Annotated in this window: 60 protein-coding genes (1 of these 60 only partly in view); 23 read left to right on the top strand and 37 right to left on the bottom strand. The window is 54.2% G+C overall.

The features are described from left to right. Positions 1-203, top strand: partial view of a ferric-rhodotorulic acid/ferric-coprogen receptor FhuE gene (gene fhuE / locus H650_RS23330; protein WP_020457458.1) — the 3' end only. Its footprint begins 2,011 nt before the window's first position; only the last 203 of its 2,214 coding nucleotides appear in the window; its start codon lies beyond the left edge, outside the window; its stop codon occupies positions 201-203. A gap of 235 nt (positions 204-438) precedes the next feature. Further along, positions 439-591, top strand: a complete 153-nt coding sequence (locus H650_RS25810; protein WP_189660084.1) for a hypothetical protein — start codon at positions 439-441, stop codon at positions 589-591. A 102-nt stretch (positions 592-693) separates the two neighbouring features. Here H650_RS25810 and ptsG read toward each other — a convergent pair whose 3' ends face one another. The 14 genes from ptsG to yceD all read right to left on the bottom strand — a co-directional run bounded on the left by ptsG (position 694) and on the right by yceD (position 13,069). After that, complete coding sequence (gene ptsG, locus H650_RS23325; RefSeq protein WP_017456430.1) at positions 694-2,127, bottom strand: PTS glucose transporter subunit IIBC; 1,434 nt, start codon at positions 2,125-2,127, stop codon at positions 694-696. A gap of 299 nt (positions 2,128-2,426) precedes the next feature. Beyond that, positions 2,427-3,221, bottom strand: a complete 795-nt coding sequence (locus tag H650_RS23320; RefSeq protein WP_020457457.1) for a metal-dependent hydrolase — start codon at positions 3,219-3,221, stop codon at positions 2,427-2,429. A gap of 9 nt (positions 3,222-3,230) precedes the next feature. After that, positions 3,231-4,235 (bottom strand): DNA polymerase III subunit delta', encoded by a 1,005-nt coding sequence (gene holB / locus H650_RS23315; protein ID WP_020457456.1) that lies wholly within the window; start codon positions 4,233-4,235, stop codon positions 3,231-3,233. Continuing rightward, positions 4,232-4,873 (bottom strand): dTMP kinase, encoded by a 642-nt coding sequence (tmk, locus tag H650_RS23310; RefSeq protein WP_020457455.1) that lies wholly within the window; start codon positions 4,871-4,873, stop codon positions 4,232-4,234. Before tmk ends, holB begins: the two co-directional genes overlap by 4 nt. After that, positions 4,863-5,885: a cell division protein YceG gene (gene yceG, locus H650_RS23305; RefSeq protein WP_044489623.1), complete on the bottom strand. Its 1,023-nt coding sequence runs from the start codon at positions 5,883-5,885 to the stop codon at positions 4,863-4,865. Before yceG ends, tmk begins: the two co-directional genes overlap by 11 nt. After that, positions 5,882-6,697, bottom strand: coding sequence for an aminodeoxychorismate lyase (gene pabC / locus H650_RS23300; protein WP_020457453.1), 816 nt, complete (start codon positions 6,695-6,697; stop codon positions 5,882-5,884). The genes yceG and pabC overlap by 4 nt, the downstream gene beginning before the upstream one ends. Before the next feature lie 116 nt (positions 6,698-6,813). Continuing rightward, positions 6,814-8,055 carry a beta-ketoacyl-ACP synthase II gene (fabF, locus tag H650_RS23295; protein ID WP_044489622.1) on the bottom strand — a complete coding sequence of 414 codons (1,242 nt, stop codon included), beginning with the start codon at positions 8,053-8,055 and terminating at the stop codon, positions 6,814-6,816. A 91-nt stretch (positions 8,056-8,146) separates the two neighbouring features. Beyond that, on the bottom strand, positions 8,147-8,383 hold the full coding sequence (gene acpP, locus H650_RS23290) for an acyl carrier protein (RefSeq protein WP_000103754.1): 237 nt from the start codon (positions 8,381-8,383) through the stop codon (positions 8,147-8,149). A gap of 154 nt (positions 8,384-8,537) precedes the next feature. Continuing rightward, complete coding sequence (fabG, locus tag H650_RS23285; protein ID WP_020457450.1) at positions 8,538-9,272, bottom strand: 3-oxoacyl-ACP reductase FabG; 735 nt, start codon at positions 9,270-9,272, stop codon at positions 8,538-8,540. 12 nt (positions 9,273-9,284) lie between these two features. Continuing rightward, positions 9,285-10,214, bottom strand: coding sequence for an ACP S-malonyltransferase (gene fabD, locus H650_RS23280; RefSeq protein ID WP_020457449.1), 930 nt, complete (start codon positions 10,212-10,214; stop codon positions 9,285-9,287). A gap of 15 nt (positions 10,215-10,229) precedes the next feature. Further along, positions 10,230-11,183 carry a beta-ketoacyl-ACP synthase III gene (locus H650_RS23275; protein WP_020457448.1) on the bottom strand — a complete coding sequence of 318 codons (954 nt, stop codon included), beginning with the start codon at positions 11,181-11,183 and terminating at the stop codon, positions 10,230-10,232. A 6-nt stretch (positions 11,184-11,189) separates the two neighbouring features. After that, positions 11,190-12,278: a phosphate acyltransferase PlsX gene (gene plsX, locus H650_RS23270; RefSeq protein WP_110093663.1), complete on the bottom strand. Its 1,089-nt coding sequence runs from the start codon at positions 12,276-12,278 to the stop codon at positions 11,190-11,192. 79 nt (positions 12,279-12,357) lie between these two features. After that, the gene (gene rpmF, locus H650_RS23265) at positions 12,358-12,531 is read right to left on the bottom strand and encodes a 50S ribosomal protein L32 (protein WP_020457446.1); all 174 of its coding nucleotides are present in this window, start codon (positions 12,529-12,531) and stop codon (positions 12,358-12,360) included. Between the two features lie 16 nt (positions 12,532-12,547). Then, entirely contained in the window at positions 12,548-13,069 is a 522-nt protein-coding gene (gene yceD / locus H650_RS23260) for a 23S rRNA accumulation protein YceD (RefSeq protein WP_044489621.1), read from the bottom strand. 141 nt (positions 13,070-13,210) lie between these two features. Here yceD and H650_RS23255 point away from each other — a divergent pair, with 141 nt between their 5' ends. Together H650_RS23255 and H650_RS23250 are read left to right on the top strand one after the other, a co-directional pair. Then, entirely contained in the window at positions 13,211-13,795 is a 585-nt protein-coding gene (locus H650_RS23255; protein ID WP_020457444.1) for a Maf family protein, read from the top strand. 85 nt (positions 13,796-13,880) lie between these two features. Beyond that, positions 13,881-15,032, top strand: coding sequence for a dienelactone hydrolase family protein (locus H650_RS23250; RefSeq protein ID WP_020457443.1), 1,152 nt, complete (start codon positions 13,881-13,883; stop codon positions 15,030-15,032). Positions 15,033-15,074: 42 nt separating this feature from the next. On the opposite strand, the gene rluC is transcribed toward H650_RS23250, so the two are convergent. Continuing rightward, a complete protein-coding gene (gene rluC, locus H650_RS23245; protein WP_020457442.1) occupies positions 15,075-16,028 on the bottom strand; it encodes a 23S rRNA pseudouridine(955/2504/2580) synthase RluC in 954 nt (317 codons plus the stop codon). Between the two features lie 570 nt (positions 16,029-16,598). Here rluC and rne point away from each other — a divergent pair. Beyond that, positions 16,599-19,745: a ribonuclease E gene (gene rne / locus H650_RS23240; RefSeq protein ID WP_020457441.1), complete on the top strand. Its 3,147-nt coding sequence runs from the start codon at positions 16,599-16,601 to the stop codon at positions 19,743-19,745. A gap of 40 nt (positions 19,746-19,785) precedes the next feature. Here rne and H650_RS23235 read toward each other — a convergent pair whose 3' ends face one another. Then, on the bottom strand, positions 19,786-20,688 hold the full coding sequence (locus H650_RS23235; protein WP_020457440.1) for a LysR family transcriptional regulator: 903 nt from the start codon (positions 20,686-20,688) through the stop codon (positions 19,786-19,788). Positions 20,689-20,849: 161 nt separating this feature from the next. On the opposite strand from H650_RS23235, the gene H650_RS23230 reads away from it, so the two are divergent. Continuing rightward, positions 20,850-22,061, top strand: a complete 1,212-nt coding sequence (locus H650_RS23230) for an MFS transporter (RefSeq protein ID WP_020457439.1) — start codon at positions 20,850-20,852, stop codon at positions 22,059-22,061. Positions 22,062-22,142: 81 nt separating this feature from the next. Here H650_RS23230 and flgL read toward each other — a convergent pair whose 3' ends face one another. The 11 genes from flgL to flgB form a co-directional block, all read right to left on the bottom strand. Continuing rightward, complete coding sequence (gene flgL / locus H650_RS23225) at positions 22,143-23,111, bottom strand: flagellar hook-associated protein FlgL (RefSeq protein ID WP_020457438.1); 969 nt, start codon at positions 23,109-23,111, stop codon at positions 22,143-22,145. Positions 23,112-23,125: 14 nt separating this feature from the next. Further along, entirely contained in the window at positions 23,126-24,775 is a 1,650-nt protein-coding gene (gene flgK, locus H650_RS23220) for a flagellar hook-associated protein FlgK (RefSeq protein ID WP_020457437.1), read from the bottom strand. Between the two features lie 75 nt (positions 24,776-24,850). Next, positions 24,851-25,807 (bottom strand): flagellar assembly peptidoglycan hydrolase FlgJ, encoded by a 957-nt coding sequence (flgJ, locus tag H650_RS23215; RefSeq protein ID WP_017456410.1) that lies wholly within the window; start codon positions 25,805-25,807, stop codon positions 24,851-24,853. Beyond that, entirely contained in the window at positions 25,807-26,904 is a 1,098-nt protein-coding gene (locus H650_RS23210) for a flagellar basal body P-ring protein FlgI (RefSeq protein ID WP_020457436.1), read from the bottom strand. Before H650_RS23210 ends, flgJ begins: the two co-directional genes overlap by 1 nt. A 12-nt stretch (positions 26,905-26,916) precedes the next feature. Then, positions 26,917-27,615, bottom strand: a complete 699-nt coding sequence (gene flgH / locus H650_RS23205; RefSeq protein ID WP_020457435.1) for a flagellar basal body L-ring protein FlgH — start codon at positions 27,613-27,615, stop codon at positions 26,917-26,919. A 57-nt stretch (positions 27,616-27,672) separates the two neighbouring features. After that, positions 27,673-28,455, bottom strand: coding sequence for a flagellar basal-body rod protein FlgG (flgG, locus tag H650_RS23200; RefSeq protein WP_020457434.1), 783 nt, complete (start codon positions 28,453-28,455; stop codon positions 27,673-27,675). Between the two features lie 16 nt (positions 28,456-28,471). Next, positions 28,472-29,227: a flagellar basal body rod protein FlgF gene (locus H650_RS23195; protein ID WP_020457433.1), complete on the bottom strand. Its 756-nt coding sequence runs from the start codon at positions 29,225-29,227 to the stop codon at positions 28,472-28,474. 20 nt (positions 29,228-29,247) lie between these two features. After that, positions 29,248-30,525, bottom strand: a complete 1,278-nt coding sequence (gene flgE / locus H650_RS23190; protein ID WP_017456405.1) for a flagellar hook protein FlgE — start codon at positions 30,523-30,525, stop codon at positions 29,248-29,250. Positions 30,526-30,551: 26 nt separating this feature from the next. Continuing rightward, positions 30,552-31,232, bottom strand: coding sequence for a flagellar hook assembly protein FlgD (gene flgD / locus H650_RS23185; protein WP_020457432.1), 681 nt, complete (start codon positions 31,230-31,232; stop codon positions 30,552-30,554). A gap of 11 nt (positions 31,233-31,243) precedes the next feature. After that, a complete protein-coding gene (gene flgC / locus H650_RS23180; RefSeq protein ID WP_020457431.1) occupies positions 31,244-31,648 on the bottom strand; it encodes a flagellar basal body rod protein FlgC in 405 nt (134 codons plus the stop codon). A gap of 4 nt (positions 31,649-31,652) precedes the next feature. Beyond that, positions 31,653-32,069, bottom strand: coding sequence for a flagellar basal body rod protein FlgB (flgB, locus tag H650_RS23175; protein ID WP_017456402.1), 417 nt, complete (start codon positions 32,067-32,069; stop codon positions 31,653-31,655). A 157-nt stretch (positions 32,070-32,226) separates the two neighbouring features. On the opposite strand from flgB, the gene flgA reads away from it, so the two are divergent. The 3 genes from flgA (at position 32,227) to flgN (ending at position 33,701) form a co-directional block, all read left to right on the top strand. Further along, a complete protein-coding gene (flgA, locus tag H650_RS23170; RefSeq protein WP_020457430.1) occupies positions 32,227-32,886 on the top strand; it encodes a flagellar basal body P-ring formation chaperone FlgA in 660 nt (219 codons plus the stop codon). A 94-nt stretch (positions 32,887-32,980) separates the two neighbouring features. Continuing rightward, entirely contained in the window at positions 32,981-33,274 is a 294-nt protein-coding gene (gene flgM, locus H650_RS23165) for a flagellar biosynthesis anti-sigma factor FlgM (protein ID WP_017456400.1), read from the top strand. Between the two features lie 4 nt (positions 33,275-33,278). Continuing rightward, entirely contained in the window at positions 33,279-33,701 is a 423-nt protein-coding gene (gene flgN, locus H650_RS23160; protein ID WP_020457429.1) for a flagella biosynthesis chaperone FlgN, read from the top strand. Between the two features lie 80 nt (positions 33,702-33,781). On the opposite strand, the gene murJ is transcribed toward flgN, so the two are convergent. The 4 genes from murJ to rimJ all read right to left on the bottom strand — a co-directional run bounded on the left by murJ (position 33,782) and on the right by rimJ (position 37,595). Next, the gene (gene murJ, locus H650_RS23155) at positions 33,782-35,320 is read right to left on the bottom strand and encodes a murein biosynthesis integral membrane protein MurJ (RefSeq protein WP_020457428.1); all 1,539 of its coding nucleotides are present in this window, start codon (positions 35,318-35,320) and stop codon (positions 33,782-33,784) included. A 107-nt stretch (positions 35,321-35,427) separates the two neighbouring features. Further along, positions 35,428-36,351: a Gfo/Idh/MocA family protein gene (locus tag H650_RS23150; RefSeq protein WP_020457427.1), complete on the bottom strand. Its 924-nt coding sequence runs from the start codon at positions 36,349-36,351 to the stop codon at positions 35,428-35,430. 2 nt (positions 36,352-36,353) lie between these two features. Beyond that, positions 36,354-37,001: a YceH family protein gene (locus H650_RS23145; protein WP_020457426.1), complete on the bottom strand. Its 648-nt coding sequence runs from the start codon at positions 36,999-37,001 to the stop codon at positions 36,354-36,356. A 9-nt stretch (positions 37,002-37,010) separates the two neighbouring features. Then, positions 37,011-37,595, bottom strand: coding sequence for a ribosomal protein S5-alanine N-acetyltransferase (rimJ, locus tag H650_RS23140; protein WP_020457425.1), 585 nt, complete (start codon positions 37,593-37,595; stop codon positions 37,011-37,013). A gap of 237 nt (positions 37,596-37,832) precedes the next feature. Here rimJ and mdtH point away from each other — a divergent pair, with 237 nt between their 5' ends. The 10 genes from mdtH (at position 37,833) to H650_RS23095 (ending at position 45,257) form a co-directional block, all read left to right on the top strand. Next, entirely contained in the window at positions 37,833-39,041 is a 1,209-nt protein-coding gene (gene mdtH / locus H650_RS23135; RefSeq protein WP_020457424.1) for a multidrug efflux MFS transporter MdtH, read from the top strand. 65 nt (positions 39,042-39,106) lie between these two features. Then, positions 39,107-39,754 carry a glutaredoxin 2 gene (grxB, locus tag H650_RS23130; RefSeq protein WP_020457423.1) on the top strand — a complete coding sequence of 216 codons (648 nt, stop codon included), beginning with the start codon at positions 39,107-39,109 and terminating at the stop codon, positions 39,752-39,754. Positions 39,755-39,877: 123 nt separating this feature from the next. Next, on the top strand, positions 39,878-40,438 hold the full coding sequence (locus H650_RS23125; protein ID WP_020457422.1) for a lipoprotein: 561 nt from the start codon (positions 39,878-39,880) through the stop codon (positions 40,436-40,438). Positions 40,439-40,553: 115 nt separating this feature from the next. After that, on the top strand, positions 40,554-41,594 hold the full coding sequence (gene pyrC / locus H650_RS23120; RefSeq protein WP_020457421.1) for a dihydroorotase: 1,041 nt from the start codon (positions 40,554-40,556) through the stop codon (positions 41,592-41,594). A 75-nt stretch (positions 41,595-41,669) separates the two neighbouring features. Next, entirely contained in the window at positions 41,670-41,915 is a 246-nt protein-coding gene (dinI, locus tag H650_RS23115) for a DNA damage-inducible protein I (protein ID WP_017456390.1), read from the top strand. Between the two features lie 277 nt (positions 41,916-42,192). Then, entirely contained in the window at positions 42,193-42,447 is a 255-nt protein-coding gene (bssS, locus tag H650_RS23110; RefSeq protein ID WP_017456389.1) for a biofilm formation regulator BssS, read from the top strand. Between the two features lie 120 nt (positions 42,448-42,567). Further along, on the top strand, positions 42,568-43,686 hold the full coding sequence (solA, locus tag H650_RS23105) for an N-methyl-L-tryptophan oxidase (RefSeq protein ID WP_020457420.1): 1,119 nt from the start codon (positions 42,568-42,570) through the stop codon (positions 43,684-43,686). Positions 43,687-43,737: 51 nt separating this feature from the next. Further along, entirely contained in the window at positions 43,738-43,854 is a 117-nt protein-coding gene (locus tag H650_RS25015; RefSeq protein WP_020457419.1) for a YceO family protein, read from the top strand. A 259-nt stretch (positions 43,855-44,113) separates the two neighbouring features. Continuing rightward, positions 44,114-44,680, top strand: a complete 567-nt coding sequence (locus tag H650_RS23100) for a cytochrome b (protein ID WP_020457418.1) — start codon at positions 44,114-44,116, stop codon at positions 44,678-44,680. A 1-nt stretch (position 44,681) separates the two neighbouring features. Continuing rightward, positions 44,682-45,257 (top strand): YceI family protein, encoded by a 576-nt coding sequence (locus H650_RS23095; RefSeq protein WP_020457417.1) that lies wholly within the window; start codon positions 44,682-44,684, stop codon positions 45,255-45,257. A gap of 34 nt (positions 45,258-45,291) precedes the next feature. Here H650_RS23095 and trhO read toward each other — a convergent pair whose 3' ends face one another. Further along, positions 45,292-46,341 carry an oxygen-dependent tRNA uridine(34) hydroxylase TrhO gene (trhO, locus tag H650_RS23090; RefSeq protein ID WP_020457416.1) on the bottom strand — a complete coding sequence of 350 codons (1,050 nt, stop codon included), beginning with the start codon at positions 46,339-46,341 and terminating at the stop codon, positions 45,292-45,294. Positions 46,342-46,558: 217 nt separating this feature from the next. Here trhO and H650_RS23085 point away from each other — a divergent pair, with 217 nt between their 5' ends. The 3 genes from H650_RS23085 to H650_RS23075 all read left to right on the top strand — a co-directional run bounded on the left by H650_RS23085 (position 46,559) and on the right by H650_RS23075 (position 49,598). Continuing rightward, positions 46,559-47,479 carry a Kdo(2)-lipid IV(A) acyltransferase gene (locus H650_RS23085; protein WP_020457415.1) on the top strand — a complete coding sequence of 307 codons (921 nt, stop codon included), beginning with the start codon at positions 46,559-46,561 and terminating at the stop codon, positions 47,477-47,479. Positions 47,480-47,617: 138 nt separating this feature from the next. Further along, a complete protein-coding gene (gene mdtG / locus H650_RS23080) occupies positions 47,618-48,865 on the top strand; it encodes a multidrug efflux MFS transporter MdtG (RefSeq protein ID WP_020457414.1) in 1,248 nt (415 codons plus the stop codon). Between the two features lie 343 nt (positions 48,866-49,208). Further along, positions 49,209-49,598, top strand: a complete 390-nt coding sequence (locus tag H650_RS23075) for a MysB family protein (protein ID WP_020457413.1) — start codon at positions 49,209-49,211, stop codon at positions 49,596-49,598. Here H650_RS23075 and H650_RS25010 read toward each other — a convergent pair whose 3' ends face one another. From H650_RS25010 to mdoG, 3 genes are all read right to left on the bottom strand, one after another. After that, entirely contained in the window at positions 49,599-49,826 is a 228-nt protein-coding gene (locus H650_RS25010) for a YceK/YidQ family lipoprotein (RefSeq protein ID WP_071925280.1), read from the bottom strand. Between the two features lie 71 nt (positions 49,827-49,897). Next, a complete protein-coding gene (mdoH, locus tag H650_RS23070) occupies positions 49,898-52,426 on the bottom strand; it encodes a glucans biosynthesis glucosyltransferase MdoH (RefSeq protein ID WP_020457412.1) in 2,529 nt (842 codons plus the stop codon). Continuing rightward, a complete protein-coding gene (mdoG, locus tag H650_RS23065; RefSeq protein ID WP_020457411.1) occupies positions 52,419-53,954 on the bottom strand; it encodes a glucans biosynthesis protein MdoG in 1,536 nt (511 codons plus the stop codon). Before mdoG ends, mdoH begins: the two co-directional genes overlap by 8 nt. 273 nt (positions 53,955-54,227) lie before the next feature. Here mdoG and mdoC point away from each other — a divergent pair, with 273 nt between their 5' ends. Further along, a complete protein-coding gene (gene mdoC, locus H650_RS23060) occupies positions 54,228-55,376 on the top strand; it encodes a glucans biosynthesis protein MdoC (RefSeq protein WP_020457410.1) in 1,149 nt (382 codons plus the stop codon). A gap of 36 nt (positions 55,377-55,412) precedes the next feature. Here the strand turns inward: mdoC and ymdB are convergent, their stop codons facing one another. Continuing rightward, the gene (ymdB, locus tag H650_RS23055) at positions 55,413-55,943 is read right to left on the bottom strand and encodes an O-acetyl-ADP-ribose deacetylase (protein WP_044489619.1); all 531 of its coding nucleotides are present in this window, start codon (positions 55,941-55,943) and stop codon (positions 55,413-55,415) included. An 80-nt stretch (positions 55,944-56,023) separates the two neighbouring features. Then, the gene (locus H650_RS23050) at positions 56,024-56,332 is read right to left on the bottom strand and encodes a YmdA family protein (protein ID WP_044489833.1); all 309 of its coding nucleotides are present in this window, start codon (positions 56,330-56,332) and stop codon (positions 56,024-56,026) included. Between the last annotated feature and the right edge of the window lie 69 nt (positions 56,333-56,401).

Genomic DNA, 56,401 nt, shown 5'->3' with positions numbered 1-56,401 from the left:
AAGGCCCGAATGGAGACATGCGCATTACGCAAAGCGGTTATACGGTGGTGGATCTGTTCACCCGTTACCAGGCAACTAAAAACTTCGCTATCCAGGCCAATCTGAACAATGTGTTCGATAAAGAGTATTACGATTATCTGGGCACTTACGGTGTGTACGGTGCGCCGCGTAACTTCTCTGTAAGCGCCAGCTACAGCTTCTGATAATCGCAGCCGCGAGCCACTAAGCCCGCCGTCCTCCCGGCGGGCTTTTTTATTCTGTTTTCTTGCTCCCGAAAAACGGCCATTACCGATAACTGCCCGCCCCCAGTTCTCCCGCGATCGCTTATAGCAGACGTTTCCGCTGCACTTATCCTTGCGCATTTAACGCTGAACATGGTGTGAGTGTGAGGCGCGTCTGTGAGTCGCATGACAGCCAACTTGCCGGAGCGGAGTGGGAATGGCACACGGTCTGTGGGCAGCGACGGGTTTTGTCACTCTTTCTTTTCAGTACAGTAAAAATTCAGCGTTAGAAAAGGCGGCATTGATTGCTTCTGGCAGGGCATACCGACCTTCTGCAAAAGAAGGCTCTGCCTGCCCGGTGAAATTTTAATCAAGAGGCAAACCTGTTGCTGACCAGATCCACAGCACATAGTTTTCAGTGGACAATAAAAAAGGGAGCCATCAGGCTCCCTCAGTCTCCCCAGACTATGGCTTAGTTGTTACGGATGTACTCATCCATTTCGGTTTTCAGGTTATCGGATTTAGTACCGAAAATTGCCTGCACACCGGAACCAGCAACAACCACACCCGCAGCACCCAGTTTCTTCAGGCCAGCCTGATCCACTTTCGCTACGTCAGCCACGCTGACACGCAGACGCGTGATGCACGCATCCAGGTTGGTGATGTTCTCTTTACCGCCGAACGCCGTAACCAGAGCCGGAGCCATTTCGCTGGTAACGCCAGCTTTGCTCTCTTCCGTGGTGTCTTCACGACCCGGGGTTTTCAGATCCAGCGCTTTGATCAGCACGCGGAAGATGGTGTAGTAAACCACCGCGTAGCATGCACCGATAACCGGGAACAGCCACAGTTTGCTGCTGTTGCCGCTCAGCACGATGAAGTCAATCAGACCGTGAGAGAACGACGTACCGTCACGCATACCCAGCAGGATACAGATCGGGAATGCCAGGCCAGCCAGAATCGCGTGGATAACGTACAGGATCGGCGCAACGAACATGAAGGAGAACTCGATCGGCTCGGTGATACCGGTCAGGAACGAGGTCAGCGCTGCGGAGATCATGATACCGCCCACTTTCGCGCGGTTTTCCGGTTTTGCGGAGTGCCAGATAGCGATAGCAGCAGCCGGCAGACCGTACATTTTGAACAGGAAGCCGCCAGACAGTTTACCCGCAGTCGGGTCACCCGCCATATAACGCGGAATATCGCCGTGGAACACCTGACCTGCTGCGTTGGTGAACTCGCCAATCTGCATCTGGAAAGGTACGTTCCAGATATGGTGCAGACCAAACGGCACCAGGCAACGTTCAATGAAACCGTAGATACCGAACGCCACAACCGGGTTCTGGTAAGCGGCCCACTGGGAGAAAGTCTGAATCGCAGTACCGATCGGCGGCCAAATGAAGGAGAGGATCACGCCGGTGAAAATCGCAGCCAGACCGGAGATGATCGGCACGAAACGTTTACCAGCGAAGAAGCCCAGATACTCAGGCAGCTTGATGCGATAGAAGCGGTTAAACATATACGCGGCAATCGCGCCGGAGATAATACCGCCAAGCACACCGGTATCAGCCAGGTGTTTTGCGGCAATTTCTTCAGCAGGTAAATGCAGAACCAGAGGCGCAACCACTGCCATGGTTTTCACCATGATGCCGTAGGCAACAACGGAGGCCAGAGCCGAAACGCCGTCGTTATTGGTGAAGCCAAGCGCAACACCGATAGCGAAGATCAACGGCATGTTAGCAAAAACGGAACCGCCCGCTTCGGCCATAACGTGGGAAACCACTTCTGGCAGCCAGCTGAAGTTTGCAGAACCGACGCCCAGCAGGATACCTGCGATAGGCAGTACGGATACTGGCAGCATCAGCGATTTACCGACCTTCTGCAGGTTAGCAAATGCATTCTTAAACATAATTGAGAGTGCTCCTGAGTATTAGTGCTTTTTTCTACGCTTTCACGCATTGGCGAGGGGGGAGAACCGCGCCGTGGGAAGGGCATCTAAGCGCCCTTTATTTATTACACAGAGTAAAATAAATCAGTAAAAGTTTGTTTGACGGCTATCACGTTTCAGCTAGCGCCAGTTACGAAACTCACACTGATTTACAAAAGGTATCGGCTTCCGTATGAAAAACGACCGCCACCGCCTTTTTTATGGCGGTGAACTTTACTCCGATCGTTTATTAATTACGAGTACTAAAATAAGCTGACAGATCAGGCAGATTGCAGGCGGGATGGGTCAACATGGAACAAACGGGCAAAGTTCTGTGTCGTTTGTTGCGCAAGCTCTTCGACAGAAACGCCTTTCAGCACCGCCATATATTCCGCCACATCGCGCGTCATTGCTGGCTGGTTCTCTTTGCCACGATGCGGCACCGGGGCGAGATAAGGCGAATCGGTTTCGACCAGTAAGCGATCGAGTGGAATGTAACGTGCCGCATCACGCAACTGCTCCGCGTTGCGGAAGGTGACGATACCAGAAAACGAGATGTAAAAGCCCATATCCAGCAACTTACCTGCCGTTTCGCGATCTTCAGTAAAGCAGTGCAACACACCACCGCAATCCGTCACGCGCTCTTCCTGCAAAATCGCAAGCGTATCTTCTCGCGCATCGCGCGTATGGACGATCACCGGCTTGTTCAGTTCACGGCCAATGCGGATATGGTTACGGAAGGATTCCTGCTGGCGCGGCTTCGTTTCCGGCGTATAAAAATAGTCCAGCCCGGTTTCTCCCATCGCCACGACGCCCTCTTCCGCCGCCAGTTGGCGCAGCGTGTCGACATCGTACTCTTCATCCTGATTCAGCGGGTGCACTCCGCAGGAAAAGACCACATTCGGGCGCTCACCCACCAGCTCACGCATCGCGCGGTAACCCGGTAATGTCGTAGCCACCGCCAGACAAAACTTCACGTCGCGCGCGGCAGCTTTCGCCAGCACGTCATCAACATCTTTGTGCAAAGAATGGTAATCCAGGCCATCAAGATGGCAGTGCGAATCAACTAAAAACATAATCTTCTCTTACAGATGGGAGACAGGAAGCGTTACGCCTGTTTGCTGGTAACGTTCCAGCATTAACAATAAATCGGTCAGCAGCAACTCGCGGTTAACCCCGACCACACTAAGCAACTGTTCACGACAGGTAAAAATAGCATGCAGTAACGCGTGCAGCGTTGGCGCTTGCACCTGGCGCGCCAGCTTTTCGACCAGCCCTAAGGCATCAACATTGCTGAGCAATGTCGCCCCTTGCTGCATTTTTAATGCATCAAGCAGCAACGCAGAGAGCCATTGCAAACGCTCAGCCACCTTGTCGTGGTTCAGTGTCGGGAACATCGCCAGCCAGTCACCGCTATTCAGCGCTGCGTCTGTAGCCTGGCAAAGCAACTGCCGTTGCGCCCAGACATCGGTCTGAAGCAGCGCTTCTGCCGCGCCAGGCGAACCGGCGCACAAACGTAGTGCGGTCAGAATCGTCTCTTGCGAGGCGGTAACTTCCCGTGCAAGCCAGCTGCAGGCGTAGTTTTCTGCGGGAGGCGCAAGGTGGTGCAAGCGGCAGCGGCTGCGCAAAGTCGCTAATAATCTTGCCGGCTCCCGACAGCCGAGGAAGAACCAGGTGCGCGCGGGCGGCTCTTCCAGCGTCTTCAGCAATGCGTTGGCGGCGGCGTCGGTCAATAACGCGGCATCCTGGATCCACACCACTTTCGCGCCGCCCAGCCGCGCATGTTCGTATAGCTTTTCACTGACTTCACGCACCGCATCAATGCCCAGCGCGGATTTTCCTTTTTCCGGTGCCAGTGCATAGTAATCAGGATGCGTTCCAGCCTGCATAAGCTGACAGCCGCGGCAGTGGCCGCAGCTTTTATGGCCTTCAGGTGTCTGGCATAGCAAGAAACGGCTGATGGCGTAAATCAACGCATCTTCGCCCATCCCCGGCAGGGCGTGGATCAGCAACGCGTGGTGCCCACGACCGCTCTGATAACTGGCAACCAGTTGCTCAAAATCGGGACGCAGCCACGGATACCATTTCATGCGCCCTGCTCCTGCACCCAGGCTGTTACCGTCTGGCGAATGTCGGCAATCACCTTGTCCAGCGGTTGAGTAGCATCAACGGTGCGAATGCGGTCATCTTGCGCAGCCAGTTCAAGGTAGCGCGCGCGGGTACGATTAAAGAAATCCAGCGACTCTTGCTCAATACGATCCAGCTCGCCACGCGCACGCGCACGTTTCAGGCCAACTTCCGGTGTGACATCCAGATAGAGCGTCAAGTCCGGGCGAAAATCTCCCAGTACGACATCGCGCAGCGTGGCCAGCATGGTCTGATCAATGCCTCGTCCGCCGCCCTGGTACGCCTGCGTTGAGAGGTCATGGCGATCGCCGATCACCCAGCAACCACGCGCCAGTGCGGGTTTAATGACGGTTTCGACCAGTTGAACCCGGGCTGCGTAAAACATCAGAACTTCGGCCTTGTCGGTAATAACTTCATCTCCGACAGAACGGATATCCAGCACCAGGCTGCGCAATTTTTCCGCCAGCAGCGTACCGCCTGGTTCACGCGTAAACACCATTTCACCGACGCCAAGCTCTTTCAGCGTCTCAACGATGACATCGCGCGCCGTGGTTTTCCCTGCGCCTTCAAGCCCTTCGATAACGATGTATTTACTGCCCATTTTTTTCCTTAAGTACTTTCAGGTAGTCCTGCACTGCCCGGTTATGGCTGGCGAGATTGGTATTAAATGTATGTCCGCCTTTACCATCCGCGACAAAATAGAGATACGGCGTCTTCGCCGGATGCGCCGCCGCTTTCAGCGAGGCCTCACCGGGTGTAGCAATAGGGCCCGGCGGCAAACCGCTAATTACATAGGTGTTATAGTCGGTCGGCGTTTCCAGATCGGCGCGCGACAGCTTACCATTATAACGCGCGCCCATCCCGTAGATAACCGTCGGATCGGTCTGCAGCCGCATCCCGATGCGCAGGCGGTTAATAAAGACGGAGGCCACCTGATCGCGCTCGCTGGCAATAGCCGTCTCTTTTTCGACAATCGACGCCATGGTTACCAGCTGGTTCTGATCTTTATACGGTAGCCCCTCCATACGCCCTTCCCAGGCTTGCTCCACCGCACGCGACATTTTCTGATGCGCACGCTTGAGCAACGCAACGTCCGTGGTGTTAGCGGTGTACATCCAGGTATCGGGCCAGAACCAGCCTTCCACCCACTGCGGATGCTCCAGTTTCAGGGCTTGCGCCACCGTCGCGTAGTCGTCGTCTTTCAGGGTGTGTTTGATGTAGGGAGCGTCGCGCAGCTGTTTGAGGTAATCGCTCAGGCGCATACCTTCGACCAGTCGTAGCGGAAACTGCGCTTCTTTACCGCTCTCCAGTAACTGCAACATCTCGCGCACGGTCATCTTCGGTGTAAAACGGTAGGTACCGGCTTTGAAATGTGAAAGATCCGGTTCCAGTCGCAGCAGCCACTGAAACACGCGCGGGCGATTAATTACCTTTTCGCGATACAGCAATTCACCCAACGCCACACGGCCGGTTCCGGCGGGCAGCGTGAAAATGGTTTCATCTTTAATCAGGATCTGGCTGTCCGCTAACTGGCGAACCTTCCAGACGCCGGCTCCCGCCGCGATAACCAGCAAAGCCAACAGGAGGAGAACTACGCGTAACATTTTCTTCATGACGGATTTATGCGCTCACACAAGGGGGCTAAAAAGTGGTACAAATCGCGCGCTGACCAGTGCTGTTCCGCCCACTGGCGAACCGGGACAACTGGCATCAACGCGTTACAAATAATGACTTCGTCGGCCAGCATCAGCACATCATGCCGCGCATTGACTTCGACAACCTCAAAAGCGGAAGTTTTCAGCTGACGCAAACAATATTGACGCATGATGCCATCAACACCGGCCTGATCAACACGCGGCGTGAAGACCTTCGAACCCTGCCGCCAGAAGATATTGGCGGCACAACATTCAACCAACCAGCCTTCGCTATCCAGCACCAGCGCTTCATCAGCAGAGGTCTGCTCAAGCCCTGTGCGAATCAATACCTGCTCCAGGCGGTTAAGGTGTTTGATCCCGGCGAGCATTGGGTTACGCCCGAGGCGGATATCACTCAACGCCAGGGTTACCCCTTCCTGCCGCCACCGAGCGTAATGGGCAGGGCTTGCTGATAACGACACTATCCGCGTCGGCGTATCACAACCCGCTGCGCTATAGCCTCGTCCGCCAGTGCCACGGCTGAGAATAACTTTCACCACACCCTCTTCTTTCTCTTTCGCGAGGTGTGCCATTTCCTGCGCCAGTATGTCCCAGTCGAGATAAGGGATCCGGAGCCGTTTACAGGCAAGACGCAGGCGCTGGAGATGCGCGTCGGGAAACTGGATTTGCCCGTCAAGGACACGCGCGGTGGTAAAACAGCCATCGCCAAATTGCGTCGCCCGATCATTAGCGGCCAGCCATTGCTGCTCTTTACCATTTATCAAGAACATAGAGGGCTCCTTATGCGTCTGGGCGGACAGTTTGGCAGGATGAAAAGCGCAGGACAAGGGGATAAACCCGAATAGAAAAGGCCCGACAAGCGGGCCTCCAGTACACAGCGAAATGATCAGACTTTCTTGAAGATCAACGAGCCGTTGGTGCCACCGAAACCGAAGGAGTTACACAGGGTGTACTCCATACCGCTCACCTGGCGTGCAACATGCGGCACAAAATCCAGATCGCACCCTTCATCCGGGTTATCCAGGTTGATGGTCGGCGGAACAGCCTGATCGCGCAGGGCGAGGATCGAGTAAATAGATTCTACTGCGCCTGCCGCACCCAGCAGGTGGCCGGTCATCGATTTGGTCGAACTGACCATTACTGTGCGAGCCGCGTCGCCAAAGACCGATTTCACGGCCTGCGCTTCTGCCATATCACCCGCCGGCGTAGACGTACCGTGCGCATTAACATAGCCAATCTGGCCCGGGGTGATGCCGGCATCACGCAGTGCATTAACCATCGCCTTCGCGGCACCCGCACCGTTTTCCGGCGGAGACGTCATGTGATAAGCATCGCTGCTCATACCAAAGCCGACGATTTCAGCATAAATTTTCGCACCGCGCTTTTTCGCATGCTCATACTCTTCCAGCATGATGATGCCAGCGCCATCGCCGAGAACAAAGCCGTCACGCTCTTTGTCCCACGGACGGCTTGCCGCCTGCGGGTTATCGTTGCGGGTAGACAGCGCGCGCGCTGCGCCAAAGCCACCGACGCCTAACGGCGTACTCGCTTTTTCCGCGCCGCCTGCCAGCATGGCGTCGGCGTCGCCGTAGGCGATGATACGTGCCGCATGACCGATGTTATGCACACCTGAGGTACACGCTGTCGCGATGGAAATACTCGGGCCTTGCAGACCGAACATGATAGTCAGATGACCTGCCACCATGTTGACAATCGTTGAAGGTACAAAGAACGGGCTGATTTTACGCGGCCCACCCTTGACGAGGGAGCTATGGTTTTCTTCGATCAGGCCGAGACCGCCGATACCAGAACCAATCGCTGCGCCAATACGGGATGCGTTCTCTTCTGTGACTTCAAGGCCGGAATCCTGCATGGCCTGAACGCCAGCCACAATTCCATATTGAATGAAGTCATCCATCTTGCGCTGTTCTTTACGCGAGATGATGTCTTCACAGTTAAAATCCTTTACTAAGCCAGCAAATTTGGTTGCATAGGCGCTAGTATCGAAATGGTCGATCAGGCTGATGCCACTCTGACCGGCAAGGAGAGCTTTCCAGGTAGACTCTACGGTATTGCCGACAGGAGACAACATGCCAAGTCCGGTCACAACTACACGACGCTTAGACACGTTTGTCCTCCAGGGAGGGTATAAAAAAGAGATTCGTGGGATAACTACAGATAAAACTCAGGCGGTCGAGTGACCGCCTGGAGATGTTCACTTACGCCTGGTGGCCGTTGATGTAATCAATGGCAGCCTGAACGGTGGTGATCTTCTCAGCTTCTTCGTCCGGAATCTCAGTATCAAACTCTTCTTCCAGAGCCATTACCAGCTCAACGGTGTCAAGAGAATCAGCGCCCAGGTCTTCAACGAAGGAAGCATTGTTGGTAACTTCTTCCTGCTTAACGCCCAGCTGTTCGCCGATAATTTTCTTAACGCGTTCTTCGATAGTGCTCATACTCTTAAATTTCCTATCAAAACTCGCTTTCGCGATGGTTTTCGTAGTGTATAAAATGTTGAAAAATTTGCAACTAAATCCCGGCAGTTCTTACCACGATTTTACGCTATTTTGAGGCCTTTCGCCCTAATAACGCAAATAATTTTCATCGTGGTTAAACCATATACATTCCGCCATTGACGTGCAGGGTTTCACCAGTGATGTAACCCGCCTCGTCAGAGGCTAAAAATGCAACCGCACTGGCGATTTCCTGAGCACCGCCAAGGCGACCCGCAGGAACCTGCGCCAGAATACCCGCACGCTGATCATCAGAAAGCGCACGCGTCATGTCCGTTTCAATAAAACCCGGAGCAACAACGTTTACAGTAATACCGCGGGACGCAACTTCACGCGCCAGCGATTTACTGAAACCGATAAGACCCGCTTTCGCCGCAGCGTAGTTGGCCTGACCAGCATTTCCCATGGTACCAACCACAGAACCGATAGTGATAATACGCCCATGACGCTTTTTCATCATAGCGCGCATTACCGCTTTTGACAGACGGAAAACAGATGAAAGATTGGTGTCGAGAATATCGTTCCACTCATCCTCTTTCATGCGCATCAACAGGTTATCACGGGTGATCCCGGCATTATTTACCAGAATATCAACCTCGCCAAATTCTGCGCGAATGTTTTCCAGAACAGATTCGATAGATGCAGCATCGGTCACATTCAACACCAGACCTTTGCCGTTCGCACCTAAATAGTCGCTGATCGCCTGCGCGCCACTCTCGCTGGTCGCCGTACCGATAACCTTCGCGCCACGGGCAACGAGGGTTTCTGCAATAGCGCGACCAATACCGCGGCTTGCACCGGTTACCAGTGCGATTTTTCCTTCAAAACTCATGGTCTTCCTCTTTTATTGCGCAAGTGCCTCTGACACGGCAGCCGGCTCGTTGAGCGCAGATGCAGTCAGGGTGTCAACAATACGTTTAGTCAGGCCGGTGAGGACTTTACCCGGGCCAACTTCATATAAGTGCTCAATGCCCTGCGACGCCATCAATTCAACGCTCTTCGTCCATTGCACGGGGCTGTACAGCTGACGCACCAGCGCATCGCGAATCGCTTCTGGCGTCGTTTCGCACTTCACATCCACGTTATTTACAACCGGGATCTGCGGCGCGTTAAAAGTAATGTTCTTTAATTCAGCGGCCAGTTTTTCTGCGGCAGGCTTCATCAGCGCACAGTGCGACGGTACGCTAACCGGCAGCGGCAGCGCACGCTTGGCACCTGCAGCCTTGCAAGCAGCGCCTGCGCGTTCAACGGCTTCTTTATGACCAGCAATAACCACCTGGCCTGGCGAATTATAGTTCACCGGAGAGACAACTTGCCCTTGTGCCGATTCTTCACATGCTTTGGCAATGGAAGCATCATCCAGGCCGATAATGGCAGACATCGCGCCAGTACCCGCCGGCACGGCTTCCTGCATGAATTTCCCACGTAGTTCAACCAAACGAACCGCATCAGCAAACGCGATAACACCCGCACACACTAATGCGGAGTATTCGCCCAGGCTATGCCCCGCCATCAGCGCAGGGGTTTTACCACCCTGCTGCTGCCAGACGCGCCACAGCGCGACAGAAGCGGCCAGCAGCGCCGGTTGTGTCTGCCAGGTTTTGTTCAGTTCTTCCGCCGGGCCTTGTTGCACCAGAGACCAGAGATCATAACCCAGAACAGCTGATGCCTCTGCGAATGTCTCTTCAATCACCGGATAAGCCGCAGCCATATCAGCTAACATACCGACGGTTTGGGAACCTTGTCCCGGGAACACAAAAGCAAATTGCGTCATTTTTTATCCTTATACTCAGAAACGAACCAGCGCCGAGCCCCAGGTGAACCCGCCACCAAACGCTTCCAGCAGGACAAGTTGCCCCGGCTTAATGCGTCCGTCGCGTACCGCTTCATCAAGCGCGCTGGGAACTGAAGCTGCGGAGGTGTTGCCATGGCGATCCAGCGTAACAACGACGCTATCCATCGACATGCCGAGCTTCTTCGCTGTCGCGCTGATGATACGCAAGTTAGCCTGATGCGGCACCAGCCAGTCCAGCTCGCTGCGCTCAAGATTATTGGCTGTTAATGTTTCATCAACAATACGCGCCAGCTCTGTCACCGCAACTTTGAATACTTCGTTACCCGCCATCGTCAGATAGGTCGGGTTCTCCGGATGCACACGATCAAGGTTAGGCAGCGTCAGCAGCTCGCCGTAGCTCCCGTCTGCGTGCATATGTGTGGAGATGATGCCTGGCTCTTCGGAAGTGCCCAGCACAACAGCGCCTGCACCATCACCAAACAGAATAATCGTACCGCGGTCGTCCGGATCTAATGTCCGCGCGAGCGCATCAGAACCAATGACCAACGCATGTTTCACCGCACCAGATTTAACATACTGATCGGCGATGCTCAGCGCATAGGTGAAGCCCGCACACGCAGCAGCAACGTCAAACGCCGGGCAACCTTTGATTTCCAGCATGTTCTGGATTTGGCAGGCTGCACTCGGGAAGGCATGCGTTGCAGAGGTAGTAGCAACAATGATCAAGCCAATCTGATCGTTATCGATGCCCGCCATCTCAAGCGCACGCTTAGCGGCTTCATAGCCCATGGTCGAAACCGTTTCGTTTGCAGCGGCGATGCGGCGCTCACGGATCCCTGTACGGCTGACAATCCACTCGTCAGAGGTTTCCACCATTTTTTCTAAATCGGCGTTTGTCCGAACCTGCTCAGGCAGATAACTGCCGGTACCAATAATCTTCGTATACATGTACGCTCAGTCACTCTTGGGTAATATACACACGCTCTGGTTTTCGCCATCCGTTGCAGACGAAGACGAGTGTGCATACACAGATTCCAGGCGAGCGGCGATCCGTTGTGGAACCTGCCGCTGCACCGCCTGCACTGCCTGCTCAATTGCCACGCAAAATGCGCGCTGATTCGCCGCACCATGACTCTTAATCACAGTGCCGCGCAATCCTAACAGACAGGCGCCATTATACTGGTCGGGGTTGAGGTGACTGAATCGCCTTGTCAGGCTTTTTTGTAACCAACGCTTTAATAAAATCAGCCACCACGACCTTTTTTTCCCTTCACCCTGCGATTTCAGCAGTGAAAGAAACATTCTGACAACACCTTCCATTGTTTTTAATGTGACGTTTCCGGTAAAACCGTCACACACCAGCACATCCGTTTTGCCGGTCAATAATTCGTTCGCTTCAAGATAACCAATGTAGTTCATTGAGGACATGGAGCGTAATAATGCCGCAGCATCGCGGATGCTATCGTGCCCTTTGGTCTCTTCTTCACCAATATTTAGTAGCGCCACACGTGGGTTGGCAATACCGAGGATCTCTTCGGCCATCACCGCGCCCATCACGGCAAATTGCACCAGCATCGTGCTGTCACAATCGACGTTTGCGCCCAGATCCAGCACAACGGTCTTACCTTTCTGTTGATGAGGCAACACGGTCACCAGCGCCGGACGCTCAATTCCGTCAAGCGGTTTGAGCAGCATTTTCGCCAGCCCCATTAGCGCACCGGTATTTCCCGCACTCACGCAGGCCTGGGCGCGACCTTCTTTGACTAACTCCAGCGCCATGCGCATAGAAGTACCACGGCTGCTACGAATAGCCTGCGCTGCGCGCGCATCACTGGCAATAACTGACTGGGCAGGAACAATAAGCAAGCGCGAGCGTTGCTCGAAATCAGCTTTGGCAAGTAATGGCGTGATAGCGTCGGGATCGCCGACTAAAAGAAGGTTGAGTTGAGAATTAGAGTTCAGTGCCTGCAAAGCTGCAGGCACTGTCACGGATGGGCCAAAATCTCCCCCCATGACATCTAACGCCAGGGTTAGACGTGTCAAGGTATCGTCGCAGCCTGGTTCGGTCTATCCCCGCTTACGCGGGGAAATCCTCACTAAGCTTCATCACGCTTGCGCGTGATTACTTAGTGATAACCTTGCGACCGCGGTAGAAACCGTCGGCGGTAACGTGGTGACGCAGGTGGGTTTCACCAGAAGTTTTGTCTACAGACAGGCTGGTGACTGCGGTCAGCGCGTCATGGGAACGACGCATGCCACGTTTGGAACGGGTTGGTTTATTCTGTTGTACGGCCATGGACCTTACTCCTTAATTACTTACGCTTTAAGCTGGCTAATACGGCAAATGGATTTGGTTTCTGCGTTTCATCAGGCAGTTCCCCAAAGACCATGTCCGCCTCGGACACTTCACAGTGTTCAGAATCATGCACCGGAACTACCGGCAGGGAGAGAATGATTTCATCCTCGACCAGCGCCAGCAGATCGATTTCACCGAATTCGTTAACCTCAATCGGCTCATACGCTTCCGGCAGTGCTTCAGCCTGTTCGTCTGAACGCACAGGACTAAAACAATACGTGGTGTAGACCTGATGAGTGAACGGTTTCCCGCAACGCTGGCATTCGAGCGATACCGTTACCTTTGCATCACCGTTTAACACGGCAAGACGCTGGTTATCGATAACGAACGACATGGAGCATTCCACATCACTGTCTACGCTGACTACAGATTCAGCGACGCGCTCCGCCTGGTCGGGAGTATAGATACCCTCGTAATCAAGGCGTTTTTGAGCCGTGCGAACCGGATCAAGAGTCAGGGGTAATTTTACCTTTTGCATAGGGCGCGCATATTAACTTTGTAACGTCATAGAGTCAAAGAAAAAGGCAGCCTGCGGTTGCCTTTTGCCAATAATTCGCACACATTGCGGCCTACAGTTTAAAATGCCTGTCATTGTTAAGCCATATTTGGTGAAAAAAATATGTCGCAAATTATCCTCGCTTCCACTTCGCCCTACCGCCGCGCCCTGCTCGAAAAACTCGGTTTACCCTTCGAATGCGCCGCACCGCAGACAGACGAAACACCGCGTGCAGGCGAAGCTCCTCGCCATTTAGTGCTAAGACTGGCGCAGGAAAAGGCGCAATCACTGGCGCAAAAATACCCTCAACATTTGATTATTGGTTCCGATCAGGTGTGCGTACTTGATGGCGAAATTACCGGCAAACCGCACACAGAAGAGAATGCCCGCCAGCAATTGATGAAAGCTAGCGGCAATATTGTGACTTTTTATACTGGCCTGGCGCTGTTTAATTCCGCAACCGGTCATGTGCAAACGGAATGTGAGCCTTTCGACGTCCATTTTCGCCGCTTAAGTGAACAGGAAATCGACGACTATGTCCGCAAAGAGCGCCCGTTGAACTGTGCCGGTAGCTTCAAAAGCGAAGGACTGGGTATTGCATTGTTTGAACGCCTGGAAGGACGTGACCCTAATACATTAGTGGGTTTGCCGCTAATTGCGCTGTGCCAGATGCTCCGGCGTGAACATTGTAACCCGTTGTTAAGCTAATGCTTTCGCGATCACAGTTTCTTTTTTAGGCAAACGTTACATTCATCACCAATATTAAAACGACGTTTTAATTTAAGGAGAGGTGATGAAGATTTTACGTACGTTGCCGCTGATGTTTGCCCTGCTGGCGTCTGGCAATGTTTATGCGCAAGATAAGTGGCAAACAGAGGGCGTCGTTGAAGGCAATCTTCCGGCAAGCTGGCAAACGCTGAAAGCGCAGATGCGTTATCCCGATTCGTGGTTATCAGGCAATTTTAAAGATTTCCACCAGTGGCAATCGCATAGCCGCCAGTTATTTCGCCGCGCCCTGCTCACCCCGGACGCCATGAAACCCTTTTCTCCTCACTCGATAGTGAAAGAAGATCGCGGCAGCTATACCGCTGAAAAATTATCGCTAAACATGACGGACGATAACCGCATTTCCGCCCTGTTATTGATGCCGAAAACACCCGGCCCGCACCCTGCCATCGTTCTGTTGCACGATCATGGCTCGAAGTTTGATATCGGCAAAGAGAAGCTGATCCGCCCGTGGGGTAACGCGGAGCAACTCGCCAGTGCGCAAGCATGGGCTGATAAATTTTTCAGCGGTAAATTTATTGGCGATGAACTGGCGAGCCGGGGCTACGCGGTTATCGCTATCGACAGTCCCGGATGGGGCGATCGCGGCCCGATGGTTTATGAACAACAACAGGCGCTGGCCAGCAACTACTACAATCTGGGACGCTCGCTGGCAGGCGAAGTAGCCTATGAGGATATGCGCACGGTCGATTTTATCGCCGCGCATCCCGGAGTGGACAGTAAACGCGTTGGCGTACTGGGTTTCTCAATGGGTGGTTTTCGCGCCTGGCAACTGGCGGCGCTGAGCGAAAAAGTCGCTGCTACAGCGGTGATTTCGTGGTTTGGAACCTATAACGGCCTGATGCAACCCGGCAATAACGTGTTACGCGGTCAATCCGCGTTCTATATGTTGCATCCGGGGATGCCCGCCCGCATGGATATTCCGGATATCGCCAGCATCGCCGCGCCGAAGCCGATGCTGATTTTCAGCGGTGGCAAAGACAAACTTTTTCCGGCTGAGGCGGTAAAAGACGCTTTTGACAAAGTGCATCGGGTGTGGTCTTCGCAGCAGGCAGACGACAAACTGGTGACGAAAAGCTGGCCGGAACTGGGACATGTCTTTTATCAGGAACAGCAAAATGAAGTGTTTCCGTGGCTGGACAAATGGCTGAAGCCGTAAGCCAACCCCGTTTTCCCCCTCGCAGACGCGAGGGGGAAAAGATTACTTAGCGTTGCGTAACACTTGCAGACAATGTTTGAGTGCATCATCAAGTGGCGCTTCTATACGCAATGTTTCGCCCGTATGGGGATGCGTGAACTTGAGTGCCGCAGCGTGCAGGAACAGTCGTGACAGCCCGGTTGGAGCCAGTTGCTTATCAAACTCGCGATCGCCATAGCGATCGTCAAAAGCAATCGGGTGGCCGGCATGTTGAGTATGTACACGAATCTGATGCGTACGTCCGGTCACCGGGCTGCAACGCACCAGCGTCGCGAATTCATAGCGCTCTTCAACTTTAAAACGTGTTTCTGAAGGCTTGCCTTCGCTGTTCACCCGCACTATCCGCTCGCCACTTTGCAGAATATTTTTCAGCAAAGGTGCCTGCACCACTTTGACATGCGACTGCCACTGGCCGCGGACCAGCGCCAGATAATCCTTCTGCATATCTTTACCGCGCAGCTGCTCATGCAGCGAACGCAGCGCGGAACGTTTTTTTGCCACCAGCAAAACGCCGGAGGTGTCACGATCTAAACGGTGAACCAGTTCAAGAAAGCGGGCTTCCGGGCGCAACGCGCGCAACCCTTCAATCACGCCAAAACTCAGCCCGCTACCGCCGTGTACCGCCGTGCCCGAGGGTTTGTTCAGCACCAGGATATGATCGTCTTCATAGAGAATAACGTCGGTTAGCTGGGCAACTTTTTGCAAATGCGGAGAAACCGCCTCTTCTTCTTTTTCTGCCACGCGTACCGGCGGAATGCGGATTTCATCCCCCGCTTCCAGTTTATATTCCGGTTTTACACGTTTTTTATTTACCCGCACTTCACCCTTACGCAGGATGCGGTAAATCATGCTTTTAGGTACCCCTTTGAGCTGGGTACGCAGAAAATTATCGATACGTTGCCCCGCTTCATCAGCGGTAATAGCAACAAATTTTACGGATGGTGTCTCAGTTTTCATGGGAGGCGATTCTAAATAGCCACGCTGAATAGCGCCACTCATTTTTCTATGCTTATATTTACAATTGACTCGGTGACTTCGTTTTACTCAGTTGATTCGGCGGTTATTAAACCAATCTCCGGGCAAAGGTGAAAAAACTGTGAGTAACCGGGTGATAAATGGTAAAAGTCAGCTTGCTATAACAGGGTTCGCAAGGAATAATGTTGCGGTTTTCCGTGTTGAATCTTGTTAAAACAAGTAAATGAGCGGAATGACCAGTTTTGCCTGTCCGATCATACACGCAGCAATGGCGTAAGACGTATTGAACTTTCAGGCAGTTAGCGGGCTGCGGGTTGCAGTCCTTACCGGTAGATGGAATCTTCTCTGGAGAGTTTTTCCCAGGCTGTTCCCCTGATAATTGCGCTGTGTTTTCCACAGGAAACACAGGCAACCGACACACTGCGCCTCTTTAGCGAGCGACAACCGTGAGGTTGGCGACGCGAATAGTCTCGAGGCCATCGGTTCTCCCCCGGAAAGGCGTTATCTTGCCCGCAGCTTAGTCGTCAATGTAAGAATAATGAGTAAGTTACGATGAAAAGAATGTTAATAAACGCAACTCAGCAAGAAGAGTTGCGTGTCGCACTTGTTGATGGACAACGCCTGTACGACCTGGATATCGAAAGCCCGGGACACGAGCAGAAAAAAGCGAACATCTACAAAGGTAAAATCACCCGCATTGAACCCAGCCTTGAAGCCGCATTTGTTGATTACGGTGCCGAGCGTCACGGTTTCCTCCCCCTCAAAGAGATCGCCCGCGAATACTTCCCAGCTAATTACAACGCACATGGACGTCCGAACATCAAAGACGTACTGCGTGAAGGTCAGGAAGTCATCGTTCAGATTGATAAAGAAGAGCGCGGCAACAAAGGCGCGGCACTGACCACTTTTATCAGCCTTGCAGGCAGCTACCTGGTGCTGATGCCGAACAACCCGCGCGCGGGCGGCATTTCTCGACGTATTGAAGGCGACGATCGCACCGAGCTGAAAGAAGCACTCTCCAGCCTGGAATTACCGGATGGTATGGGTCTTATCGTACGCACCGCAGGCGTGGGCAAATCCGCCGAAGCGCTGCAGTGGGATTTGAGCTTCCGTCTGAAACACTGGGAAGCTATCCAGAAAGCCGCCGAAAGCCGCCCTGCTCCGTTCCTGATCCATCAGGAAAGCAACGTGATTGTGCGCGCCTTCCGTGACTATCTGCGTCAGGATATCGGCGAAATCCTCATCGATAACCCGAAAGTGCTTGAGCTGGCTCGCCAGCATATCGCTGCGCTGGGTCGCCCGGATTTCAGCAGCAAAATTAAACTGTACACCGGGGAAATCCCGCTGTTCAGCCATTACCAGATTGAGTCGCAGATTGAATCCGCATTCCAGCGTGAAGTCCGTCTGCCGTCCGGTGGCTCTATCGTTATTGACTCCACCGAAGCGCTGACCGCCATTGATATCAACTCCGCACGCGCAACGCGCGGTGGCGATATTGAAGAGACCGCCTTTAACACAAACCTGGAAGCGGCAGATGAGATCGCTCGCCAGCTGCGTCTGCGTGACCTGGGTGGCCTGATCGTTATCGACTTTATTGATATGACGCCAGTGCGCCACCAGCGCGCGGTGGAAAACCGCCTGCGTGAAGCAGTACGTCAGGATCGTGCGCGTATTCAGATTAGCCATATTTCCCGCTTCGGCCTGCTGGAGATGTCCCGCCAGCGCCTCAGCCCGTCGTTGGGCGAGTCCAGTCATCATGTCTGCCCGCGTTGTAGCGGTACCGGCACCATTCGTGATAACGAGTCCCTGTCGCTGTCGATTCTGCGTCTGATTGAAGAAGAAGCGCTGAAAGAAAACACCCAGGAAGTGCATGCGATTGTACCGGTTCCGGTCGCGTCATACCTGTTAAACGAAAAACGCGCCGCGGTAAGCGCTATCGAAGCCCGTCAGGGCGGCGTACGCTGCGTGATCGTGCCAAACGACCAGATGGAAACGCCGCACTACTCCGTACTGCGTGTGCGTAAAGGCGAAGAGACGCCAACGCTGAGCTACCTGCTGCCGAAACTGCACGAAGAAGAGATGGCACTGCCGTCTGAAGAAGAGTACGCCGAACGTAAGTTACCTGAACAACCTGCACTGGCTACCTTCGTTATGCCGGACGTTCCGCCAGCACCACAAGCGCCAGCCGCAGCAGCAAGCCAGGCGCAACCTGCCGCAACACAAGTTGCCGCCCCAGGTTTGCTGGGTCGTTTCTTCTCAGCCCTGAAAGGCTTGTTCGCGGGTGAAGCTACCCCGGCGCCGGTTGAAGTGAAAGAAGAGAAAAAAGGCGAGAAACAAGAGCGTCAGCAGGATCGTCGTAAATCACGCCAGGGCAACCGTCGCGATCGTAATGACCGCCGTGACAACCGCAGCGAAGGCAACGAAGCGCGCGAAAGCCGTGATAACCGCGAAGGTCGCGAAGAGAATCGTCGTAACCGCCGCGAAAAATCGCAGCAAAACGCCGAAGCCCGTGAATCTCGCCAGCCAGTCGCTGTTGATGAAACAGAAAAAACGAAATCTCGTGACGAACAGCAGCAACCTCGCCGTGAGCGCAACCGTCGCCGTAATGATGATAAACGCCAGGCGCAGCAGGATGTCAAAGAGCTGAACCGCGATGAGCAACCTGCTCAGGAAACTGAACAGGAAGAGCGCGTGCAGGTCATGCCGCGTCGTAAACAGCGTCAACTCAGCCAGAAAGTCCGTATTGGCGGTGACAACAACGTAGAAAACCGCGTTGAAGAAATCACTGTCCAGGACACCGCAGCGCAAAACACGCAGCTGGCGAAAGTCGATCTGCCAGCGGTGGTTGAAACCGCGCCGGTACAGGAACAGGATGAAAACGCTGAAGCACGCGAAAACGCGATGCCGCGCCGTTCACGCCGTTCCCCGCGCCACCTGCGCGTGAGTGGTCAGCGTCGCCGTCGCTATCGTGATGAACGTTACCCGCTGCAATCTCCAATGCCGTTGACCGTAGCCTGTGCCTCACCGGAAATGGCGTCCGGTAAAGTGTGGATCCGTTATCCGGTGCCGCGCGCGCAGGAAGAGCAGCAGATTCAGGAACTGGCCGTTGAAAACAATGCAGCCCCTGAGCAGGAGATCGCTCCGGCTATGGCTGAAGCTCAACTGGTTGCGCATCCGCAAGCGGAAGTTGTTGAGCCGCAGGCGACGGTTGAAAATGCCGAGCCGGCAGTGGTTGAACCGCAAGCCGCTGTTGAAGCACCGCAGACGGTTGCCGTTGAAACCACCCAGCCGGAAGTGATCAACACGCCGGTGGATGAACAACCGCAGCTGATTGCTGAGGAAGATCGTCCCGTTGCGCAGGACGTGGCAGAAAAAGCCGAACCCGCACAACAGGAAGTCGCACCGGTAGCAGAAACGCCAGCGCCGGAAGCTGTACAGGACGCGTCCGAAGAAGCGGCTGCGCCAGTTGTTGCCGAACCGGTGAAAGCGCCGGTGGTAGCACATGTTGCTCCCGCGGCTAAAAAAGTGGCTACCGCGCCAATGACCAAAGCGCCAGCGCCTGCCTATGTGCCGGAAGCGCCGCGTCACAGTGACTGGGTACGCCCGAACTTCGTCTTCGAAGGTAAAGGTTCTGCGGGTGGTCACAGCGCCACACACGCGGCAACCGCTCCGGCGACGAAACCGCCAGCTGCTGAGTAATTCCCTGGCAGTCAAAAGCCGACTCCCGGGTCGGCTTTTTTTATGCCTGTCGCACCGGATGGCGCATACCGCCAAGCCCCGGCATCACTTCACGCATCAGTTGTAAAAATTTCCGCAACCGCGCGGGATAATAGCGCGCCCACGGATAAACCAGATGAACCGGTAGCGGCGCGGCCTGCCACTGCGGCAGCAGCGCTACCAGCTTGCCACTGCGCAACTCCTCTTCCACCGCCCAACTGGAAATCAGCGTCACGCCAAGCCCGCCAATGGCGGTATTGCGGGCCGCATACAGGCTGTCGGTATAAAGCCGGGGTGCAATCGCCACCTGCTCCGTATCGCCACTTTGCAGATGACTCAGATGAATTTCATGCTGGTAGAACGTGCTGAGCGCAATCCACGGCAGCGCGGAGAGCTGCTGCGGTGTGTCGACAGCAGGAAAACGCGCCAGCAACGCGGGTGACGCCACGATAGATCGGGGTACTTCTGCCAGCAGTACCGATACCGTTGCCGGGTCCACTTCTGCCCCAACGCGAATAGCGCAATCGATATTGGCACTGAGAAAATCGACATTCTTATCATTGAGCATCCATTCAACAGAGAGTTGCTGGTGACGTTCAAGAAACTGAGTCAGCGGACCGAGCAGTTGTTCCTGACCAAAGGCATGCGGTGCGCGTACGCGCAAAATCCCGACCGGCTCGTCGTCGGACTGGCTCAGCTCATCTTCCAGCGCTACCCAGGCATCCGCAACGCGCTTTGCATGCTGATAGCAGCGTTCGCCATCATCCGTCAGCTTCATCGCATGGGTGGTGCGCAAGAGCAGCTTGACGCCAAGCAGCGACTCCAGCGACTGCAACCGGCGGCTGACCGTCGCCTGCGTCGTCTCCAGCTGGCGCGCCGCCGCCGACAGCGACCCGGCCTCCACGATACGGATATACGTCCGCATCAAATCCACCCTATCTATACGCTCTTGCCGTTTCATTATTATTTTACCTATACGTTTCACGTATAACCGTTTTACCACTCCGCTGGCTACCGCGCCATGCTCTGCTGCGTAAAAATGGCCTCACTTCGTTATTTACACCTAACGTTCCTGGGGAACCTGCTATGAACCGTCATTCTCTTTCGTCCGATGTTGTTGGCTGGGTCATTTTTGCCCTCGCGCTCGGCGCCGGATTCAGCGTCGCGGCTATCTATTATTCACAACCGCTGCTGCCATTAATGGGCAGCGACCTGCACTTAACCGTCAACGGTATGGGGCTGGTGCCGACACTCACACAGGCCGGTTATGCGCTGGGTATTTTGTTCCTGCTGCCGCTGGGCGACCGCCACGACCGCCGCCGTCTGATCCTGGTTAAAAGTGCTGCACTGGCGCTGCTGTTACTGGCCTGTAGCCTGACCAGCCATCTGCCTTCATTACTGGTCGTCAGCCTGTTACTGGGCATGGCCGCAACAATGGCGCAGGATATTGTCCCGGCGGCAGCAATTCTCGCGCCGGAAGGCAAACAGGGGAAAATGGTCGGCACGGTAATGACCGGTTTACTGCTCGGGATCCTGCTTTCCCGTACCGTCAGCGGCTTTGTCGGCGCGGCATTCGGCTGGCGTATCATGTATCAGCTTGCCGCAGTCAGCATTGCGTTGATTGGCGTGCTGATGTGGTCGGTGCTGCCGCGTTTCGCAACCCACTCCACGCTGAGCTACCCGGCGCTGATGAAATCGATGGCGCACCTGTGGCAACGCTATCCGGCACTGCGCCGCGCCGCTTTCGCGCAGGGTTTTTTATCCATCGCTTTTAGCGCTTTCTGGTCAACCCTTGCGTTAATGCTGCTGGAAAAATATCAATTAGGCAGCGCGGTCGCGGGTACTTTCGGCATCGCCGGTGCGGCGGGTGCGTTAGCGGCACCGCTGGCGGGTGGTCTGGCGGATAAAGTTGGCGCAGAAAAAGTTACACAGTTAGGTGCGGGTCTGGTGACGGTATCCTTCGCCCTGATGTTCCTGCTGCCAGTACTGCCGCCGCATGGCCAGCTGGCACTGATTGCCCTCTCGGCGGTGGGTTTCGACCTGGGTCTGCAATCCAGTCTGGTTGCTCACCAGAACCTCGTGTACGGTCTTGAACCGCAAGCGCGTGGTCGTCTGAATGCGCTGCTGTTTACTGGTGTGTTCATTGGTATGGCGCTGGGCTCTGCGCTGGGCAGCAAACTTTACTCCGTTGCGTCCTGGCAGGGTGTGGTCGTGCTGGCAACGGTTTCCGGTCTGGTTGCTCTGCTGATCCGTCTGTTCGACGCCCGTCAAATCCAGCAAGCGGCGCAGAAAGCGTAGGATAAAAAAAAGCCCGCTCCGGGGTGATGGAGCGGGCATAGCGAACATGCCCAGTTTCCAGACATGCTCAAAATGAAAACATTACTTATTCATCTGGAACAACGACAGACCCTGCATATCGGTGAACGCTTTGTAAGACGCCTGCAGCGCGGCTTGTTGCATGGTGTAAGACGACATCACCGAGTTCCAGTCCACGTCAATCAAATCACTCTTCTGCTGTTTCAGCGCCACAGTACGGTCATCGCCCAGCGCATCGAGGGTGTCCAGTTCGTTCAACTGCGTACCCAGTTCAGCACGGACAGTCGACACGTTGTTCAGGGAGTTACCCAGACCACGGCTGGTTTTATCCACCACCGCCTGCGCTGCCGCCTTGGCGGTTTCATCGCCCGCTACCGGGGTTTTCAGTGCGGTAATCGCCGTATCGAGCATTTTGAACAGATCGGTTTCCGATGTGCCCGGCAGGCCGGTGGCCGGATCAACCGGTTCTGGCGTGGCGTTGCTGCTGATATGGTTGAAGACTTCATTGCCCGTATGCGCAATAACCATGGTACGCGAGGCGTCAACCTGCTGGGAAATTGCCTGGTTACCACCGCTATATGTGCCCGTGGCATCATACGGCGCGCTTTCCGTTTTATAGCCGCCAAAGATATAGCGACCGTTACCGTCGGTACTGTTCGCCAGGTTCAGCAGCTGATCGCGGTAGCCCTGCAGTTCAGTTGCCAGCGAAGCACGGTCATCATCACTCAGCGAACCGTTGCCCGCTTTCACAATGGTGCCCTGTGCGCCAGTGATCGCCGTCGTCACCTGCTGCAATACGCTCTCTTCCAGCGACACTTTCTGCTTGGCGAAAGTACGCGCCGTCTCATACTGAGTGTTTTGCGCCTGCGCCTGCGAAATCACCACCGCCTGAGAAGCGGCAATCGGATCGTCCGACGGGCGGTTAACTTTCTGCCCGGTCGCCATTTGCTCGCCGTAACCCAACCACGCGCTCTGCGAGTTGGTCACGCCGCGCATGCTTTGTTCGTACATCATTTGAGTACTGATACGCATTTTTCACCCCTTACTTAGCGAATGCCGAGCAGCGCATCAAACAGCGTGCTTGCAGTTTGTAAAACCTGAGCGTTCGCCAGGTAATATTGTTGATAACGCTGCAGATTACCGTACTCTTCGTCGAGGTTAACCCCGGAGATCGACTGCTGCTGCTTGGTCAACTGCGTCACCACGTTCGTCTGCGTGGTGGAGCTGGTTTTCAGCGTCGAGGTTTTGTTACCCACATCGCTGACCAGCGTGGCATACGCGTCGTTAAACGTTTTGTTGCCGCCGACGACTTTCGCGCTTTGCAGATTCAGCATCGCCTGGCCGTTGCGGTTATCGCTCGCACCAGAACCGGCGACGGAAGCCATGGCAATTTTCGACTCATCGGTAATCGCCACGCTCATATTCACAATCGCATTGCTCACCGGGCGAACGGTAAAACTGTCGTTGGCTTTAGGGCCAGTGGTGGCGCTGATGCTAACTTTCAGACCGTCGAAATTCAGCGTGCCATCGGAGGGATCTGGCGTCACGGTGGTCGTGGTATTGTTGGACAGTCGGGTAACTTTCCAGTTAGTCCCGTCGTAGGCCACTTTATAATCCGTCGCCTGTACCGCCGAGCTGTCGCTAACCGCTGCGGTCAGTACCGCATCACCGGTGTTTTTGGAATTACTGGTGGTTGATGGCGCGCCAATGGTAAAGAACTGGCCACCCTGATTACCACTCGCATCGTAACCCTGCGTGTGTTGCTTGTTGAATGAATCAGCAAACGACAGCGCCAGTTGTCCAAGCGTATTACGCGCCTGGTCAAGATCCTGCGAACGGAACGACAGCAAACCGCCCAGCGAACCGGTGGTGATCAGTTTTTCCGGAATCTCAATGTTGCCTGCGGTTTTGTCAACATACGCCACGGCAGTACGTGCCGGATCGGCGCTGGACTGGACGGCCGCCAACTGGCGCGCATCGCTGCCCTGCACCAGAGAGTAGCCATCACCCATGCTGATGTTGTAGGTGTTGCCATCCTGGACGCTGACTTCAACACCGACAATTTTGTTCAGTTCGCTAACCAGCTGGTCGCGCTGATCGAGCAGGTCGTTCGGCGACGCACCGCCGCCAACCGCGGTCAGACGAGAAATCTGATCGTTAAGTTTGGCAATTTGCGTGGAGTAGTTGTTGATCTGATCAACGCTTGAAGAGATAGACAGGTTTACCTGTTTATCCTGGTCGCGCAGGTACTGGTCGGCCACTTTGAACTGGTTAACCAGACCGTCCGCTTTACCCAGCATCGCCTGACGGGATGACGGGTCAGAAGCGTTACTTACCAGTGTTTGCAGGCTGGAAAAGAAGCTCTGCAGGCTGGTCGACAGCGAGTTAGTGGTATCCGACAGGACATCATCAATTTTTGACATCTGCTGGTAACGCGTGGTCAAACCGCTGTTCTGGTTTTCCGCTGCACGCAGCTGATTAGTAATAAAGGCGTCATACTCACGCTGAACACCGGTAACGAGTACACCGTTACCCACCCAGCCGCCACCGGTCAGGGTACTGTTGCCTGAGGTGAGCACCGTCGTCTGACGGGTATAACCCGCTACGTTATAACTGGCAATGTTATTACTGGCGGTATTAAGCGCGGCCTGGGCTGCGTTGAGCCCACTCATGGCGCTGTTAATCAAACTGGACATGGAGGTTCCTTATACACTTTCAGACATGAGTCCTGTTGACGATTATCGGCAACCCAGGGCAAAACTTGAGATATTTCAGAACAGATTTTGGATATCCGTGCTGTAGGCTTTACTGACCTTTTCACCCATCGATTTAAGCTGTTGGATCATGCTGGTCAGCTTACGGGCGTAGTTTGGATCGGTCGCATAACCGGCGTTCTGCAACGCCTGCGCGCCCTGCTCCGCCGTCGCCGCCGTGGTCACCGCCGAGTAGCGTTTATTACGCGTCAGCATGCCCACATAATCGGAGAGCGCTTCAAGGTACGAGCTGTAAACGCGGAACTTGGCTTTCACCTTCACCGCTTCGCCGTTTTCATATTCTGTCGTCGTGATTTCTGTGGTCGGCCCTTTCCAGCCTGGCGTGGCTTTAACACCAAAAATGTTAAAGCTCGGCTCACCGTTTTCACGCGGGATCTGGCGCTGGCCCCAGCCGGATTCCAGCGCGGCCTGCGCGAGGATCAGGTGGTGCGGAACACCGCTCTGCTCACTGGCAAGACGCGCCGGCAGTGAAAGCTGGGCAAGGAAGTCTTTGCTGTCACCGGTTAACGGCTCGTCGCCATCTTCCGGCACTTTTGGCATCGCTTTGCGCACCAATTGTGTCAGTGCCTGGTTTTGATAGGACGTCACGGTTTCCAGCGGGAACTTCATCGGCACCTGCTGCATCTGATCGGCAGGCTCAACCGGTGCCTGATCGCCAGCCATCTGTTTAACCATCATATCGGCCAGGCCAAGCCCTTTGCCTGCGGTCATCTGCTGTGCAATTTGCTGGTCATACATGCTGGTGTACAGCCGCGTTGAATCACTGCTGAAAATCCCGTCTTTCGGTAACGCTTCGCGCATGCTTTTCAGCATCATCTGCACGAACATCCCTTCCATCTGGCGGGCCACCGGGCGCAGGTTCGCGCCAGGATCCTGGCGCGTTTGCGCCTTCAGTTCATTCAGTGATTGCGCGTCCCATGCCGCGCTTGTCAACAACCGGCTGTCAGTCAACATTAGATGATCTCCAGTTTCGCACGCAGGCAGCCTGCGCTTTGCATCGCCTGAAGGATGGACATCAGCTCCATCGGGGAAGCACCGAGCGCGTTAAGCGCACGGACCACGCTGTTCAGGTTGGCGCTGGAACGGACGCTTTGCAGCGAACCGCCACTCTGGCGCATATCAATTTGTGTTTGCGGTGTCACCACCGTCTGACCGCCGCCAAATGGCGTATTCGGCTGGCTCACGTTGGCCTGCTGATTGACCGTTACCGAGAGGTTGCCCTGCGCGACAGCACAGTTATCCAGCGCTACTTCGCGGTTCATCACCACCGAGCCGGTACGGGAGTTAATAATGACTTTCGCGTCCTGCTGCGTAACGCCGACTTCCATATTCTGGATGTCTGCCAGCAAACGGACTTGCGAGCTGCCGCCGTTAGAAACGCGGATCTGCACGGTACGCGCATCCAGCGCGGTCGCGCTGCCGTAACCACGGTTACGGTTGATGGTGTCGGCAATTTGCTGCGCCATGCTGAAATCTTCCTGGTTCAGCTGCAGGTTAATGGTGTTACCTGCGCCAAACTGGGTCGGCAGTTCACGTTCGATGACCGCACCGTTAGTAATACGCCCGCCGTTAAGCTGGTTGACCTGCACACTGCTGCCACCTGCGGAAGCACCTGCACCGCCGACCAGAATGTTACCCTGCGCCAGCGCATAAACCTGGCTGTCAACGCCCTTCAGCGGCGTCATCAGCAGCGTACCGCCGCGCAGGCTTTTTGCGTTACCCATTGAGGAGACCACGACATCAATGGTCTGTCCCTGGCGTGCAAACGCCGGGAACTGGGCGGTGACCATCACCGCCGCCACGTTTTTCAGCTGCATGTTGGTGCCGGCAGGAACCGTGATCCCCATCTGCGACAACATGTTGTTTAAGGTTTGGGTGGTAAATGGCGTCTGGGTCGTCTGGTCACCTGTACCATCGAGCCCCACGACCAGGCCATAACCAATTAAGGAGTTTTCACGTACGCCCTGTACACTGGTGAGATCCCGGATACGGTCAGCCTGGGCGAAGGTCGCCACCAGCGCTAACACGATACCAGTCAAATACTTAAACATAATTCACCCCGGTTACATCGGCGATAAGTTGAGGAAGAAACGTTGCAGCCAGCCCATGTTCTGCGCTTCGTTGATATAGCCGTTGCCGACATACTCGATGCGCGCGTCCGCCACCTGTGTGGACGGAACCGTGTTGCTGCCGCTGATGGTGCGTGGGTTCACGACACCCGAGAAGCGGATGAATTCAGTGCCCTGGTTGATGGCTATCTGTTTTTCACCCACCACATGTAAATTGCCATTGATCAGCACCTGATCGACCGTCACGGTCAGCGTGCCGCTAAAGGTATTGCTGGCATTGGCGCCACCTTTGCCGTTAAAGGTATTACCGCCGGAAGCAGAGAGATCGGCGCGGGCATTACCAAACAGACCTTCCAGGTAGCGCGGCGTGGTATCCATGCCGAAACTGGCCTTGCTGTCACGGCTGGCATTTGCCGACGAGCTCTTACTGGCACTGACGTTCTCTTGCAGTACGATCGTCAATGTATCGCCCACGTTACGCGGACGGCGGTCTTCAAACAGTGGCTGATAGCCGTAGTTTATCGGCTGCGCAGTCTGATAAATCGATCCATTTACCATCGGCACCGGTCCCGGAACCGGTTGAGCGGTGGTCGCCCCCTGAACCAACGGCGTTGATGGAACCCAGGCACATCCCGTCAGGGTTAATGCCACTAAAGCCATAATCGGATAGCTGCGCACGGCGTATTTTTGCATTGCATTCATCTTCAAAATCAGGGTTCCGGTGCGGCAGTTACCGCACCGGATAACGCCTTAGAGTTGCGTCAGTTTTTGCAGCATCTGATCGGTGGTCGATACTGCCTTACTGTTTATTTCGTAAGCGCGCTGAACCTGGATCATATTCACCAGCTCTTCCGCCACGTTTACGTTCGAGGTTTCCACATACCCCTGATACAGCATCCCCGCACCGTTCAGCCCCGGCGTCGTGGAGTTTGGCGCGCCAGACGACTGCGTTTCTGCGTACAGGTTTTCACCAAGACTTTCCAGACCGGTATCGTTCATAAAGGTGGTCAGGTTTAACTGGCCAACCTGAACCGGCGCGGCGTTACCCTGCTGCGTCACGCTAACCACGCCGTCACGGCCAATGGTGATGCTCAGGGTGTTCGCCGGAATGGTGATCGCAGGCTGCACCTGGAAACCACCCGCCGTTACCAGTTGACCGTTCTGGTCGACCTGGAAGGAACCATCGCGGGTATACGCCGAGGTGCCGTCCGGCAGCAGCACTTCAAAGAAGCCCTGCCCCTTGATCGCCACATCTTTACTGTTGTTGGTCTGAGACAGGTTGCCCTGGCTGTGCAGACGCTCGGTGGCCACCGGACGAACACCGGTACCGATCTGCAAACCCGAAGGTAGCGTTGTCTGCGCTGAAGACTGTGCGCCAGGCTGACGAATCGTCTGGTACAGCAGATCTTCAAATACCGCGCGCTGGCGCTTAAAACCATTGGTACTGACGTTCGCCAGGTTGTTGGCGATGACATCCATATTGGTTTGTTGGGCGTCGAGGCCGGTTTTTGCGATCCATAATGAACTGATCATAAGTAGTCCTGTTTAATTAGCCCATTGACAGCAATTGGTTGGCGCGCTGGGCGTTATCGTCGACGCTGCTGATAATTTTCATCTGCATCTCGAAACGACGGGCGCTGGCGATCATGTCGGTCATTGCGGCAACCGGCTTGACGTTACTGCCCTCCAGCACACCTGACATCACGCGAATAGACGGGTCGTCCTGCAATGTCGTACCACGGGTCGCTTGTGCGTTCTGGCTCAGACGGAACAGCCCGTCATCACCGCGCACCACTTCCTGCGCGTTCGCTTTCACCAGCTTCAGCTTGCCGACCGGCGCGATAGTATTCGCCGGATCGCCAGGGTTCAGCGATGAAATCGTACCGTCAGCCGCGATACTAATTTGCGAACCTTCCGGTACCGAAATCGGGCCGCCGTCGCCAATCACCGGATGCCCCTGAATGGTCAACTGGCCGGTTGAACTCACCTGGATATTACCGTTACGGGTATACCCTTCAGAGCCGTCCGCCGTCTGTACTGCCAGCCAACCGTCCTGCTGCAACGCCACGTCCAGCGGACGCGAGGTATAGTCAAGTTGCCCTGGCGTCATATCGGCGCCAGGCGTAGAAGCCACTACCAGCGTACGGGTAGGCAGTGAAAGCCCTTCTACCGGTACCGCGCGCAGCGCATTGAGCTGCGCGCGAAAGCCTGGCGTGGACGCATTCGCGAGGTTGCTGGCGGTGACAGCCTGCTGATTCAGCGTCTGGCTGGCGGCGCCCATCGCGGTGTATATTGCGTGATCCATTAAGCCATCCCGTCAGACGATTAACGCAGGTTAACCAGCGTGTTAAGGATCTGATCCTGGGTTTTGATGGTCTGCGCGTTCGACTGATAGTTACGCTGCGCGACAATCATGTTCACCAGTTCTTTACTCAGATTCACGTTTGAGGCTTCCAGTGCGCCGTTGGTCAGCTTACCGAAGTTGCCGGAACCCGCTGTACCCACGATAGCAACGCCGGAAGCGGTGGTCGCAGACCAGACGTTATCCCCTTCGGATTTCAGGCCTTCGTTGTTAGCAAAGTTCGCCAGCACGATCTGACCCAGTACCTGAGTTTTCTCGTTGGAGTAGCTGCCCACCACGGTGCCGTCATCGTTGATGGCGTAGCTCACCAGCGATCCTGGCGGGTAACCATCCTGATCAACAGAGGCGGCGCCGCTGCTGCCAGTGTTCTGCTGCATGGAGTTCAGGAAGCTCAGCGAGTAAGTGCTGGCAGCAGAACCATTGAGGCTGGCCAGCGCGATATTGATTTGCGGCTGTGCGTTCGGCGCGGCGTTCAGGTTCCAGGTACGCGGCGTAGTGGCCGGCAGCACTTCGGTGTAGTTAGTCACGGAAGTGAGCGTACCGTTGGAGCTGAACGACATCTGCGCGGCTTTTTCATAAGAAGAGCCGGAAATGCTGGAGTCTTTGGTGTAGACATCCCAGGTGTTAGCGGCGGTTTTAACGAAATAGCAGTCAACCGCATGTTCGTTACCCAGGCTGTCGTAAGACGTTACCGTGGTTTTTTTGTTGTAGGTATCCGAGTTAGTCGGATCGAACGGTGTCGTCGTCGGAATGGTCGCCGTCGAGTTCAGGTTCATCGGCATCGTCGCCGTGGTGGTGGCACGCGCCGACATCACGGTCGTTGGGATGTTAATGGTCGTCGGGTTGGCACCGGTCTGTACTACCGGCGGGGTACCCGCAACCGGATAACCCGTCAGTTGCATACCCTGCATGTTGACCAGGTTGCGGTTCTCGTCCAGCTTGAACTGGCCGTTACGGCTGTAATAAACAGAACCGTTGGTATCTACCATGCGGAAGAAACCATTCTGGCTAATCGCAACGTCCAGACCGCGACCGGTGTTGGTCGTTGTCCCGTCGGTAAAGTCCTGAGTGATACCGGCAACTTTTACGCCCAGACCCACTTTAGAACCGGCAAACATATCGGCGAAGGACGCAGAGCCGGATTTAAAGCCATAGGTGGCGGAGTTGGCAATGTTGTTACCAATGACATCGAGGTTGGTGGCCGCAGCATCTAGGCCGCTGACCGCTTGTGAAAAGGCCATGACTTACTCCTGATAAGTGTTTTGGCTTAGATAATCTGCCGTACTTCGTCGAGTGTGGTGGTACCGTAAGTACCTAAATCCAGTGTGCTACCGTTGCTGCCGCGGGTAACACCTTGCACCAGAGCAAACTGCAGCGGCTGGGCAACCAGCTGTGTTGCGCCAGAGCTGGCGGCGATAGAGACTTTATAAGAGCCATCGGGTGCCGCTGTTCCATCCGTCATCTTTCCGTCCCAACTGAAGGTGTGGACACCGGCAGTCAGCGAGCCAATATCAATAGTGCGCACCACGGTACCGTCTTTACTGGTCACGGTAGCGGTCACTTTATCGGCGGCTTGCGTCAGTTCCACGCCAAACGGCGTTGAGGTTTCTTTGCCCACCAGAACGGTCTGTCCCGGGATCATCACGCCATGGCCAATCAGGTTTGTCGCCTGCAGCGACTGGCTGTTGTCGATCTGTCCGGAAATCGAACCGAGGGTGGTGTTCAGTTTTTCAATCCCGCTCACGGTGCTGATTTGCGCCAGCTGAGTGGTCAGTTCGTTGTTCTGCAGCGGGTTAGTCGGGTCCTGGTTTTTCAGTTGCGCGACCAGCAGCGTTAAAAAGCTGCCTTGCAGGTCGGATGCACTGTTTGTTCCGGTTGCGCTGGTGTTGTTACTGGTCGAGGAGACACCGTTATTTGTCGGGTCATCCACTCTTACGGCGATAGACATGCGCGTCTCCTTTACTGTCCGAGCGTGAGGGTTTTGAGCATCATGCTCTTAACGGTATTAAGCACTTCAACGTTCGCCTGGTAGCTGCGGGACGCAGACATGGTGTTCACCATTTCGCCGACCACATCAACATTGGGCATTTTGACGTAGCCATTCGCATCAGCCAGCGGGTTACCTGGTTCGTAAACCAGTTTGTCCGGTGCCTGGCTTTCAATCACATCAGCAACTTTTACACCGCCGGTCGCTTGCCCGGGCGCAGCGTCCACCTGGAACACAACCTGCTTAGCGCGATACGGCTGACCATCGGGCCCGGTCACGCTGTCGGCGTTCGCCATGTTACTGGCGGCCACGTTCAAACGTTTGGACTGCGCGGTCAGCGCGGAGCCTGCGACATCAAAGATATTCAGTAATGCCATTTAATTAGTTCCCCTGTTGCAGAACACTCATCATGCTTTTGATCTGCCCACCCAGCACGGTCAAGCCGGTCTGGTATTTAACGCTGTTGTCAGCGAACTGCGTACGTTCACGATCCATATCCACGGTGTTGCCATCCAGCGAAGGCTGATCAGGAATGCGGTACAGCAAATCGGTAGACGGTCCGCTCATCGCCTGCGCCGGGATATGGCGCGAAGAGGTCATGGTCAACGCAACGCCGCTGCCTTCAGCACGCCCACGCTCCATGACTTTTTTCAATTCGCTGGCGAAATCAATATCGCGCGCCTGAAACCCCGGGGTATCGGCGTTGGCGATGTTTGCCGCCAGAATTTCCTGACGCTGGGCGCTCAGGTTCAGCGCTTCTTGCTGGAAACGAAGTGCGGCATCAAGTTTATCGAGCATGGCTCCCCCACTGATGACAATTATTTAGCCAACAGCTTAAATCTCCGCTGACAAACTTATCGCTGGAATAAGGGCAAAATGCGTCGCTATTTATTGCGTTGATAGGTTGACCATGCGGTTAAAATCCCCTCAACCACTCAACAGGCAGGAGTCTGCGATGAACACGTTGAAAGGCGGTTTAGCCGCGACCTTACTGTTTTTAAGCGCCTTTGCTCAGGCCGCTAACTTGCAATCACAGCTGACGTCATTTTTTGCTCAACGTCTTGCTGGCTTTAGCGACGAGGTAGTGGTAAATATACGCACCCCGCAAAATCTGTTACCCAGTTGCGAGCAGCCAGCGCTGAGCGTGCTCGGGAACGCTAAACTGTGGGGGAACCTGAACGTGCTGGCGAATTGCGCAGATGTTAAGCGCTATTTGCAGGTGGAGGTTCAGGCGACCGGTAACTATGTGGTGGCAGCGCAGTCCGTTGCCCGTGGCAGCCTGTTGCAGCCCGGCAGCGTGACGCTAAAACGCGGCCGCCTCGATCAGTTGCCGCCGAGAACGATGCTGGATATTACCCAGGCGCAGGATGCGGTCAGTTTGCGCGATCTTACTCCAGGCCAGGCGATTCAACTGTCAATGTTGCGCCAGGCGTGGCGGGTTAAAGCGGGTCAGCGTGTACAGGTCGTGGCGTCGGGCGATGGCTTTAGTGTGAACGGCGAAGGTCAGGCACTGAACAATGCGGCGGTGGCGCAAAACGCCCGTGTGCGCATGGCTTCAGGGCAGATTGTCAGCGGTACAGTGAACGCTGATGGGAATATTCTGATTAACCTATAATCTTTTTAAAGAATTCATGTCGCCTGCCGATAATTAAGCAACGACTAAAGATATCAGGCCCGAAACGCCGGGATACCTCGATGAGGACAACACTATGAGCATTGATCGCACATCGTCTTTAAAACCGGTTAGTTCCGTTCAACAGCGCGAAACTAACGAGACCCAAACGCAGAAAACGCGTCTGGAAAAAGCGGCTACGGCAAACAGCACCAGCGTGACCCTCAGCGGCGCGCAGACCAAGCTGATGCAGGCTGGCGCGAATGACATCAATATGGAACGCGTGGAACAGCTGAAAACCGCGATCCGTAATGGTGAACTGAAGATGGACACCGGCAAAATCGCTGATGCCCTGATTGATGAAGCGAAGAGTTACTTGCAGAGTAAATAACAGTATGAATCGACTGTCAGACATTCTTGATCAAATGACAGTTATCCTGAGCGCTCTTAAAGACGTGATGGATGCTGAGCAAAAACAGCTTTCCGTAGGTAACATTCAAAGCAGCGCACTGCAGCGTATCACGGAAGAAAAAAGCTCATTGCTCGCGACACTGGATTACCTGGAGCAACAGCGTCGTTCGGCACAAAAAGCGCAGCATAGCGCGAACGACGACATCGCCGATCGCTGGCAAACCATTACGCAGAAAACGCAGCATTTGCGCGACCTTAACCAGCACAATGGATGGCTGCTGGAAGGACAAATTGCGCGTAACCAGCAAGCGCTGGAACTGCTAAAGCCGCATCAGGAACCGAGCCTGTACGGCGCGAATGGCTATACCGCTTCCGCCAGCCGTGGCGGAAAGAAAATCTCGATTTAATAAGACCCGTCTTCTTTGCCAGGGATAATTCCCTGGCAATTTGCTTTTCTGTTTTCCCGCTTCCACTTCGCTGAGCAGACTTACACCGTAGTCCGCCGCGCGAACTCTTTCACTTTAAAGCCCAGCAGCGCAAGCGTGGCGAAATAGGCCATCACCCCGACCAGCACGACAGCCATCAGCCGCAGCAGGCGATAAGGCATAGTGCCAGTTGACCACTCCGGCATGACATACAGCATGCCCATTAATGCCGCTGCCATCACCAGCACCGCAACCACCAGACGCAGCAGGAAACTTGCCCAGCCCGGCTGCGGCGTAAAGATCTGCTGCTTACGCAGTTGCCAGTAAAGCAGCCCGGCATTCAGACAGGCCGCCAGGCCAATCGACAGCGACAACCCGGCGTGTTTCAGCGGCCCGATAAACGCAAGGTTCATTAATTGCGTCATCACCAGCGTGACAATGGCAATCTTCACCGGCGTTTTAATGTTCTGTCGCGAGTAGAAGCCCGGCGCCAGCACTTTAACCACGATAAGCCCCATCAGCCCCACCGAGTAGGCGATCAGCGCGCGCTGGGTCATTGATGCATCAAACGCGGTGAATTTACCGTACTGGAACAGCGAAACGGTCAACGGTTTCGCCAGGATGCCGAGCGCTACGGCGCTGGGCAACGCCAGCAGAAAGCAGAGCCGCAGCCCCCAATCCATCAGGCGGCAATATTCGTCGTGGTTCCCGCTGGCGAAACTTTTCGACAACGACGGTAACAGGATAGTGCCAAGCGCCACGCCAAGCACGCCGGAGGGAAACTCCATCAGGCGGTCAGCGTAATACATCCACGACACGGAACCGGAAACCAGAAACGAGGCGAAAATGGTGTTGATGATAAGCGAGATCTGGCTGACCGAAACCCCCAGAATGGCCGGCCCCATCTGTTTGATAACCCGCATCGCCCCGGCATCGTGGAAGCTGATGCGCGGCAGCACCAGCATGCCGATCTTCTTCAGGTGCGGCAGCTGATACACCAGTTGCAGCACACCGCCGACCGTAACAGCCCAGGCCAGCGCCAGTACCGGCGGGTGGAAATAGGGAGCAGCAAACAGCGCAAAGCCAATCATGCTGATGTTTAAGAATGTCGGCGCAAACGCCGGCACCGAAAAGCGATTCCAGGTATTGAGGATCGCCCCGGCCAGCGACGCCAGCGAGATCAGCAGAATGTAAGGGAAGGTAATGCGCAGCAGTTGCGAGGTTAAGTTGAATTTATCCGCCGTATCGGCAAAACCCGGTGCGGTGACGAGGATCACCCACGGTGCCGCCAGCATCCCGGCCACGGTGACGATGGCCAGCGCCAGCGTCAGCAACCCGCAGACATAGGAGACAAACACCCGCGTCGCATCTTCACCCTGTTTGCTTTTGTACTCGGCGAGGATCGGCACAAAGGCCTGAGAAAACGCCCCCTCTGCAAAAATGCGGCGCAATAAATTTGGCAGTTTGAACGCCACGAAAAAGGCGTCGGTCGCCATTCCCGCACCAAACACCCTTGCCACAATGGCGTCGCGCGCAAAACCCAGCACGCGGGAAAACATCGTCATGGAGCTGACAGCCGCCAGCGATTTTAATAGGTTCATTCTGGTTTCCATAAGACACAACGCCTGCAATGCAGGCGTTGATGTACAGCGAAGCGCTTAGTCTACAGGGAAAAAGGCGAATTACTATCGCCAGATGTTACCGGGCATTATTCACTCATCGCCTCGCGCCAGAGCTTGTCTACCACGCGCTGGGCGAGGATCGCTTGCTCACCTGCGGTTTCCGGAACTGTCTGATTTTGCACGCATTCAATGAAATGGCGGGCGCATCCGGCGAAACCGCGCTGCTCCAGCACACTCTGCCAGCCCGCCACCGGACGGGCGACAACGCCCTGCCCGCGTTCTTCGCGCCACTCGCGCATGTCGGTTATGTCGAATAAGCCACCGTCCGTCACCGCCTGAACCCATTCCCGCTGGCTGCCCGCCCGGCGATGCATGCTGGTGGTAATTTGCAGGTGTTCAACACTGAAATGGTGCTCGGCATAAATCATAGCGCCGTCGTCATTGGTCAGCAGCGTACCGCTTTTTAATTGCGCGGCACCGCCCGCCAGCCATAGCGCGGTATCCACAACGTGCAGGTAGTCATCCAGCAGGGTGAAGCGTAAATCATGCGGCCCGACGCTATCGGTACGGTGTTTATCCATACGCAACGAAGCGGCCTGCGGCATCTGCTGTTTTAGCTCGCGGTAAAGCGGGGAGTAACGGCGGTTAAACCCGACCATCAGCGTCAGTTTTTTACGTGCGGCCAGCTCAATAAGCCGCTCCGCATCCTGTAAGTTTTCCGCCAGCGGTTTATCCACACAAACGTGTACACCGAGATTGAGCAACTCACTGACGACCGCATAGTGTGAAGCCGTGGAAGTGTGGACAAAAACCGCATCGCATTGTGCCGCCAGGGAAGCCAGCGAGTCGGCATACGGAATGCGCCAGGTTTCGCACACGCGCAGCGCCTTTTCCCGCGTTGGCGACCAGGCCGCCGCCAGCGTCCAGTCTGTTGCTGCGCCTAACACCGGCAACCAGGCCTTTTGCGCTATGCCGCCAAGCCCTACCACACCGATACGTAAAGTTGTCACTGTTAATCTCCCAGATGTGCGAGCAGCGAATCGAGACGCTGCTTCAGTTCAGCCACTTCCGCTTCCAGCGCATCGACACGCGCTGCCAGAGACGCATCCGGCGGGCTGACGGCTTCCACAACATCCACCAGCGTCTGCACATCGCCGCTGAAAAGATGCATAAAGCGGCTTTCGCGTTTGCCCGGCTCTCTCGGCAGACGCACCACATACGGCCCGTCTTCACGCGTTGCCAGATGTTCTAACGCATTTTCCACTTCAGCCATATCGCTGAACTGATGCATCCGTTCGCCGCGGGTGCGCAACTCGCCCGGCGTTTGCGGCCCGCGCAGTAACAGCGTAGTGATCAGCGCCACTTCGGCAGAACTAAGTTTGAGATCGCCAAATTCCGAATTACAAAAACGCTGCTCATATTTTGTCACCCGGTTACCAAAACCGCTTACCGTGCGCAGATAATGGCGCTTGACCAGTTCATCCAGCACCGTTTGCACCTCGTGTTCAGCAAGGTTCATCACCGGTTCACGGTTGGTTTTTTGATTACAGGCAGTGACAACACCATTAATGGAGAGCGGGTATTGCTCCGGCGTCGTCACCTGTTTTTCCAGTAAACAACCAATCACCCTCGCCTCGACGGCGGTTAATTGATACTTCATCAAAACTCCTTAGCGACCGGGGGTCCATTCCTGCGTGGTTAATGCGGTAAGCACGTGATCGCGCCATTGCCCGTCAATTAACAGATACGATTTGGCATAGCCCTCTTTTTCAAAGCCAAGCCTCGCCAGCAAATCACCGCTGCGTTTATTGTGCGGCATGTAGTTCGCCATAATGCGATGCATATGTTGCGTGCGTTGCATATAGCGAATGGCGGTGGTGAGCGCTTCGAACATCAGCCCCTGCCCCTGCCATTTCTGGCCGACGGAATACCCCAGATAACAGGCATGAAAAGAGCCGCGCACCACGTTTGAGAAATTCGCCACGCCAATTATCTCTTTCTCTTCCGGATCGAGCAGCGCAAAGTAGAATGCGGAACCCTGTTTATGAAATTCATTGATCATGCTCAGGCGCGCCTGCCAACCGGAAGGATAACAATGGCTTTCATCGCGCACGGGTTCCCAGGGTTTTAAAAACTGGCGGTTTTCGGCGTAATAATCCGCCAGCCGCCAGGCGTCACGCTCATGCACCAGGCGAACCACCAGGCGGTCTGTTACTAAGCGTACTTTCGGCACGTTACTGCGATAGCCAAACATGCATTACCACTCCTTCCGTTTTACGACTCTTTTAACCCCTTCCCTTTACTATACAGTTGCTCCGGGGCTGTGGGAAAACAGCAACATGGCATTTTCTGCGTCAAACACCATTTTCGATGAAAAGTCTCAATCAAAGGCAGACGTTGATAAAAAAATATTGTCACCACGAAGATGGGAAAAGGCCCGGCGAAACCGCAGAATAAGAAGGTCTTATCTTTCTTATTTCCCGGAGGGGAAATGGCGCGCATATCGCAGGCAAGGAGCCTGGGTAAATATTTCCTGCTTGTCGATAATATGCTGGTTGTTCTCGGCTTTTTCGTTGTCTTCCCACTGATTTCTATCCGCTTTGTTGACCAGCTTGGCTGGGCGGCGTTAATGGTCGGCATTGCGCTCGGTTTGCGTCAGTTTATTCAACAAGGGTTGGGGATTTTCGGCGGTGCGATTGCCGACCGCTTCGGCGCCAAGCCGTTGATTGTCACCGGCATGCTGATGCGCGCGGGCGGTTTTGCCGCGATGGCGGTGGCGCATGAACCCTGGCTGCTGTGGCTTTCCTGTATTCTTTCCGGGCTGGGCGGCACGCTGTTTGATCCGCCGCGCTCCGCGCTGGTGGTGAAACTGGTGCGCCCTAATCAGCGCAGCCGTTTTTTCTCGCTATTAATGATGCAGGACAGCGCGGGCGCCGTTATTGGCGCGCTGCTTGGCAGCTGGCTGCTGCAATATGACTTTCGTCTGGTATGTGCGGCCGGTGCGCTGATGTTTATTTTATGTGCCGCATTTAACGCCTGGCTGCTGCCTGCCTGGAAACTCTCAACGGTGAAAGCACCGGTGCGCGAAGGTCTGACGCGTGTGCTGCGTGACAAGCGCTTTGTGACTTACGTGCTGACCCTTACCGGTTATTACATGCTGGCGGTGCAGGTCATGTTGATGCTGCCGATTATGGTTAACGACATTGCCGGCTCACCGGCGGCAGTGAAGTGGATGTATGCCATTGAAGCCTGTCTGTCGCTGACGCTGCTCTACCCTATTGCTCGCTGGAGTGAAAAACGCTTTCGTCTTGAGCATCGATTGATGGCCGGTCTGCTGGTGATGTCCTTCAGCCTGCTGCCGGTGGGGATGGTCGGCACGCTGCAGCAGCTCTTCACGCTGATTTGCACCTTCTATATTGGCTCCATAATTGCCGAACCCGCGCGGGAAACGTTAAGCGCACAGCTGGCCGATTCCCGTGCGCGCGGCAGCTATATGGGGTTCAGCCGTCTTGGGCTGGCCTTCGGTGGCGCGCTTGGTTATGCCGGTGGCGGCTGGCTGTTTGACGCCGGGAAAGCATTTAACCAGCCAGAGTTGCCGTGGATGATGCTTGGCGTTATCGGGATGATTACCTCCATGGCGCTACTGTGGCAATTTAGCCACAAACGTATTCGCCCGACCATGCTCGAGCCCGGCGCCTGATTTGCACGCCGGTTTTCCCTCTTCCATACTGGTAATTGATGGATAAGCCAGTATGGAGGAGAAACGTGAAACTCTACATTTACGATCACTGCCCGTTCTGCATTAAAGCCCGCATGATTTTCGGCCTCAAGAACATCCCCGTCGAACTCAAGATCCTGCTCAATGATGACGAAGCCACACCGACGAAAATGATTGGCCAGAAAATGGTGCCGATCCTGCAAAAGGACGACAGCCGCTATCTGCCGGAAAGCATGGATATTGTTCACTATGTCGATAAGCTCGATGGCAAACCGCTGCTTACCGGCACGCAAAACCCGAAAATCGAAGAGTGGCTGCGCAAGGTTAATGGTTACGTTAATAAGTTATTGATCCCCCGCTTTGCGAAATCGGCGTTTGACGAATTTTCCACGCCGCAGGCGCGCGCCGGATTTGTGGCCAAAAAAGAGGCCGCCATTGGCGATTTCGCCGAACATCTCAGCCATTCGGCGGGGTTAGCGAAAAATATCAGCGACGATTTACGTGTGCTGGATAAATTGATTGTTCAGCCCAACGCGGTGAACGGAGAACTCTCCGATGATGATATTCATCTCTTCCCGCTGCTGCGTAATCTGACGCTGGTAAGCGGTATCAACTGGCCAAGCCGCGTTGCAGCATACCGCGACAATATGGCGAAACAGACACAAATTAACTTGCTGTCATCAATGGCTATTTAACCGCCCATGACGGAAGCGCGCCCGCTTCCGTCATGCCTTTCAGCTTTTTCCGCTGGCCTTTATTTAGCGTGTGTCGCATGCTACGCCCCTGCGTCGTAGCATGGCAATCACGTTGAGGAATTCATGAAGAGAATTATTTTTGCCGCAGCATTACTGTTGAGCGGCGTGCTGGTGGGGTGCAATCAACTGACCCAATATTCTATCAGCGAACAGGAGATTAACCAGGCGCTACAGAAGCGTAACGACTTCGCCAAAGACATTGGCGTGCCCGGTGTTGCGGATGCCCATATTGTGCTGAATAACCTGGCCAGTGAAATCGGTCGCGAAGAACCCAATAAAATCACGCTGACCGGTGATGCGAATCTGGATATGACCTCGCTATTTGGCAACCAGAAAGCCATCATCAAATTGAAACTCAAAGCGTTGCCGGTGTTTGATAAAGAAAAAGGCGCGATTTACCTGCAAGAGATGGAAGTGGTTAACGCCACCGTGACACCGGAAAAAATGCAGACCGTGTTACAAACGTTGATGCCTTATCTTAATCAATCGCTGCGCAATTACTTTAACCAACGCCCTGCTTATGTGCTGAAAGAAGACAACAGCAAAGGCGAGGCGCTGGCGAAAAAATATGCCAAAGGGATTGAGGTGAAACCGGGGGAAATTATTATCCCCCTCACCGACTAAATTACAGGGCGCCGCGAGCGCCCTTTTTTTCAGGAAAAGGATGCAAACGAAAACGTTTCCGCTTATTCTTAGTGCCCGGCAAAAAACACCTGTTCTCACCAGCCGGAGCACTCCAATGACCCAACCCCAGGTTTTGAAAATCCGCCGTCCTGACGACTGGCATGTCCATTTACGTGATGGCGAAATGCTAAAAACCGTGGTGCCGTGGACCAGCGAAACTTACGCCCGCGCCATTGTCATGCCGAACCTTGCTCCTCCTGTCACCACTGTGGATGCGGCTATCGCCTACCGCCAGCGTATTCTTGACGCCGTACCCGCCGGGCATGATTTTACGCCATTAATGACCTGCTATCTGACCGATAGCCTGAGCGCCGATGAAGTCGAACGCGGCTTTAACCAGCAGGTATTTACGGCAGCGAAACTCTATCCGGCGAATGCCACAACCAACTCCAGCCATGGTGTTACCAGCATTGATGCGATTATGCCGGTTCTGGAACGGATGGAGAAACTGGGCATGCCGCTGCTGGTGCATGGTGAAGTGACGCACGCGGATATTGATATTTTCGATCGCGAAGCGCGGTTTATCGAAACGGTCATGGAACCGTTACGCCAGCGCCTACCGGGGCTGAAAGTGGTGTTTGAGCATATTACGACCAAAGATGCCGCAGATTATGTGCGCGATGGCAATGAGCTGCTGGCCGCGACCATTACCCCTCAGCATCTGATGTTTAACCGTAACCATATGCTGGTCGGTGGCGTGCGCCCGCATCTTTATTGCCTGCCGATCCTGAAGCGTAATATTCACCAGCAGGCGCTGCGCGAACTGGTTGCCAGCGGCTTTACGCGCGCGTTTCTCGGTACGGACTCTGCGCCGCATGCGCGTCATCGTAAAGAGGCCAGTTGCGGCTGCGCCGGTTGTTTCAACGCCCCCACCGCGCTTGGCAGTTATGCAACCGTGTTCGAAGAGATGAACGCCCTCCAGCACTTTGAAGCGTTCTGTTCCGTCAACGGGCCACGTTTCTATGGCTTACCGGTGAACGAAACGTTTGTTGAGCTGGTGCGTGAAGAGAGCCAGGTGCCAGAGACGATTGCGCTGCCGGAAGATTCACTGGTGCCGTTCCTCGCCGGTGAAACCGTGCGCTGGCGGGTTAAATAAAAAAATTATCGCTCCCTGTTGTAATATTTTCCGCTTAACTGTATAAACATACAGTAAATTACACAGGGGGCTATTATGCGCATTGAAGTGACTATCGCCAAAACCACACCCTTACCGCCTGGCGCTGTTGATGCACTGGCGGGCGAGTTATCTCGACGTCTGAACAATTGTTACCCCGATCGCGAAAACAAAATTACGGTTCGCTATGCCGCAGCAAATAATCTTTCGGTTTTAGGCGGTGCAAAAGAAGATAAAGATCGCATAACTGAAATTTTGCAGGAAACCTGGGAAAGCGCCGACGACTGGTTTATCACCGACTAATTTCTCTTTAAGTTTGTGCTTATTGCCGGGTCGCCCCGGCTTTTTTTGTTGTTTTTTTAAGCGCAATCCTGGTGCAGATCTTTTTTAATAAAAATATATGGTTAAGAGCCCGTTTTCTTATTCAAAAAAATCTAACGGCCGAAAAAACATGTTGCAGAGTGTTTAATTATTCGATCTACAACCCCACTTGTTGGTATACTGAAAAAGCTTCAAATAAAACACGCATTGAACCTCAAGAGTCGTTGTCGAATTAAACACGCCAATAAAGGGGGTTATGATGGTAAAGAATAATGAAGTCATCCAGACCCATCCACTGGTCGGATGGGACATCAGCACCGTGGATAGCTACGACGCACTGATGCTCCGGTTGCACTACCAGACCCCAAACAGAGCCGCTCAGGAAGAGACCGAAGTCGGCCAGACGTTGTGGTTAACGACCGATGTTGCCCGCCAGTTTATATCGATACTCGAAGCGGGCATTGCCAAGATTGAATCGGGCGACTACCAGGAAGATGAGTATCGCAGGCATTAGTGATAATGCGCTATATAGACTCAACAGGCACCCTTGTGGTGCCTTTCTTATTTCTGTCCTTGTATAACGTTCCCAGGTTAATTACCCTCCTGAACACGCATTTGCCTGGAGAACACCACCATGAAATACGATCTCATTATTATTGGCAGCGGCTCTGTCGGCGCAGCGGCAGGCTATTACGCCACGCAAAGCAGGCTGAATGTGCTGATGACCGACGCTCACCTGCCGCCCCATAAGGAAGGCAGCCACCACGGTGATACGCGTTTAATTCGCCACGCTTACGGCGAAGGCGAGAAATATGTTCCGCTGGTGTTGCGCGCGCAGCAGTTGTGGGAGCAACTGGCGGCGGAAAGCGGCGAAGCGGTATTTGACCGTACAGGCGTTATCAATATTGGTCCGGCTGATTCCACTTTTTTGGCTAACGTCGCGCAAAGCGCAGCGCAGTGGCAGCTGGCCGTCGAAAAACTCGATGCCCCGTCACTGATGGCTCGCTGGCCGGAAATCCGCGTACCCGACGATTACATCGGCCTGTTTGAAGCCGACTCCGGTGTGCTGCGTAGCGAACTGGCGGTAAAGACCTGGATCCGTCTTGCCAAAGAGGCGGGCTGCGCTCAGCTCTTCAATTGCCCGGTCACCGCGCTGCATCATCATGAAGACGGTATCAGCATCGATACCCGGGAAGGGACATTCCACGGCAAAAAAGTTCTTGTCAGCGCGGGGACGTGGGTGCAAAAACTGCTGCCGGCATTGCCGATACAACCGGTCCGCAAAGTTTTTGCGTGGTTCCAGGCCGATGGCCGTTACAGCACCAAAAACAAATTCCCGGCGTTTACCGGTGAAATGCCCAATGGCGACCAGTATTACGGCTTCCCGGCGGAAGACAATGAATTAAAAATTGGCCGTCACAACGGCGGGCAGCTTATCAGCGACGCGCAGCAGCGTAAGCCGTTTGGCGAAGAGCCGGGAGATGGCTCCGAATGTTTCGCTTTCCTGCGCCAGTTTCTGCCCGGCATCGGTGGGTGCTTGTACGGTGCATCCTGCACCTACGATAACTCTCCGGATGAAGACTTTATTATTGATACGCTGCCGGGATCCCCGGACACGCTGATTGTCACTGGTCTTAGCGGACACGGTTTCAAATTTGCGCCAGTGCTGGGCGAAATTGCCTGTGAATTTGCCCACGGCAAACGTTCGCATTTTGATTTACAACCTTTCTCACTTTCCCGTTTTACCGGGTAACCTTTCAGCGGCCTCGTTCGGGGTCGCTTATCGCATTTTTACGGAGAGAATATGCGCCGTCTGTTTCATTACTTAATAAATAACGTGCGTGAACATTTGATGCTTTATATTGCGCTATGGTTACTTATCGCACTGATCGATATTATCTATATCGTATGGGCATCTTGATAAACACTGACAAAAACTGACATATACTTATAAAAATATATTTTCAGGGCAGAATATTTAAACATCCTCTCCGCAACAAAACCTTAATAAATTGAGGACTTACACCACAGTCCACCTAATGTGCTGAATGTTATCCAGCAAAGTCATTCAAAAACGATGATATAGAAAAAATAACGATCCAATAGCGTAATTTTGAGTTGCAATATTGTTTTTCTCCCGCCATTTTAATTTAACCAGTTATTAACCCAGATTAACAATTATGCCATTACGCAATTCACCTGAGCGCTACGGCGCCGTTTCTATTGTTCTGCACTGGCTGGTAGCCATTGTGGTTTATGGTATGTTCGCGTTGGGTCTGTGGATGGTGACACTGAGCTATTACGACGGCTGGTATCATAAAGCGCCTGAGCTCCATAAGAGCATCGGCATTTTGCTCATGCTCGGCCTCGTGTTCCGGGTAGTGTGGCGTTTTCTTTCCCCGCCGCCAAAGCCGCTCGCCAGCTATTCACGTCTGACGCATATCAGCGCCGTGCTTGTTCATATCGCGCTCTATTTGCTGTTGTTCGGCATTCTTTTCAGCGGCTATCTCATCTCCACGGCCGACGGTAAACCCATCAACGTTTTCGGCCTGTTCGAGATCCCCGCAACGCTTGCCGATGCCGGATCGCAAGCCGACCTTGCCGGAAATATTCACCTCTGGCTGGCATGGACAGTGGTTGTGCTGTCCGTATTACATGGCCTTGCCGCGATTAAACACCATTTCATCGATAAAGACGTCACTCTCAAGCGCATGCTGGGGAAATCGTCGCCTGACTCTGGAGCATAATATGAAGAAAATCCTGCCGGGACTCGCTCTCGCTTCGCTGCTGTTCACCACGGGTTCTGCTATCGCTGCGGACTACAAAATTGATAAAGAGGGTCAACACGCCTTCGTTAATTTTCGTATCCAGCACCTCGGCTATAGCTGGCTCTATGGCACGTTTAAAGATTTCGACGGGACGTTTAGCTTCGACGAAGCCAACCCGGCCTCAGACAAAGTGAACGTGACCATTAACACTAACAGTGTCGATACCAACCACGCCGAGCGTGATAAACACTTACGCAGTGCTGAATTCCTGAATGTCGCCAAATTCCCGCAGGCAACCTTTACTTCAACCGAGGTGAAAAAAGCGGGTGACGGGCTGGATATTACCGGCAATCTGACGCTGAATGGCGTCACCAAACCGGTAGTGCTGGCGGCGAAACTGATGGGCCAGGGCGATGATCCGTGGGGCGGCGTGCGCGCAGGCTTTGAAGCTTCCGGCAAAATTAAGCTGAAAGATTTTAACATCACCACCGATCTGGGTCCGGCGTCACAGGACGTTGAACTGATTATTTCCGTGGAAGGCGTGCGTCAGAAGTAAGATTGCGGGAGAGGGGCAACCCTCTCCCCAGGGTTTATTCCGGATCCGGAATCCCCAGTTTGGTATTCAGACGACCACGGGATTTGTTAAAGATTTTGTTGCCATTCTCCCGCCCGGCGCGACGTTTACGCTGCTCTTCTTCCGGCAATTCGCTCTCTTCTTTGCACAGCTCACTGCAGCAACCATTAAATTTCTCAGCGCAGGCCGGACACTGAATAAACAGCAAATGGCAGCCGTCATTGCGACAATTGGTATGGGAATCGCAGGGAGTGCCGCACTGATGGCAATGAGCAATAACGTCATCGGAAATGCGCTCGCCCATACGCTCATCAAATACAAAGTTTTTACCGATAAAACGCACCGGCAAGCCCTGTTCGCGCGCGCGGCGCGCATATTCGATAATGCCGCCTTCGATATGCCACACTTTAGTGAAGCCGTTATGCTTCATCCAGGCACTCGCTTTCTCGCAGCGAATACCGCCGGTGCAGTACATAACGATTTTCTTATCTTTATGTTCCTGCATCATTTCGACCGCTTTCGGTAGCTGCTCGCGGAACGTATCCGCCGGGATCTCCAGCGCACCAGCGAAATGTCCGACTTCGTATTCGTAGTGATTGCGCATATCAATGAACACCGCCTCAGGATCGTCGAGCATGGCATTCACTTCCGCCGCTTTCAGATAATCCCCCACATCGCTGGCGTCAAAACTCTCATCTTCGATACCGTCGGCAACAATCCTGTCGCGGACTTTCATGCGCAGCACCCAGAAGGATTTACCGTCATCATCAATCGCGATATTTAAACGCAGGCCGTCGAGCGCCGGATCGAACGCATAAAGCGTCTGGCGAAAGGTATCGAATTTACTTTGTGGCACGCTGATTTGCGCATTGATACCTTCATGGGCAAGGTAAATACGGCCAAACACGTTCAACTGGCTAAAAGCCTGGTAGAGCGCGTCGCGCGTGGCTTGCGGATTAATAATCGAGAAATATTTATAGAACGAGACGGTAACGCGCGGTTCCGTTTCCGCGAGCATCCGCGCCTTCAGTTCATCATTGGATATGCGGTTGTGTAACACTGGCATGGTGTACGTGTCCTGCAAAGTTAGGGGTGAAAAAACGGCGGCATCATAAAGCAAATACTGATAATTTACATCCACACATTTTGCGCTACATTTTCTCTCATTCTAACGATTACGACGCAACAATTCCTGACAAAACAGGCATTCTGTGCGCCATGGTTTTGGTTAATTCCGAAAAAATGCGAGAATACAGGGAATTGTTGCTTCAAACAGGACAGTCATGACGCATTTACCCAAGTTTACGGCATCGCTGCTGCACCCGCGCTACTGGGCTCTCTGGTTCGGGGTCGGCATGCTGTGGTTAGTTGTTCAACTCCCCTATCCCGTGATTTACCGCCTCGGCTGTGGCATTGGTCACCTGGCGCAGCGCCTGATGAAACGTCGCGCGCGTATTGCGCAGCGCAATCTCGAACTCTGCTTTCCGCACATGAGCGAAACAGAGCGGCAGAAAATGGTCGCAAAAAATTTTGAGTCGGTTGGCATGGGTTTGATGGAAACCGGCATGGCCTGGTTCTGGTCCGATCGCCGGATGTCACGCTGGATGGACGTTATCGATTTTGAACATGTCAGAAGCGTGCAGGCGCAGGGGCGAGGAATTTTGCTGATCGGCGTCCATTTTTTGACGCTGGAGATCGGTGCCCGCATGTTTGGTCTGAACGAGCCAGGTATTGGTGTCTATCGCCCGAACGACAACCCGGTTATTGATCTGCTGCAAACCTGGGGCCGCATGCGTTCTAATAAAAGCATGATCGACCGTAAAGATCTCAAAGGCATGATCCGCGCCCTGAAAGCGGGTGATGTCGTTTGGTACGCGCCCGATCATGACTACGGCCCGCGCGCCAGCGTTTTCGCCCCTTTCTTTGCCGTTAAAGATGCGGCTTCCACGTCAGGAACCTGGATGCTGGCCCGCATGTCCCAGGCCTGTATCGTTCCTTTTGTTCCACGGCGTAAACCGGACGGTAAAGGGTATGAACTGATTATTCTCGAACCGGAATGCTCTCCTCCGCTCGATGACGCAGAAACCACCGCAGCATGGATGAACAAAGTGGTTGAGCGCTGCATTATGATGGCGCCAGAGCAATATATGTGGCTGCATCGCCGCTTCAAAACGCGCCCGGAAGGCGTCCCCTCTCGCTACTGAAGCGATAAAGAGCCTGCAAATGCAGGCTCTTTTTTTGTCATACAAACCTGCGTCAGCGCATTGCGGCAATCATAACCCGGGCGCATAATTAGCATGCTTACTATCGACTATTATTAATGTGTGCTGTTATGGACGGTTATGTCTCACTCTGATGCCCCAATAAACTGGAAGCGCAATCTCACCGTTGCCTGGTTTGGCTGTTTTCTCACTGGCGCAGCGTTTAGCCTGGTGATGCCCTTTATCCCCCTCTATGTCGAGCAGCTTGGCATCACCGATCCCGGTGCGCTCAATATGTGGTCCGGTTTAGTCTTTAGCATCACCTTCCTGTTCTCTGCCATCGCTTCTCCCTTCTGGGGCGGTCTTGCCGACCGTAAAGGACGCAAAATCATGCTACTGCGTTCCGCGCTCGGCATGGCGATTGTTATGGCGTTAATGGGCATCGCACAAAATGTCTGGCAGCTCCTTGTGCTGCGGGCGTTGCTCGGTTTGCTGGGCGGTTTTATCCCCAACGCAAATGCCCTGATCGCCACGCAAATGCCGCGCAATAAAAGCGGCTGGGCGCTGGGGACGCTCTCAACGGGAGGCGTCAGCGGCGCGCTGCTTGGCCCGCTGGCCGGTGGTTTGCTGGCCGATAGCTGGGGTTTGCGGATGGTCTTTTTTATTACCGCTTCTGTGCTTTTTATCTGCTTTCTGCTCACGCTACTTTGCATCCGCGAAAATTTCACCCCGGTGGCAAAACGCGAGATGTTGCACTTCAAAGAGGTTTTCGCCTCGCTAAAAAGCCCCAAACTGGTGTTGAGCCTGTTCATCACCACCATGATTATCCAGGTAGCGACGGGCTCTATTGCGCCGATTCTGACACTCTATGTGCGCGATCTTGCGGGTAATGTCAGCAACATTGCCTTTATCAGCGGCATGATTGCCTCCGTGCCTGGCGTCGCGGCACTGCTTAGCGCACCTCGTCTGGGCAAATTGGGCGACAAAATCGGCCCGGAGAAAATCCTCGTCGCGGCATTAATAATCTCCGTCCTGCTACTGCTGCCAATGTCAATGGTGCAAACGCCGTGGCAACTGGGCATTTTGCGCTTCCTGCTCGGCGCTGCAGACGGCGCCTTGCTCCCTGCGGTGCAAACGTTGCTGGTCTACAACTCCACCAGTCAAATTGCCGGACGGATATTCAGTTACAACCAGTCATTCCGCGATATTGGTAATGTTACCGGCCCGCTGATGGGTGCGGCGGTCTCGGCCAGCTACGGTTTTCGTGCGGTGTTTTGCGTGACGGCGGGCGTCGTTCTGTTTAATGCCATCTATTCATGGTGCAGTTTGCAGCGCCCTGCCCGCCGGGCCAGAACCGAGGCAACCCGCAGCGTTCAACGCCAGGAGTAGCGTAAAGCGTGATCGCCCACCCGATACAATAGATATTTACCTCACATCCATGCTGTCCCGCGCATAAAAAAGCGACGCTGTTTCGTGCGTATTTCCCGAATTAATCAAAACCGAAAAGCGAAATAACTGGCATGACTGACCATCTTTATCTTGCAACACGTTAAACATAAAACGCAGTCACAAACATTCGTCACGGCTCCCGCAGATGTACTGTTATTCAGCGCGACACCTTTCTCGTTATGCCATGAAATCGCTGATTTATTTATGACAAATTTGACGCTCGCAAAGCCAGCGTCTATAGGTTTGTGCATACCTTTTTTACTGTTATTTCAGGAGCGATGATATGGCCGAAACTGAACTGGAGTATTACTCAACACTGTCGGAAGCAATTGATGCCGCGCGGGAATTATTTATTGCCGACAACCCGGATCTTGATGAAGAAGAAATCAGCGTGCAGCAATTCAATGTGCAAAAGTATGTTCTTCAGGATGGCGATATCGCGTGGCGCGCTGAGTTTTTTGCGGATGAAGAAGAGCCTGGCGAATGCTTGCCTCTTTTCAGCGGTGAAGCCGCACAAAGTGTCTTTGACGGCGATTTCGATGAGATCGAGATAAGCCAGGAGTGGCAGGAAGAGAATACGCTGCATGAATGGGACGAGGGTGAATTCCAGCTGGAACCACCGCTTGATACCGAAGAGGGACAGACAGCCGCTGACGAGTGGGACGAGCGCTGATTACTCGTAAGGGCCGTGATGAGCATCCAGCGGTAACAAAAGTGTGTCAAACACCAGTGAGAAAGGTAAATCAAGTACGGTAATGTAGCGCCACGCGGAGTCGCGGACATCCCACTTAACGCCGGGGTAATACTGATTACCGTGTCCCTGGCCAGGGATTGTCCGGCTGACGATGCTGCCGCAACCGCTTAGCAGACACGCCATGACGACTACCAAAATTACTCTCACAGACAACCTCTTCTTATCTGATACAGATAAAAAAATACCGGCTCTCAGGCCGGTATTTCCTTAATGTCGGCTTACTTTGCCTTCAACGCCAGCGGGTTAAGCTTCAGCGTTTCATAGTAGCTCGCCCATGACAGATATTTCTCCGGTGCCGCCCACAAGCGATAGTGCATACGCGCTAGTGTGACCGGGTCGCTCAGCAACACCAGGCGACGGTCGCGGTTCAGCTTCTCTGGTGTTTCATTCAGCGCCTGCTCAACATGGCGATCGCGGGCAATCTCCAGCACGTGGCTTGCGCGGTGGCGAGCCGTTGCCATCGCCGTTGCCAGCGCGTTGAATGACGGGTTAAACACCGCATGCATAAAGCCATCATCCAGGCTGCGCGAGCGGTTCAGCTCCAGATATTTATCCGTGTTTACCAGTACCTGCGGCGGAGAATACTCTTCCGGGATGAGGAACAGTTTCCAGCGTTTGGTACGCAGTCCGACGGTAGACCGGCTGGAGATAACCGACACGAACGGCGACAGGATCAGCGAGAAGACAATCGGTGCCAGCCAAAACAGGAAGCGGAGATCAAGCCATGCCATCCCTACTGCCCATACCAGCCCCAGCAGCAGCTGAGAACCGTGGCGCATAAAGGCTTCACCCCACGGCGTGGAGTCATCGTCACGCTGCGGCGAGTTCCATACCACTTCCCAGCCAAGGAACGCGCTGACCACAAACACGGTGTGGAACAGCATACGCACCGGCGCAAGCAGCACCGAGAACAGCACTTCCAGCAGCAGGGAAATCGTTACGCGAATGAAACCACCGTACTCTTTCGGCCCCTTGCACCACACCAGGATGATACTCAGTAGCTTCGGCAGGAACAGCAGGACCATTGTCGAAGCGAAAAGCGCAATAGCCAGCTCCGGACGCCACTGCGGCCACACCGGGAACAACTGGCGCGGCTGCAGGAAGTATTGCGGCTCCGTCAGCGCATGCACCACCTGCAAGGCCGTGGAAAGCGCAAGGAACATAAACCACAGCGGCGCGGAGAGATAGGACATCACACCGGTGAGGAACACTGCGCGGTGAACCGGGTGCATACCTTTTACCAGGAACAGGCGGAAGTTCATCAGGTTGCCGTGACACCAGCGGCGGTCGCGCTTCAGCTCATCGAGCAGGTTCGGCGGTAGCTCTTCATATGAGCCTGGCAGATCGTAAGCAATCCACACCCCCCAACCGGCACGGCGCATCAACGCGGCTTCGACAAAGTCGTGGGACAGAATCGAACCGGCAAACGAACCTTCACCCGGCAGCGGCGCCAGCGCGCAGTGCTCAATAAACGGTTTCACGCGGATAATCGCGTTATGCCCCCAGTAGTGGGATTCACCCAACTGCCAGAAGTGCAAGCCCGCAGTGAACAACGGCCCGTAAACGCGGGTCGCAAACTGCTGACAACGCGCATAGAGCGTATCCATCCCGGACGCTTTCGGAGACGACTGGATGATCCCGGCGTTCGGGTTCGCTTCCATCAGGCGTACCAGCCCGGTCAGACACTCGCCGCTCATCACGGAGTCCGCATCCAGCACCACCATGTAGCTGTACTGGCTGCCCCAGCGGCGGCAGAAGTCATCGATATTACCGCTTTTGCGTTTTACGCGACGGCGGCGGCGACGGTAGAAAATCTGCCCTTCGCCCTGCACTTCCGCAATCAATTCCATCCAGGCTTTCTGCTCGGCTACGCAGATATCCGGGTTGTAGCTGTCGCTCAGAATATAGACGTCGAAGTGCGCCGCGTTGCCAGTGGCTTTCACAGATTCCCAGGTTGCGCGCAAGCCCGCGAACACGCGATCCACGTCTTCGTTACAGATAGGCATAATCAGCGCCGTGCGATGTTCCGGGTTTAGCGGTTCATCGCCCACCGTCGAGGCCGAAATGCTGTATTTATCGCGGCCAATCAACAGTTGCAGGAAGCCCATCAACGCAGTCCAGAACCCGGCGGAAACCCAGCAGAACAGCACCGCGAACAGGATCAAGATACCGGTTTGCAGCACATACGGCAGGAGCTGCATAAAGGAAACCCACAGATCCTGGCCCGCCATATCCGTTGGGTTGATAAGCGCCCAGCCCTGATAAGGCAGAATGGTTTTCATATACCAGGTGGCGACGACGGTTTGCGCCAGCGTCAGCACCAGCAGGATGTAGCGGCGGATAGAACCGACGGTACGCCATTTCTGCTCGTGTGCTTGCTCCTCTTTGGTCAAACGCGCAAGGTAACGGGGCGCAACTTCGCGCCCGCGCAGACGATCCCAAAAACGGCCAATCGGGTTAGTGCGCCACGGATCGGGGAACATCGAAGAGCGTTTGGCTTTCGGCATCGCCTGAAGCTGCGCACGCCCTTCATCGTCTTTGATCAATTGCCCTTCAGCGAGCGAATCCGGCCAGCTATGTTCCAGACGTGCTTTCACAGAACCCAGCGGCGTATCATCTTCACGCGTCCAGCTCGTTTGCTCTTTATCCAGCGCCTCATGCACGCTGCGAATGCTCTCTGTCGGCAGCGCCGCTTTTTCCGATGCGGAAAGCGGCAGCATGTCGATATACTCAGTTGTCTTATTCATTGGCAGGTAGCTGATAGCTCCAGGTTTCACTCAGGTTCTGGTCGGCGTTGACCAGCGCCGCGCGCATATCCGTGGTTTTCTTCGGATCTTTGACTTTCACGCGCAACATCAAACGCCAACCTTGCGTAACCGGATTATAGCGAACGGTGTTTTCCACAATCTCACCGTTATCGCCAATGCTGGCTTGCGCGGTTACTGGGGTATCCTTCGGCAGCTTTTTCATATCCTGGCCGGTGAAATCCACCACAAACGCGATAGTCCCGTCAGGTTGACGGATAAGATTTGACTGTTTCACATCCCCTGTGGAGCGACGCGTCTGCAATACCCACGCATTGTCTGGCGCATGCAGCTTGTCTTCGTCACGGCTAAAGGTGATGGTGTATTTGAAGTTCATCTCTTTACCTGGATCCGGCAGTTGATCCGGGGTCCAGTAAGCGACAATGTTATCGTTAGTTTCATCGTTGGTCGGGATTTCGACCAGTTCGACTTTGCCTTTGCCCCACTCGCCTTTCGGCGTTACCCACGCGCTCGGGCGCAGATCGTAGCGGTCATCGATATCTTCAAAACGGGAGAACTGACGACCACGCTGCAGCAGACCAAAGCCCTGCGGGTTTTCCATCGCATAGCTGCTCACAGCAAGATGTTTCGGGTTATTCAGTGGACGCCAAATCCACTCGCCGTTGCCTGCCAGCATCGATAACCCGTTAGAATCATGCAATTCCGGGCGATAGTTGGTCGCAGGGGAGGGTTGCGTCGGCCCAAACAGGAACATACTGGTCAGCGGCGCAACACCGAGTTTGCCCACTTTATCGCGCAGGTAAACTTTGGACTGCACATCCACCACGGTGTCGCGGCCTGGAATAATCACAAAACGGTATGCGCCTGTTGCACGCGGTGAGTCCAGCAGCGCGTAAATAGTCAGGCGTTTGTCAGTTGGTTTTGGACGCTCGATCCAGAACTCACGAAAACGCGGGAACTCTTCGCCAGATGGCAGTGCGGTGTCAATGGCGAGACCGCGAGCGGAAAGGCCATACACCTGCCCCGCACCAATCACGCGGAAGTAGCTTGCGCCCAGCATGCTGACGATTTCATCGTTTTTATCTTTATTATTGATGGGGTACAGAACTTTGAAACCGGCGAAACCGAGGTCTTTGACCGTGTCTTTATCGTGCTGGACGTTGCCGAAATTGAAGTAATCCGGGCTGTATTTGATTTTACGTACGGCAGTGGTAGTCACTTCATTGATGGTCACTGGCGTGTCGAAGTACATACCCTGGTGATAAAACTCAAGCTTAAATGGGGTGTTGATCGCGTTCCAGTAGGCTTTGTCATGGTTAAACTGGATCTGCTGATAGTCCGCGTATTTCATCTCACGGAACACAGAGGGCAAATTGGTCTTGGGTGCTTCGTAGCCTTTACCGGCCAGTGATTGTGCCTGTTTTGCGACATCATCAATAGAAAAGGCCCAGCCTGATGACGTATAAAGTGACAACAGAACAGCAGCACCTACCCAACGCATTTTCATCATTCGTAATTTAGGTTTCATAATAACTAAGCACTTCCCCCTTTGTGTGCTTAAATCGATCCGATCCATTTTAATGGAAACTCAGGCTATCCGACAACTGAATCCCCGCATTGTTCTCCATGCAGGCTCATTGAATAAGCAAATGAAACTAACCCTTTATCGTTTTGCAGGCTTATCCTGGAGACAGGTTATCGGTCATAGTGTAGGGTTGGTTGCGAATGTAATCATTATTTGTCTTATGGATAAGACGAAAAGTCTGAGAATGTACGGAGTGATATGACCAAAACCCCCGCACAACGAGAATATTTCCTTGATTCCATACGCGCGTGGTTGATGCTGCTTGGGATCCCATTTCATATTTCGCTGATCTACTCCAGCCATATGTGGCACGTGAACAGCGCCTACCCTTCATGGTGGCTAACGCTGTTCAATGACGCCATACATGCGTTCCGTATGCAGGTGTTTTTTGTCATTTCCGGTTATTTTTCATACATGTTGTATTTGCGCTATCCGCTTAAGCGCTGGTGGAAGCTGCGCGTTGAGCGCGTCGGCATTCCAATGCTCACCGCGATCCCGCTGCTGACGCTGCCGCAATTTATTATGTTGCAATATGTGAAAGATAAAACAGCCGAATGGCACACCCTATCGACTTATGACAAATTCAACACGCTGTCATGGGAACTCATCTCCCATTTATGGTTTTTGTTAGTCCTTGTGGTATTAACAACGATCAGCATGGTGCTGTTTAAAAAACTAAAAAATAGCGCTAACCGGCTGGCTGGTAATATTTCGCTGGCGAAACTGTCGCTTTGGTTCCTGCTGTTAGGTATCGCATGGGCTGCGTTGCGTCGAATTGTGTTGATGATCTATCCGGATATATTACGTGACGCGCTGTTTAATTTTGCGGTCATGCAGACGTTGTTCTACATTCCGTTCTTCATTCTTGGTGCGCTGGCATTCATTAACTCGCGCCTGAAATCACTTTTCACCACGCCTTCGCCATGGTGCATGCTCGGCTCAGCGCTGGCCTTTGGTGCTTATTTGCTTAACCAGCGCTATGGCAGTGGTGATGGCTGGATGTACGAAACCGAGGCGGTTATCACCATGCTGCTGGGGCTGTGGATGGTCAATGTCGTCTTTTCATTGGGCCACAAGTTGCTGAACTTCCAGTCAGCGCGTGTGAGTTATTTCGTGAACGCATCCCTGTTTATCTATTTGGTACACCATCCGCTAACGTTGCTATTTGGCGCGTGGATCACACCGCATATCCAGTCCAATCTCCTTGGTTTTCTTGCCGGGCTGGTCTTCGTCATTGGCATTGCGGTGCTGCTGTATGAAATCCATCTGCGCATTCCGCTGCTACGCTTCCTTTTTTCCGGCAAGCCGCAGCAAAACGACGCGAAGCGTCATGCTCACGCCAGATAAGGTTTCCGGCTGCCCTGCCCGCAGAGCAGCCGCGCCTTATTGGATGTGCTGAGTCAGTAAGCGCTGGTAAAGCTGCGTCATTTCGTCATCGAAACAAACAAAGATCACCTGCTGGAGTTGAGGCCGGCGTATAAGGTGCGCAGCGACGGTATTAACGGCGATTTCGGCCGCCGCGGCTTTTGGGTAACCATACACGCCGGTACTGATAGCGGGAAAAGCAATGCTCGTGTAACTATTGGCTTCCGCCAGTTGAAGGCTATTGCGGTATGCATCCTCCAGTAAGCGTGCTTCATTCTCTTCTCCGCCACGCCAGACCGGCCCAACGGTATGGATCACCGCTTTCGCCTTTAAATTTCCTGCCGCCGTGATCACCGCATGGCCTGGCGGACACTCGCCCTGCTGCTGACGTACCTGCCGGCACGCATCGAGCAAAGCAGGCCCAGCGGCACGATGAATCGCGCCATCCACACCGCCGCCGCCAAGCAATGATGAGTTTGCTGCATTCACAATCACATCCACTTCAAGCGTGGTGATATCCCCCTGAAGCACCTGCATACGTGGTTGCATTTTTGCCCCCTATCCGGCCAGTAACCCGTTAACACCGTTAAGTGTATCCGGAAATAGCAAGGGCAACATATTCAAAATCATCAGTTATAGGTGATGGTAACCTCGGCGCGGGATTGCTGCGCATCGAGATAGCGCATCTGGACTTGCGCAACCTGCGAAGAGAGTGATTGCCCGGTTACCTCGTTGACATGGATTTGCCGGGTCTGCATTTGATTGTTTTGCAAACACGAAAGCTGCAGATTTTGGTTCTGAGCGCGAGTTTCGCAGCCGCCTTCAACGATGGCACCACGAAAATGGATCGCCCCTCCTGCCAGCTGGGTTCCGGCATAAGCGGATGACATCATAAAAAAGCAGGCAACAGGAAACACGAACGCTTGAAACAGACGCATAAACACCTCGTAAATCACTCATCCCTGACGGTTGAGCTTCGGCTATTGGTAAGTTAAATATCGGCACCG

The sequence above is a fragment of the Enterobacter sp. R4-368 genome, assembly GCF_000410515.1.
GTDB lineage: Bacteria > Pseudomonadota > Gammaproteobacteria > Enterobacterales > Enterobacteriaceae > Kosakonia.
Note: the sequence above shows the minus strand (reverse complement) of the source record. Positions and strands in the feature narration are given on the sequence as shown.

What these genes read in the sequence shown, in the direction of transcription:
- H650_RS25810 (WP_189660084.1), top strand. Translation starts at nt 439, where the DNA reads ATGGCACACGGTCTGTGGGCAGCGACGGGTTTTGTCACTCTTTCTTTT.
- ptsG (WP_017456430.1), bottom strand. Translation starts at nt 2,127, where the DNA reads ATGTTTAAGAATGCATTTGCTAACCTGCAGAAGGTCGGTAAATCGCTG.
- H650_RS23320 (WP_020457457.1), bottom strand. Translation starts at nt 3,221, where the DNA reads ATGTTTTTAGTTGATTCGCACTGCCATCTTGATGGCCTGGATTACCAT.
- holB (WP_020457456.1), bottom strand. Translation starts at nt 4,235, where the DNA reads ATGAAATGGTATCCGTGGCTGCGTCCCGATTTTGAGCAACTGGTTGCC.
- tmk (WP_020457455.1), bottom strand. Translation starts at nt 4,873, where the DNA reads ATGGGCAGTAAATACATCGTTATCGAAGGGCTTGAAGGCGCAGGGAAA.
- yceG (WP_044489623.1), bottom strand. Translation starts at nt 5,885, where the DNA reads ATGAAGAAAATGTTACGCGTAGTTCTCCTCCTGTTGGCTTTGCTGGTT.
- pabC (WP_020457453.1), bottom strand. Translation starts at nt 6,697, where the DNA reads ATGTTCTTGATAAATGGTAAAGAGCAGCAATGGCTGGCCGCTAATGAT.
- acpP (WP_000103754.1), bottom strand. Translation starts at nt 8,383, where the DNA reads ATGAGCACTATCGAAGAACGCGTTAAGAAAATTATCGGCGAACAGCTG.
- fabG (WP_020457450.1), bottom strand. Translation starts at nt 9,272, where the DNA reads ATGAGTTTTGAAGGAAAAATCGCACTGGTAACCGGTGCAAGCCGCGGT.
- fabD (WP_020457449.1), bottom strand. Translation starts at nt 10,214, where the DNA reads ATGACGCAATTTGCTTTTGTGTTCCCGGGACAAGGTTCCCAAACCGTC.
- H650_RS23275 (WP_020457448.1), bottom strand. Translation starts at nt 11,183, where the DNA reads ATGTATACGAAGATTATTGGTACCGGCAGTTATCTGCCTGAGCAGGTT.
- rpmF (WP_020457446.1), bottom strand. Translation starts at nt 12,531, where the DNA reads ATGGCCGTACAACAGAATAAACCAACCCGTTCCAAACGTGGCATGCGT.
- yceD (WP_044489621.1), bottom strand. Translation starts at nt 13,069, where the DNA reads ATGCAAAAGGTAAAATTACCCCTGACTCTTGATCCGGTTCGCACGGCT.
- H650_RS23255 (WP_020457444.1), top strand. Translation starts at nt 13,211, where the DNA reads ATGTCGCAAATTATCCTCGCTTCCACTTCGCCCTACCGCCGCGCCCTG.
- H650_RS23250 (WP_020457443.1), top strand. Translation starts at nt 13,881, where the DNA reads ATGAAGATTTTACGTACGTTGCCGCTGATGTTTGCCCTGCTGGCGTCT.
- rluC (WP_020457442.1), bottom strand. Translation starts at nt 16,028, where the DNA reads ATGAAAACTGAGACACCATCCGTAAAATTTGTTGCTATTACCGCTGAT.
- rne (WP_020457441.1), top strand. Translation starts at nt 16,599, where the DNA reads ATGAAAAGAATGTTAATAAACGCAACTCAGCAAGAAGAGTTGCGTGTC.
- H650_RS23235 (WP_020457440.1), bottom strand. Translation starts at nt 20,688, where the DNA reads ATGCGGACGTATATCCGTATCGTGGAGGCCGGGTCGCTGTCGGCGGCG.
- H650_RS23230 (WP_020457439.1), top strand. Translation starts at nt 20,850, where the DNA reads ATGAACCGTCATTCTCTTTCGTCCGATGTTGTTGGCTGGGTCATTTTT.
- flgL (WP_020457438.1), bottom strand. Translation starts at nt 23,111, where the DNA reads ATGCGTATCAGTACTCAAATGATGTACGAACAAAGCATGCGCGGCGTG.
- flgK (WP_020457437.1), bottom strand. Translation starts at nt 24,775, where the DNA reads ATGTCCAGTTTGATTAACAGCGCCATGAGTGGGCTCAACGCAGCCCAG.
- flgJ (WP_017456410.1), bottom strand. Translation starts at nt 25,807, where the DNA reads ATGTTGACTGACAGCCGGTTGTTGACAAGCGCGGCATGGGACGCGCAA.
- H650_RS23210 (WP_020457436.1), bottom strand. Translation starts at nt 26,904, where the DNA reads ATGTTTAAGTATTTGACTGGTATCGTGTTAGCGCTGGTGGCGACCTTC.
- flgH (WP_020457435.1), bottom strand. Translation starts at nt 27,615, where the DNA reads ATGCAAAAATACGCCGTGCGCAGCTATCCGATTATGGCTTTAGTGGCA.
- flgG (WP_020457434.1), bottom strand. Translation starts at nt 28,455, where the DNA reads ATGATCAGTTCATTATGGATCGCAAAAACCGGCCTCGACGCCCAACAA.
- H650_RS23195 (WP_020457433.1), bottom strand. Translation starts at nt 29,227, where the DNA reads ATGGATCACGCAATATACACCGCGATGGGCGCCGCCAGCCAGACGCTG.
- flgE (WP_017456405.1), bottom strand. Translation starts at nt 30,525, where the DNA reads ATGGCCTTTTCACAAGCGGTCAGCGGCCTAGATGCTGCGGCCACCAAC.
- flgD (WP_020457432.1), bottom strand. Translation starts at nt 31,232, where the DNA reads ATGTCTATCGCCGTAAGAGTGGATGACCCGACAAATAACGGTGTCTCC.
- flgC (WP_020457431.1), bottom strand. Translation starts at nt 31,648, where the DNA reads ATGGCATTACTGAATATCTTTGATGTCGCAGGCTCCGCGCTGACCGCG.
- flgB (WP_017456402.1), bottom strand. Translation starts at nt 32,069, where the DNA reads ATGCTCGATAAACTTGATGCCGCACTTCGTTTCCAGCAAGAAGCGCTG.
- flgA (WP_020457430.1), top strand. Translation starts at nt 32,227, where the DNA reads ATGAACACGTTGAAAGGCGGTTTAGCCGCGACCTTACTGTTTTTAAGC.
- flgM (WP_017456400.1), top strand. Translation starts at nt 32,981, where the DNA reads ATGAGCATTGATCGCACATCGTCTTTAAAACCGGTTAGTTCCGTTCAA.
- flgN (WP_020457429.1), top strand. Translation starts at nt 33,279, where the DNA reads ATGAATCGACTGTCAGACATTCTTGATCAAATGACAGTTATCCTGAGC.
- murJ (WP_020457428.1), bottom strand. Translation starts at nt 35,320, where the DNA reads ATGAACCTATTAAAATCGCTGGCGGCTGTCAGCTCCATGACGATGTTT.
- H650_RS23145 (WP_020457426.1), bottom strand. Translation starts at nt 37,001, where the DNA reads ATGAAGTATCAATTAACCGCCGTCGAGGCGAGGGTGATTGGTTGTTTA.
- rimJ (WP_020457425.1), bottom strand. Translation starts at nt 37,595, where the DNA reads ATGTTTGGCTATCGCAGTAACGTGCCGAAAGTACGCTTAGTAACAGAC.
- mdtH (WP_020457424.1), top strand. Translation starts at nt 37,833, where the DNA reads ATGGCGCGCATATCGCAGGCAAGGAGCCTGGGTAAATATTTCCTGCTT.
- H650_RS23125 (WP_020457422.1), top strand. Translation starts at nt 39,878, where the DNA reads ATGAAGAGAATTATTTTTGCCGCAGCATTACTGTTGAGCGGCGTGCTG.
- pyrC (WP_020457421.1), top strand. Translation starts at nt 40,554, where the DNA reads ATGACCCAACCCCAGGTTTTGAAAATCCGCCGTCCTGACGACTGGCAT.
- dinI (WP_017456390.1), top strand. Translation starts at nt 41,670, where the DNA reads ATGCGCATTGAAGTGACTATCGCCAAAACCACACCCTTACCGCCTGGC.
- bssS (WP_017456389.1), top strand. Translation starts at nt 42,193, where the DNA reads ATGGTAAAGAATAATGAAGTCATCCAGACCCATCCACTGGTCGGATGG.
- solA (WP_020457420.1), top strand. Translation starts at nt 42,568, where the DNA reads ATGAAATACGATCTCATTATTATTGGCAGCGGCTCTGTCGGCGCAGCG.
- H650_RS25015 (WP_020457419.1), top strand. Translation starts at nt 43,738, where the DNA reads ATGCGCCGTCTGTTTCATTACTTAATAAATAACGTGCGTGAACATTTG.
- H650_RS23100 (WP_020457418.1), top strand. Translation starts at nt 44,114, where the DNA reads ATGCCATTACGCAATTCACCTGAGCGCTACGGCGCCGTTTCTATTGTT.
- H650_RS23095 (WP_020457417.1), top strand. Translation starts at nt 44,682, where the DNA reads ATGAAGAAAATCCTGCCGGGACTCGCTCTCGCTTCGCTGCTGTTCACC.
- trhO (WP_020457416.1), bottom strand. Translation starts at nt 46,341, where the DNA reads ATGCCAGTGTTACACAACCGCATATCCAATGATGAACTGAAGGCGCGG.
- H650_RS23085 (WP_020457415.1), top strand. Translation starts at nt 46,559, where the DNA reads ATGACGCATTTACCCAAGTTTACGGCATCGCTGCTGCACCCGCGCTAC.
- mdtG (WP_020457414.1), top strand. Translation starts at nt 47,618, where the DNA reads ATGTCTCACTCTGATGCCCCAATAAACTGGAAGCGCAATCTCACCGTT.
- H650_RS23075 (WP_020457413.1), top strand. Translation starts at nt 49,209, where the DNA reads ATGGCCGAAACTGAACTGGAGTATTACTCAACACTGTCGGAAGCAATT.
- mdoH (WP_020457412.1), bottom strand. Translation starts at nt 52,426, where the DNA reads ATGAATAAGACAACTGAGTATATCGACATGCTGCCGCTTTCCGCATCG.
- mdoG (WP_020457411.1), bottom strand. Translation starts at nt 53,954, where the DNA reads ATGATGAAAATGCGTTGGGTAGGTGCTGCTGTTCTGTTGTCACTTTAT.
- mdoC (WP_020457410.1), top strand. Translation starts at nt 54,228, where the DNA reads ATGACCAAAACCCCCGCACAACGAGAATATTTCCTTGATTCCATACGC.
- ymdB (WP_044489619.1), bottom strand. Translation starts at nt 55,943, where the DNA reads ATGCAACCACGTATGCAGGTGCTTCAGGGGGATATCACCACGCTTGAA.
- H650_RS23050 (WP_044489833.1), bottom strand. Translation starts at nt 56,332, where the DNA reads ATGCGTCTGTTTCAAGCGTTCGTGTTTCCTGTTGCCTGCTTTTTTATG.